The sequence below is a fragment of the Bacteroidales bacterium genome (assembly GCA_021157585.1).
Lineage (GTDB): Bacteria > Bacteroidota > Bacteroidia > Bacteroidales > UBA12170 > UBA12170.
Genome location: JAGGWH010000032.1, coordinates 1 through 43223, shown reverse-complemented (window position 1 = coordinate 43223; position 43223 = coordinate 1). Strand labels below are relative to the sequence as shown.

Genomic DNA, 43223 nt, shown 5'->3' with positions numbered 1-43223 from the left:
TATGATGAGGACGGCGATAAACGTGTTTTTTATAAGGAAGGACTTTTTGTGGGGTATCGTCATTTTGATAAAAATCCTGTAGAGCCACTTTTTCCATTTGGTTATGGACTATCTTATACAACGTTTGTATTTGATAATTTAAATTTAGAAAAAAGGGAGAATGGAATCCGCGTTTCTATAGAGGTAGCCAATTCCGGTAAGAAGGCTGGTGCTGAGGTGGTACAAGTGTATGTAAGTGATCTTGAGTCTTCAGTAGTTAGACCTGTTAAGGAATTAAAAGGTTTCGAAAAAGTATTTTTACAACCTGGAGAAAGTAAAACGGTAATTATCTCGTTGCCAGAAAATGCTTTTAAGTTTTACGATATAAATACAAAAAGTTGGGTTTTAGAAAAAGGTGAGTTTGAAATACTTGTTGGTAATTCTTCTACTAATATTCTACAAAAATCTAAAATTAATTTTTGATGATTCTATAAGAATAGAAGTTCTAAACTAAATTATTTATCAACAAACAAAACTAATATTTATGAAAATTAATAATCAAACTTTATGGGCATTTACGGTATCTCTTGCGGGCTTTTTATTTGGCTTTGATACTGTTGTTATTTCAGGTGCAAATCTCCCCATTAAAGAATTATGGGATACAACACCTTTATTTCATGGCATATTTATAATGTCCATGGCTTTATGGGGAACAGTCGTAGGTTCCCTTTTTGGAGGAATTCCCACCCAGAGAATAGGAAGAAAAAACACACTAATTTGGATTGGAATATTGTACTTTGTATCTGCAGTAGGATCAGGATTAGCAACAGATCCTTATATGTTTTCATTTTTTCGATTTATTGGTGGTTTAGGTGTTGGAGCTTCTACAGTGGCAGGTCCAGCTTATATTTCTGAGATATCTACTCCTAAGAATAGAGGGAAATTGGTTGCATTATACCAATTCAATTTGGTTTTAGGAATATTGATAGCTTTTATTTCAAATTACTTATTAGAAGGATTTGGAGGTAACAATGATTGGAGATGGATGATTGGTGTTGAAGCATTACCAGCAGCAATATACTTTTTTGCTATTTTAGGAGTTCCTAAAAGTCCAAGATGGCTTGTAGTTGTTAAAAAAGACATAAAAGGAGCCAGAGAAGTATTGATTAAAATGGGGGAAGAAGATCCAGAAAATGAACTACAGGAGATTATTGAATCTGAAAAGCAAAGTTTAAACGAAGGCCCTTTTTTTAAAAAATATAAAAAACCACTAGTTTTGGCATTTTTGATAGCTTTTTTCAATCAGTTGTCAGGAATTAATTTTGTGCTATACTATGCACCAGAAATTTTTAGTCTTTCAGGTTTAGGTTCAGAAGATTCGTTGTTTAATTCCATTGCTATTGGAGGAATTAACCTCATATTTACTTTTGTAGGATTGTATTTTATAGACAGAGCCGGTAGGAAACAATTGCTTATCATAGGGTCTATAGGCTATATTATTAGTCTTTCAATGATAGCACTTTCATTTTATGCAAACTTGGGAACAACAGTTTTAGTTGTATCAATGATGGCTTTTATTGCATCTCATGCCATTGGGCAGGGGGCAATTATTTGGGTGTTTATAGCTGAAATATTCCCAAATCATGTAAGAGCTTCTGGAACAGCTTTCGGAACGGGTACACATTGGGTGTTTGCGGCTTTAATTACACTTCTTGGACCTGTGGTTATTAGTATTTTTGAAGTGAATCCTTGGCCTATTTTTGCAATTTTTGCAGGAATGATGGTATTGCAGTTATTATTTGCCCTGTTTATGATGCCCGAAACCAAAGGAGAATCATTGGAAGATATTCAAAAAAAACTTGGTATTTAGGGTGTTTATTAAAATGTGAGTAACAAACTATTGAATAATAAAAATCTAAATTTTAATAATGAAAATTATTCTTGCACTAGATAGATATAAAGGTTCATTCATGGAAATTATATTTCGTGTTACTGTTGAAGAAAATATAAATGAAGGGTTAATTCAAACCAAAAAGTAAAAAATCTTATTTATGAATGTAGCACTTTGCCACTTTAGAGTAGGAGAAACTGACGGTGTTTCTTTAGAAATGGCTAAATGGAAAATTGCCCTTGAAAATTTAGGGCATAAAGTTATCTATATTGCAGGAAGTGAAGGAGCAAGTTCGGCCAAAATAATTCCTTCTTTGCATTATCAATATCCTTTAAATACGAAGATTGTTAATAATGCATATCGTAGTTTTCAAGATTATGATTCTGAAGAAAAACTCAAGGATGATATTTTGATTTTGGCCGATGAAATTGAACAGGATTTAGTTAACTGTATTAATGAGCATCAAATAGATGTTCTGGTGCCTAATAATATTTTGTCTTTAGGTTGGCATCTTTCAGCAGGTATTGCTTTTACAAAAGTGATTGAAAAAACAGGCATAAAAACCATTTGTCACCATCACGATTTTCATTGGGAAAGAGTTTTATATTCCAACCCAAAAGTTGATTTTATTAACGACTTATTGGTTCAATATTTTCCGCCAACTGATAAGCATATTTCACATGTTTGTATTAATAAAATTGCTAAGAATGAATTAAAAGAACGATTTAATATAGAAGCGAATGTTGTTCCTAATGTGTTTGATTTTTTAGAAAATAATCTCGTAAAAGATAATTACAACAACAATTTAAGAGAAGAGTTAAATGTAAAAAATGGAGATATTCTTTTTGTACAGGCTACACGTGTTGTTGAACGTAAAGGAATTGAATTAGCAATTGATGTTGTTGCTGAAGTAATTAAAAATAAAACCTTGTTATTAGATTCTAAACTATACAATGGTAAAGTTTTTAATAAAAAGAACAACATATATTTAGTTTTTGCTGGGAAAAATGAAAGTGCAAATTATTATACTAAATTATGTGAATATGCTAAGGTTAAAGGCGTTCCGATTCTTGATATTAGTAAGAGGGTTGACCACGAACGGAGCATTACTCATTTAAAACCATTTGAATATAGATGGCTGAAAAAACAATAAAAATGAGAGTGTTAATTGCCCCTGATAAATTTAAAGGTTCCTTATCTGCCGTGGAGGTTTGTAATGCAATTGAACGTGGAATTAAAAAATTTGATAGATCTATAGAAACTATTAAACATCCATTAGCAGATGGTGGAGAAGGTACTTTAGAAATTTTAAACACTCATTTTAAACTTTTAACTCATTCTGTTGTCGTTAAAGATCCATTATTTAATGAAATTTCTGCTTCCTATTTAAGTACTAAAAAAACAGCATTTATAGAAATGTCAAGTGCTTCAGGTTTACAATTATTAGAACCTCAACAACGAAATTGTTATTATACCACTACATTTGGAACAGGTCAATTAATTTTAGATGCAGTTCAAAAGGGATATAAAGAGATTGTTCTTTTTATTGGAGGTAGTGCAACGAATGACGCTGGAATAGGTATGGCTGAAGCTTTAGGTTATCAGTTTTTTGATGATCAAAATAACCGTTTATCACCTATTGGAAAAGAGCTAATTAACATTTCAAGAATTGAATACAAGCATTTATTTATCGTTTTAAACCAACTTAATTTTACTGTTGTTTGTGATGTTAAAAATTCGTTATATGGAAAAAATGGAGCTAGCTTTGTTTATGCAAAACAAAAAGGTGCTTCTGATCAAGAAATTGAACAACTTGATAAAGGATTAAAACATTTTAGTTTACAGGTTGAAAAATATTTAAATAAAAAAGTTGCGGCTGTTGAAGGAGCTGGAGCCGCTGGTGGCCTTGGCGCAGGCGCATTATGTTTTTTAAATGCTTCAATGAAATCTGGAATTCATTTTGTGATGGATCAAACCAATTTTCATCGACATTTTTTTAATAAAATAGATTTAATAATTACAGGTGAAGGAAGTGTGGATAAACAAACTCTGGATGGAAAAGTAGTAAAAGGAATTAGTGAAATTTCCAATCAATTTAATGTTCCCTTTTGCATCGTCTCTGGAATTGCAAAAGACAAAGAGCTTGTCATTCATTCATTAAAACCAATCGCCATTAATGCTATAATGGATCTCAATGTATCCTTTGATGACGCCATTCTAAATGCTGCAAAATATCTTGAAGAAATTGCCTTTGAAAGAATTAGAAGTTAATACTTTTACAATCTTAATTATTTCGATTTTATAAATAAATTAAGCATCATGAAATTATATCCGTTAAAATTCAATCCTGTATTTAGTTTGGAAAACCCGCTTAAGTTGACCACACTTTGCCGGATCAAATTGACCATGTTCGCTGGACTAAAGTGACCAAGTCGCGCTGGAGCAAACGGACTACCCTAAAAAGAATTTCATTAATCGTTATCGAATCCTATTTCCTATATCCTAATTTGTGATTTTTGTATATTTATTATGCTCATGCTCAATAGCTTAATCTCTTTAAACTGACCAATGTATTTTTCAGCAGTTTTATCTTTTATAAGTAAATTTGTTAAACTTACAGGGTAAAGTTCTGTTTAATTGTTCATACTTTAATAAAAGTGCAATATAGAGTATTTCAGCACGGTTCATTTCAACATATTTTGGTATTTCATATTGAAAAATGTGATCAATATCAGAATTGAGTATTTCTTATAGATTAGTTCCGCTTTGACCAATTAAATAATACTCGAAAAAATAATGATTAATTTCAATATGCTGCTGATGTAATTGTGTTTGCGTTGGAAATTTCTGGAAGTTAATATTGTAATCATATACTTCCATTTTTGGAGTACAGCTTTTACCAATTATTTTCTTTTCTCTATTTTTATAATTCCCTGAATAAGTAATGTTTAGATCTTTGGAATTGAGCAGAGTATGAATTTGTTTAAAATAGTTGTTAATAAGGGTATTAGAGTTGAGTTCTAGCATAAATATATGAGTTTTTGAAAAATCTTGGCAAATGTAGTAAAAGGAAGTAAATAGATAAGTAAAATAGACACCATTGAAAAACCCCAAAAAAAAGACCGATAACATTTCTGTTTCGGTCTTTATTGTGATCTGGCTGGGGCTCGAACCCAGGACCCTCTGCTTAAAAGGCAGATGCTCTACCTGCTGAGCTACCAAATCATTGCTGTTAAGCGGCTGCAAAAGTACATTTTATTTTTTAAAGCCAAAACTTTTATTTAAAATAATTACAGCTTTTCCCAAGTGTTGGTTTCTTTATTAAAACGTTTGATAACTCGGCATGGATTTCCTACGGCAACGGAATAGGGAGGTATACTCTTTGTTACAACACTTCCCGCTCCAATCTGGCAGCGTTTCCCGATGGTAACACCCGCCACAATAACCGAGTTTGCTCCAATATGGGCATCTTCTTCAATTATTACTCCTTTTAAATCCAAGGCTTGTGTGCTAGAGTTTTGGTTGCCATCTTTATAACCATGATTAAAACCTCCTATAAAAACATGCTGTCCTGTTCCACTACCATTTTTCATTGTTACAGGACCTATAATTACTGTCCCTATGCCAACTCTACATTTATCCCCAAGAATTACATCTCCGGCACCATTATTAATAGTGGTAAAGCTTTCTACTATTGTATCTGCTCCAACATCAAATTTATTGTAGGGAAACACATCAATACGTGATTGGCGACTTCTTACTAAACTATGTTTTCCGCGTTTATGAAAGAAAGGATTCACAAATAATCGTATCCACAAACGTGGTCGCGGTCTCCGTGGAGGGTGAATCATCCACATTACCAATTTTTTAATCTTAGGATCTGATTTTAATTTATCTTTTAAACTCATGCTATTTTTCTATCTGTCTTTTTTCAAAGGCCTCAATATATTTATAAATTTCTTTTACGTTATTTTCCCAACTATGACTCATGCCACATTTTGTTCTTTGCATTTGTAATTCTACAGAGTCTTCATCTAATGCCTTTTGTATTTCAATAATCCATTCTTCATGTGTAGTTGCAAGATAAGTATTTTCTTTGAAGTATTCCATTGCTTTGGTTGCTGTGGCAACAGTCGGTTTTCCCATTGCCAAATACTCGTCTATTTTACGAGGGTAATTTCCTATGGTAGCATCATTTATTAATTGAGGGTTCATACATACATCAAAACCTTTAATATAATTCGGTAAAATGGAAGAATCTCTGCTTCCTAAAAAGTGAACGTTCTCAAATTTATGTAAGTCAGAATTCTTAAAGTTATCATCTTCAGGACCAACTAAAACAATTTGCCATTCTTTTTTAGTTTTAGCTATATGAATGAGCAAGTCGATATCTAAACGGCGACTGGATAAAAAGCCTACGTAGCCAATAATAGGTTTTGCAATATTTTTTATGTCATCAGCAATAGCAATGCTGTTGTCCTTATCATTAAAAAGGCTCACATCGCAGCCTTGTCCAACCATATAGGAATGTTTGTTAAACTTGGCTCCGTATTCGGTATAGAGTGTGCTGTTGTTGACAACTACATCGGCTTTAGCTATTAATTTTGGCTCTAATCGTAGTCCGTGCTTACGCCAATATGGATTCTTGGTTAAATAGTCGCGCATATAGTAAACATAGGTTTTGGGTTTTAAAAGGCTCTTTAAATCTTGACCCAAAAACATCGAGCTATCGTTAAAAATTATAAAATCTTTAAATCCTAACCTATCAATAGCTGATTGGATATCATTAGCAAAAATTTTATTCCTTTTTTTATTGAAGATATCATATATAAAACCGTCGGGAATAGCATTAATAGATTCTACCATATGTTTAGGAAAGAGATTCCACATATTTTCTTTTATCTCTACCAAATCTTCTTCTAATCCTTTAGAAATTCTAATTCTTCTTTTAACTCTTTCGTCGTTTTTGTCTTTTTTCTTGGTATTTCTATCTAAAGGTGAATTAACATAAAGCACACGGTTAAATCGTGCCATTTCCTCTGCAATATTTTTGCAATTACTGCCTATTTCTATATCCCAAGGTTGAATACCTACAACAATAATATCTCTACCTACTATCATCTTATTATTTGTTTTGGTTTTTAATATCTTTAATGTTTGTTCCACTGCTGCTATGCTTTGTATGTAAAAATTGTTTGTTGGCTCCTTTTATTTTAAGTAACGATAAAAACATAAGAAAGAATCCTTTAGGGAGAAGCAGAATCGCTTTAAATGTTGTTAATGAGTAGAATTTTCTGGGAATAGAAAATAAAAAAGTGAGTACCACTATGGCAAATAACCCCATCCAGGCTATTGCTATTGGATTAGGGAAAAAGAAAAGGCTAATAATGAAAATAATACCCATAAATCCTAATAATAATATTCGTGGCGGAAGAAAAGTATGGAAAGCTTTATTAAAGTAGTCGATATTTCCTTTGGTAATAAAAGCAATAAAACTGGCTAAGAAAAAGCGTTTAAAATAAATCCACTGTGCACTTAGCCATCGGCGACGCTGATTTTGGAAAACTTCTGCTTTTTGAACCTTCTCATCGTAACAATATGCATCATGTACATATTCAATAGTAATGCCATCGCGGCACATTTTAAGGTCTATCTCTTTGTCGAATCCTCCAATAGCGTGTACATCTTTCATCATATTTTTAAAGAAACTGTATTCAAAAGCCATTCCGGAACCAATAATAGCAGAAGATACACCTAAAACACGAGCCCCTTTTCTAAAGATATGATTATTTATTTCTTCTGAAATTGCATCTAATACAGCAAATCCGGTATCTGCATTTTTGGCTACACGATGACCTTGAACAGCTTTATATCCCGCTTGAAATACTTGATTTATTTTGCTTGTAAAGTCTTCGGCGATAAGATTATCTGCATCTAAAATAAGTGCTACATCATAATCATCGCCTAATACTTCCATTGCCTTATTTAGTGCTTTTGATTTGGTGCTTTTTTCAAAAGATACTTCAATAACTTTAATGGGAAGTTCACGTAAAGCAGCTAAAGTTTCGGGTTTATAAGAATCGGCTATCGCGATAATATCAAACTTATCTTTAGGATAATTTTGTTCTAAAGCATCTTTACAGACTTCAACAATAATTTCATCTTCTTTATAGCCTGGAATCATAATGGCAAATTTCCGTTCTATATTATCTTTGGGAATTCGTCTTCTATGAGGTAATAATCCGGCAATAGCAAAAATGAAGATGTAAATGCTGGTGATGGCTATATAAGCATAAAATATCCAGTTAATAATTTCTAAAAGTGTAGTAATTATATTCATAGTATTACTTTATTTAGTTTTTAATTTTGGACTAAAATGTACTTTCTTAGCTCGGAAATTATAAATATTCCAAAGAATACCTATACTGTACGGACGGATAAATTTTGGACCTCCCTTAATAACATTTGTTACGGTATTTTTAGGTATAGCTATAAACATTTGATATAGTAAGGCTAATAAAAATGTGATGCCTGAAAAATTCCGTCGAAGATATAATATCCTGTTTCGTGTCATATAATAGGCTCGTAATGAGCTTATACGTCCACCTGTAGAGATAGATTCCTTATGATAAATGAGCGAATTATGCACATAAAATATTTTGTAACCGGCATTACGAATACGATGAGCCCAATCCAATTCTTCGTAATATAAAAAGAAAATATCTGCCATAAGTCCAACTTCTTTAATTACACTCATCGGAATCATCATAGCTGCTCCGTGACCATATGATGCTTCGGCATCAACTTCGTATTGCCCGGTATCTTTTTCTCCAAATCCTTTTGCACCTCCACGTTGTGTTATGGGATTAATTGGTTCGTAACCTACATATTGAAGTGTGTCGGGCTTATTGTAGAATCTTATTTTTGGACTAACAATACCAATTTTTGGGTCGCTTTCCATTTTTTCGACCAAAGGCTCTAAGAATCCTGCTTCAACCTCAGTATCGTTATTAAGCATTAGAATATATTTCCCTTTTGCTACATTAAACCCTAAATTATTACCTCCTGCAAAGCCTAAATTTTTATCGCTTTTAATATAAATAATATCAGGATACTCTTCTTTTACAATGTCGGGATTACCGTCAGGGCTTGCATTGTCAACGATTATGATTTCAATATTCGGATAAGAGATTTTTTTTAGTGACTTAATCATCTCTAAAGTAACCTCAGGATGGCCATATTGTACGGATACAACGGAAACTAGTGGTTTTTCTTTCATTAAATTGTTCTTTTGCATATGAATTAATTAATATAAAATTGGAATTCAAATGACGATTCTAAATTACAAAAAAAAAGTTCGGATGCAAATATTTATTTGTTTTCTTACAAAGAAAGCTTGTAGGTTAATGACAAGAGAGTAAAAAATTATATCATAGGATTGTCATGAATCTCTTTATTGAAAACATTCTTAATATTCCAAAGTATTCCAGACCAATATGCACCGGCGAGTTTCCATTTTCCTTTTAGTATAAAAATGATACTGTTTTTTCCAATTGCGACAACCAACTGATATAGTAGAGCGAATACAAATTCTATCCCGTGTATATTTCTGCGCATAAAAACAAGTCGGTTTCTTGTTAAATAATGAACTCTTAGGGCACTGTTTTTTCCTGTAGTAACAGATCCTTTATGATATACTAATGAGTTATGAACGTACATAATTTTATATCCGTATTTCCTAATTCTTAAACACCAATCTGCCTCTTCATAGTAGAGGAAGAATTCGTAACTCATCATACCAACTTTTTTAATCACTTCCATAGGTACCATCATAGCTGCTCCGTGAGTGTATGCCGTTTCTCTATCTTCGTCGTATTGTCCTGTATCTTTCTCGTTTTCTCCTATAGTTTTGTTACGTATAGTCCACTTATTTATTTCTGTATATCCTGCATACTGAAAAGTGTCTTTTTTGTAGAAATAGTGAATTTTTGGACTAATTGCACCGATTTTAGGATTATCCTGAAACTTTTTTACAAGGGGCTCAAGAAAGTGAGGTTCAACTATAGTATCGTTATTTAGCAACAAAATATATTCCCCACGGGCACGCATAATTCCCAAATTATTGCCTCCTGCAAAACCGTAATTCAGAACACTCTCTATTAAAATAATTCGAGGATATGTTTTTTTTATTATTTGAGGGCTTTCTTTAGTAGAGGCGTTGTCAACAACAATAATTTCTATATTTGGGTAAGTAATATTTGAAAGAGATTCTATCATCTCCATCGTTGTTTTAGCTTGGTTGTAGTTTACCGTAATAATAGAAATTAGAGGAAAAGAATTGAGAGTGCTATTGGGCATTTTTTATATTTTATGGTCAAATCTATGAAAAATGTAGAATCTTTTCCTATCTTTAACCCGCTTTATGCAACGAACATTATTACAAAAAAAGATTTAGATGAAAACCACCAACCTTTATGGAAGTTTTGATTTGAGTACCAATATTAACTCTAATTTAAATTTCGCAGCTGTCTCGAATAAGAATCATCCTTTTGTTTTAACGGATAACTTTCAGGAAGTTAGAATTGGTAATATCCTTTTGTTTTTTAGTGGCATAATATATAATCAAGAAGATTTGGATATTCATTATACTCCCAAAAAAAATGCAGATGCTAATCTTTTAATTCATTTATTTTTAAAACAAGGAGTAGAAGCTTTTGTAAAACTGAATGGTAAATTTTTAATCTTGATTTACAGGGAAGATGAATTTATTGCTGTTAGAGACAGATATGGCGAAGGACCTATGCTTTTCTTTACCAATCGTTATTTTACCAATCTTTTCGATCAAATATTTAATTTTAATGATTTTGAAGCTGTCCCAAATAGGGATGCAATAGCATCTTATTTGATGTATAGTTATATTCCTGCTCCACTAACTTCTTTAAATGGATTGCAAAAACTAGAAGGTGGTGGCATTTTAACTAAAAATAAGGAAGGTCTTAAATTAGGTAGCCTTTTTACTTACGAGGATTTTGTTTCCGGTAGAACAACTATGGACGAAACCGAGGCTCGGGAAGAGTATGAACGTTTATTTAAGCTTTCAATTCTCCGACGTATTAAAGGACAGGAAACCGTTGGAGCATTGCTTAGTGGAGGTTACGATTCCGGTGGAAATATTTCTATTTTGCCTGAGGTGTTCTCAGGAAAGATAAAAAGCTATTCTATTGGTTTTAAGGACAATCCCTTTTCGGAATTACCATATGCACGTATGATGGCGGAGCAGTTTGGCGCAGTACATAACGAATATTTGATGGATGGCTCCGAGTTGGAAGAGTTGCCTTTTTTGGTGAAAAATATGGGAGATCCGTTTTCTGAATCGGGATGGATGCTGAATAACTCTGCAATGAAATTAGTTCATGATAAAGAATTGCCTGTAGTTCTTGGGGGAGATGGTAGTGATCAGCTATTTACGGCTGCGCTTAAAGAGTTGGCTTATAAATATTTGTTGAAAAAACGTTATTTATCACCCTTACAAAATGTGTTCTCAGCTATATCAAAAAATTCCTTTTTCGAAAAAGATAATATTTTCTTTAGAGCGCGCTTCCATAACGATAAAATTCTTGGAATAATGCGTCCCGATCAATTTGGTTTTCAGGAATATCAGGTTAAGCAACTTTTAGGTGGTAAATCTTTTAAAGAGCATCCTGTTTTATCAGCTATTCCCGATAAATCCGGTTCTTTTGATGATTTATTTAATATTAGAAATTTTTATGTTGACATTAAGCAAAACTCAACAGAAGTAATTATTAATAAAGCTTCAAGAATTTCACAAATGTATGGAGTAAACCTTGCTTTTACCTATATTGATAAAGATGTTTTTGATTTTGTTAAATCACTTCCAAGAAATTTAAAAGTAAAAGGAAGTGTTGAGGATATTGCAAAGGGAAAAGGAGTCTCTAAATATTTGCTAAAAGCTTTGATAAAACCAAAACTTCCGGTAGAGGTGACTTCACGTAAAAAACAAGGAGGTTTTTCACCCTTAGAAATGTTCTTTTCCGATGGAAATAAACGTCAAAAAATTTACGATTATATAATCGGTAGCGATATTGCTACAGGATTTTTCGATAAATCATTCTTGAAGAATTTCTTTAAGGCTTATGAATCATCGGTAGCGGGAAATTACTGGTTCTGGTATAAGCAAACTATGGCTAACCGTATGATCAATCTTTTGGTTATGACACTTTGGTGGGATATTTTCTTGGTTAAGAAAGGAGGAGATAAGTTAAGTGATTTTATAGGATAGGTCTTTATTTACGGTGTGTCTTTAAGATATATACTGCAATGGTATTAATCCCTACGAGGGTTTCGCTCTAAGCGCAGCCCTCGTTATATCAAGCCAAATCCCTACGATGGTTTAGAACCCTCGGGATAATTAAGGGGTTTCCCTCATCTCGACAGAGCGTAGCGACGGAGAGATCTCACAATCCCATCATTTCTAATGGAGTGTAATGGGATGAGAAATCTGTTTGTATGCTGGTAGGGATTTCTCTCCGTCAGCCGACGGATTGAAATGAGGAGGGGTAGGGCGAGTTAAAGCCTTTGTTTTGTTATTTATAAACTAAGAGAGGAGTTTTTATAACATAGGTTTTTTGTACCTTTGGCAACCTAAAATTAATATTTATTTTTCCTGTTCCTTATAAAAAAATATATAGCCTTTAACTTTTATGACTGATTTTAAAATACAAACTGAACAATTTGCCGATATACGAATTTTACGTTACCAAGTTCCCGAATTTGAAAAGCTGAGTTTTGAAAAAAAACGTTTAGTTTATTTCTTATCTCAAGCGGCATTGTGGGGGCGTGATATTATTTATGATCAAAATTATAAATACAATTTACTTATTAGACATAATCTGGAGAATGTATATAAAACATATACCGGAAATCGCGAAAGCGAAACTTTTAAAGCCTTTGTTGTTTATCTAAAGCGTTTTTGGTTTTCTAACGGAATTCATCATCATTATGCTATGGATAAATTCTTTCCAACTTGTAGCAGGGAAGAGTTTAAGAAGTTGCTAATTAATTCAGATAAAGCTAATTATAAGTTTTTCGCCGAAGAAATATTTAACGATTTTATAGAAGAATTTACTAATCTTATCTTTGATCCTACGCTTGATGCAAAACGTTTAAGCTTAGATGCTGAAAACGATTTATTGCTTAATTCTGCCTGTAACTTTTATGAAAATATTAGTCAAGAAGAGGCGGAGGAATTTTATAATACTAAAAAAGTTCTGAATGCTAAAAAGCCAATTTCTCTTGGACTTAATTCTAAATTGGTAAAGGAAAACGGACAAATAAAAGAGTTAACTTATAAAATTGGAGAGCATTATTCTGCATCTATCGGGAAAATGGTTTTTTGGCTTGAAAAAGCAGTTCGCTTTGCGGAAAATGATAAACAAACAAAAGCTCTTCAGAAGTTGATTGATTTTTATAAAAGCGGAGAGCTTAAAGATTTCGACGATTATAGTCTTGCCTGGCTTCAGGACACAGAATCTTCAGTTGATATTATTCACGGATTTATAGAAACATATGGCGATCCTTTGGGCAGAAAAGCTACTTATGAGGCTTTGGTCTCTATTCGTGATGAAGAAGCTACTAAAAGAGCCGAAACTGTTAGTGGAAACGCTAATTGGTTTGAGCAAAATTCGAGTACTTTTCCAAAACATAAAAAAGAGAAAATAGAAGGTGTTACGGCAAAAGCAATATTTGCTGTTATGGAAGCGGGAGATTGTTCCCCATCAACACCAATTGGTGTTAATTTACCTAATGCAGATTGGATTCGTGCAGAATATGGCTCTAAATCGGTTTCTATCAGTAATATTATTGATGCTTATGATTTGGCTTCAAAAAATAGTGGAGTGGTAGAAGAGTTTGCCTTTTCGGAAGAAGAAGTTGAGCTCGATAAAAAATATGGCAGTTTGGCATCAAAACTTCATGTCGATCTTCACGAAATTATTGGTCATGGCTCAGGAAAAATAGAAGAGGGCGTTGCAGAGCCGGCAGTAACTCTTAAAAACTATGCTTCTACTATCGAAGAGGCTAGAGCCGATTTAGTAGCTCTTTATTTTGCTATGGATCAGAAACTTATTGATTTAGGTTTAATGACTGATAAAAATACAGGTGTTTGCGAATATAACTCCTTTATTCGCTCTTCTTTGCTAACACAGTTGGTAAGAGTAGAGTTGGGGAAGGATATTGAAGAATCGCATATGCGTAACCGACAATTGATTGCAAAATGGGTTTTTGAGAAGGGAAATGAAGAAAATGTAATCGAGCGAGTAAAAAAAGATGGGAAAACTTATTTTGTTATTCGCGATTATAAAAAGCTTAATATTCTTTTCGGAGAACTTTTAAAAGAAGTCCAACGTATTAAATCGACCGGCGATTACGAAGCCGCTAAAAATTTAGTTGAAAATTATGGCGTTAAGGTGGATGTAGAATTGCATAAAGAAGTTTTGTTACGCTGGGAGAAACTTAATATCGCCGCTTATGCCGGATTTATAAATCCACAATATTCGCCTATCTTTGACGAACATAAAATAGTTGATGTAGAAATAAATTATCCCGATGATTTTACTCAGCAGATGCTATATTATTCACAATATTATTCAAGCCTAATATAAATTTACTAATGTGACTTTTGACGATTTTGATTTACTTCCCGATTTAGCCGATTCTCTTTACGAAATGGGATTTGCAGAGCCGACTCCGGTACAGGAGGAGGGTATTCCTATTATTTTAGATGGATACGACCTGATGGCTTTTGCACAAACCGGAACGGGCAAAACAGCTGCCTTTCTTGTACCCATCATTAACCAAATTTTGGAACAACCCAAAACAGCCGGTGTAAAAGCAATGATTATTGCTCCAACACGCGAATTAGCACAACAAATAGAACAGCAGTTGCAAGGATTTTCTTATTATTCTGATTTAACCTCTTTGGCTATTTATGGAGGAGGAAGTGGAAGTAGTTGGGAGTATGAAAAGAAAGCTTTGACAGATGGAGCTGATTTTATTGTTGCAACTCCCGGTCGTTTGATTAGCCATCTGAATTTGGGCTATGTGGATTTGAAGAGTTTGAAGTATTTTGTTTTGGATGAAGCCGATAAAATGTTAGATATGGGCTTTTTGCCTGATATTTCGAGTATTATAAAAATGCTGCCAAAGAATAGGCAGAATATGATGTTCTCGGCAACAATGAATCCGAAAATTAAAACGTTAGCCATGAAAATACTCTCAAACCCAAAGGAAGTGAGTATCGCGATAGCAAAACCGGCCGAAAAAATTGTTCAAGCTGCTTATCTTGTAAATGATGATCAGAAAATTAAACTTTTAGAGAATTTATTAGAGGATAAGGCAGATAATAAACTTATTATCTTTAGTAGTAGAAAGGTGACAGTTAATGAAATTGTTAAACGACTACGTGCCAAAAATATCCCTGCTAAAGGAATTCACTCAGCTTACGAACAAAGTGAACGAGAGCAAATCTTACTGGATTTTAGAAATGGTAAGCATAAAATATTGATTGCTACCGATATTGTTTCACGCGGAATAGATATAGATGATATCGACCTAATTATTAATTTTGATATTCCACCCGAACCCGAAGATTATGTGCATCGTGTTGGTAGAACAGCAAGGGCAGAGCGAGAAGGCCTCGCTATTTCTCTTATTAATCAAGATGATGTTTTTAGGTTCAAACGAATAGAAAAGCTTATAGAAAAAGAAATCTTTAAGATTCCTTTACCGGAAGGTTTTAAACCCGGCCCGGAATATATTGTTACCAAGAAAACTTGGAATAAGAAGCCTCAAAAATACAATAAGAATAATAAGTTTAAGAAAAAAACAAGTAGAACATAAGCTATTCTTAAATAGTCTAAATAAATGCTCCTGTATTTATTTAGTAATTTTTAACAACTTGGGAAACTATATTCTTTTGGAAGTCTGCATTTGTTTTATTATATTTGCTAAAGTCTGAAAACAGAATAATCTGATATTTAGGCAGTTAATATTTGGAATAATAAATGAGACAATTAAAAATAAATAAATCTATAACCAATAGGGAAAATGCTTCTCTCGATAAATATTTAACGGATATTGGTCGTGAAGGTCTTATTGGTCCCGACGAAGAAGTAAGATTAGCCCAATTAATACGAGAGGGTGATCGTGTTGCCCTTAATAAATTAGTAAAAGCCAATTTGCGTTTTGTTGTATCTGTTGCTAAACAATACCAAAATCAAGGTTTGAGTTTGCCCGATTTAATTAACGAAGGCAATGTGGGTTTAATTAAAGCAGCCAGTCGTTTTGATGAAACCAGAGGCTTTAAATTTATTTCTTATGCCGTTTGGTGGATTCGTCAAGGAATTTTACAAGCTCTTGCGGAGCAATCAAGAATAGTTCGTTTGCCATTAAATCAAGTTGGATCTATTAATAAGATTAAGAAGACGATATCCAGATTGGAGCAAGAATTAAATAGAGCTCCTTTTATGGAAGAGGTAGCAGACGATTTGGAAACGCCTCAAAATAAGATAGATGCAGCTATGAGAATATCTAGCCGTTCAATATCTATTGATGCTCCAATTGCACCTGATGATGACACCACTATGGTTGATTTTATTACTTCTGATGAAGCTGCAAAAACTGACGACTCTCTTATGCGAGAGTCTTTGAATGCTGAGATTAAACGTTCTTTAGCTACACTTACCGAAAAGGAACGAGATGTAATAAATTTGTATTATGGAATTGGATTAAATCATGGGCTTACTTTAGATGAGATTGGCGATAAGTTTGATCTTACTCGCGAAAGAGTGCGTCAAATAAAAGAAAAAGCAATTAGGCGGTTAAAACACTCATCACGAAGTAAATTACTTAAGGTATATTTGGGTTAAGAACTTAAAGAGGCTAAGCCTCTTTTTTTATTTTTGATGAATGAGTCAATTCGATAAAAACCAAGAAAGAAATGATTTTATAAAAGCATTTTATTATCCCACGGTTTTTATAATTGTAATTTGGCTTATTAAGATAGTGGAAGTAGTATTTCACTTTTCTTTGTCAGCCGGAGGTATTTTACCGCGTAGTTTAATTCGTTTACCTGCAATTTTAAGTATGCCTTTCTTGCATGCTTCTTTTGCTCATTTATTTTCTAATTCTGTCCCAATCTTTGTTTTAGGTGGTTTTATTTTCTATTTCTATCGAGAAATTGCTTGGAAAGTAATTCTTTGGATATATGGTTTAAGTGGAATCTGGTTGTGGATAGGTGGAAGAGAAGCTATACATATTGGGGCAAGCGCTTTAGTTTATGGCTTCGTCGCTTTTTTATTTTTTAGTGGGATTTTTAGAAAAAATAGAACTTTAATGGTTGTTTCTCTTATAGTTACTTTTTTATACGGAAGTTTGGTTTGGGGCTTTTTCCCGGAGCTTTTTCCCAATGAAAATATAAGCTGGGAAGGTCATTTGTTTGGTTTTATTGCAGGTCTTTTAATGGCTGTATATTATCGGAATCAAGGTCCAAAAGCTCAAGTATATCATTGGGACGAAGATGATGAAGATGATGAAGATGATGAAGATGATGATGCATATTGGAAGACAAATATTCCGCCCGATAAAAATGGCTTAGATAAAAACGCTCGAGCTACACATTTCAGACGGAGATAAACTTAAAATCTTGTTAATATTCCTTTAAGAGAAGACCATAAAAAAACAAAAAAACTTTTTTACTTTGTAAGCCTGTTTAATACTTAAGAATGAAAATAGTATATCGTTATATTTTGGGTTTATTGGTTTTGCTTATGCTGTTTTCGGCTTGTGCAAATTTAAAAACTCACAGATGGTATAGATATACAGAAAATCGTATAGATATTCCTGAAAATTTTTGGCTCGCTGATTCGCAAAAAAAAATATTGTATAAGATTAATATTGAGGCTTTTCATCAAAAACAAAGTGGATTACTTATGGTAAAACAAGCTGATGAATCTTCTATTCGCTTGTTGATGGTAACGGAATTTGGCTTGAAAGTATTTGATGTTGAGTATTTTAAAGGAGATTCGCTAAGCCTTCATTATATTATGAAACATCTGGATAATCCGTATATTACAAATGCTTTATTTGATAATATGAAAGTGCTTTATCCCGGTATTTTAACGAATATCTCTGAGGAATTCCTTTATAATGAAAAGGAAAAAGAATTTATTTCTCGTTTGGAAAGTGGCAAGGAACAATGGGATTATTTTATGACTGAAGATCAGAAAATATACAAAATAGAGCGTTTGGAAAGTGGACGAAAAAGAGCTTTGATACAATTTGATAATCAAACGAAAGAAATCTTGATAAAGACAAAACATCCTTCAATTTCTATTCGATTAAAAAAAATTATTAATGCTGAAGAATGATTTTTATACTATAGCAAGGCTTGATCGGGTAAAAAATAAGCTGACTGGAATTTTCCAATTGAATATTTCACATTCGATTTTTCAAGGACATTTTCCGGATATTCCTGTTGTTCCGGGTGTAGTTTTAATACAAATGATTAAAGAAGTATTGGAAGAAGATTTTGCTTGTAAGTTGGTTTTGAAGGAAGCCAAGAATATAAAATTTCTTAATTTCATTAATCCCAAAGAAATTAATGAGTTGGATTTTGAAATTATAATAAAATCTAAGGAGTCTGAAACTATTAAGGTTCAGGCAATTATTGATTGTAAAAAAGTAAACTATTTTAAGATAAGTGCCAACTATAAACTAATAAAAGACTAATGCCGCTATTACAGAATCAGTTTGATACTCTTAAATGTTGTGTGCTTATTCCAACCTACAACAATGCCGGCAAATTGTCTGCTGTTTTAGATGATATTTTGAATTATACACTATCGATAGTTGTAATAAATGATGGTTCTACAGATAATACAGCCGAGATTTTAAATAAATATTCCCAATTAACAGTCGTCAGTTTTCCTACAAATAAAGGGAAAGGAAAAGCTATGCTTGCAGGTATGGCTAAAGCCGAAGAGATGGGGTTTAAATATGCTATAAGTATTGATTCTGATGGACAGCATTTGGCAAAAGACTTACATCTGTTTTTAGAAAAACTTGAGCAAGAATCCGATATAATGCTTGTTGGCGCTAGAAATATGGAATCAGATGGAATACCGGAAGGAAGTAGTTTTGGTCATAAGTTTTCTAATTTTTGGTATAAGTTAGAAACCGGTAATGCTTTGCCTGATACTCAATCCGGATATAGGTTATATCCTTTGAAAGAAATAAATTCCATGCGTTTTTATACTTCTCGCTATGAGTTTGAGATTGAAAGTTTGGTTAGACTTTCTTGGGCGGGAGTGAAGATAGATAGTGTTCCTATTGAAGTTCTTTATCCGGAAGATAGAATTACTCATTTTCGGAAATTTTGGGATTTTTTCAGAATAAGTATTCTCAATACTATTCTTGTTATTATTGCTCTTTTATGGATAAAACCACGCGATTTATTTCGAAGTATTAAAAAAGGAGATACGAAAAAAATCCTTAAAGAGCAGATTTTGCGGACTCAAGATAGTAACCTTAAAATGGCTGTTGCTATTGGCTTCGGTATTTTTATGGGTATTTTTCCCGTTTGGGGGTTTCAAATGTTATTGGCTGTATTTTTGGCTTCAATATTTCGTTTAAATAAAGTAATTGTTTTGGTAGCTGCAAATATTAGTATACCGCCGGTAATTCCTATATTGCTTTACCTTAGTTTTATAACGGGTGGATTGCTTTTAAATCAATCATCTCATATAAATTTTAGTCCGCAGTTCGACTTTGATAATGTTAAGAATGATCTGTTTCAATATTATCTTGGAGCTGTAGTTTTTGCAGGAATTGCAGGTGTATTGAGCGGAGTTGTTAGTTACTTTTTATTGATAGCTTTTAGGAAGGAAATAAATACAGAATTACCCTCAGGGGAAAGTAAATAATGATTAGAATTATGGAAAGGTTGTTTATAGGTCTTCATCATTTAATTCTTAAGTTTAAGTGGATTTTTATTGCTTTACTTGTAATTTTAATTGCTGTTACGGGCTTTTATGCAAGTCGTTTACAGCTTTCTGAAGATGTAAGTAAATTACTGCCTGAGAAAGATATGCCGACCAATTTAATAGAGAATTTGGAAGCTATTGATTTTGCCGATCGTATATTTTTTCATTTAGAGCTAAGCGACTCAACAGAAGTAAATCCTGAAATTCTTTTGCAAGCAGCCGATTCTCTAATTGCTAATTTACAAAAGGATGATAGTGGTTTAATAGCAGATATTCAATACAAAGTAAGTCCATCATCAATAGATCAGGTTTATAATTTCATTATTAATTATTTACCTTATTATTTAGAAGAGGGAGACTATTCTGTTATTGAAAAAATGATTCAGAAGAAGGTTTTGGAGACTAACTTCCGAAAGAAATACAAAAGCCTATTTTCTCCTGCTGCTATGTTTATGCGGAAAATGATTGCTCAGGATCCTGTTGGTCTTAGTATAGAACCATTAAAACGCTTACAGACATTTCAATTCGATAGCAATTTCGAACTTTATAAAGATGCAATTTTTACATCAGATAAAAAACATTTGATTTTTTATCTTAAACCCACTTATAAATCTTCTGATAGTAAGAATAATGGGCGATTAATTGAAAGTATAGAGCGTAAGGTAGAAAAGATTGAAAGAGATAAGGATTATATTCTGAGTATTCAGTATTTTGGAGCTCCGGCAGTTGCTTATGCTAATGCAAAACAAATCAAGCGCGATGTAATTCTTACCGTTGTTATTGCTGTTTTTGCAATAGTTTTATTAGTAGCTTTTTTCTATCGTAGAAAACGTTTGTTTGTTATTATATTTATTCCGGCAGCTTTAGCTGTTTTAACGGCAATGGCAATACTTTATTTACTAAAAGGAGAGGTCTCTGCAATTGCACTTGGGATGGGCTCAATTTTGGTAGGTATTAGTATTGATTATGTATTGCATATTTTTACTCATTCGCAAAATGGACATTCTGTAACAGATATTTTAAAAGATGTTACGTCTCCTATTTTAATAAGCTCACTTACAACAGCAGCCGCTTTTTTTGGACTCTTGTCTATTTCTTCCGGTGCATTGCGTGATATGGGACTTTTTGCCGGTATTAGTATTCTTTTTGCAGCTCTTTTTTCTCTGATTATAATCCCTTTGTTTTTACCGGAGACTGAGGGCTTACCTATTGAGAATAATAGTTTGAAGGATAAACTAAAGCCTTTATTTAATTTTCCTTTTCATAAAAAGCGATGGCTGATTATTTCAATTTTACTTATCACTCCTTTCTTCTATTATTTTTCCGGAAAAGTTCAGTTTGAGGGTGATCTGAATGCAATTAATTATATGTCGGAAAAGCTTAAAACGGCAGAAGCAAAACTAAATAGCATTAGCTCGGTTTCGCAACGAAATGTATTTCTGATAAGTCGTGCAACAAGTCTGGATTCTGCTTTGTATAATGCTGAAAAAATACAGCAAGTCTTAGATGGCTTTGTTGAAGATGACGGAATTGATTTAAAACATACAAGAATACAGTATTTGCTCCCTTCAGAAGGATTGCAAAAAAAACGTTTGGAACGTTGGCAGCATTTCTGGACTGCCGAAAGAATACAAACTCTTAAAAAAAATCTTGATGTAATCCGACAGCAATACGGATTTAAACCTAATACTTTTAACGATTTTGTAGAATCATTAAACAGGAAGTATTTTCCTATAACAGAAAAGGATAAGAACTTTATTCGTAAGCATTATTTAAATGAGTTAATAAAAGAAAATGAGAGCGGATATACTGTTTTAACTCAAATAAAAGTTTCTAATAAGCAAAAAATACAACTACATGATGCATTAAGAAAATCTGAATTTTCTAATACTGTTATGGATAAGGAGTATTTGGCAACACGATTTATGGATGCTCTTAGAGCTGATTTCAACTTACTTGTAATTGTAAGTATGCTATTGGTTTTCTTAATTATCCTTATTGCTTTTGGACGTATAGAATTGGCCTTAATTACCTATTTGCCTATGATAATAAGTTGGATATGGACATTAGGTATTATGGCTATTTTTGGACTCTCTTTTAATATTGTGAATATTGTTATTTCAACTTTAATATTTGGTTTGGGTATTGATTATAGTATATTTATAACCAGAGGTTTAATGAAAGAATATTCTGATGGAAAGAATGTGTTATTATCCTTTAAAACTTCCATTTTCTTTTCTTCCTTGACTACAATATTAGGTATTGGTGTATTAATATTCGCAGAACATCCTGCTCTTAAGTCAATGGCTTTGGTAACTGTTGTGGGACTTTTTTCCGTTTTGTTAAATGCGTTTACAATTCAGCCTTGGCTTTTCTCTTTTTTGGTAAATACAAAAGGGAAGAAACGTGTTTTACCCATGACTTTAGGAAATATATTTGGTTCAATAATCGCTTTTATTTTCTTTTTGTTAGGCACTATTGTAAGTACAATCTCAGGTTTTATATTGCTAAAGCTAATTCCCGGGCGACGTGAAAACCTACGCTTATTATTTCATCGAATTTTACAATTCAGTAGTAAGGCAATGGTTTATGTTATGTTTTATGTCCCTAAAAAAGTAATAGGATACGATAAAGAAAAATTTGACAAGCCTGCCGTAATTATTAGTAATCATCAATCGCATATTGATATTGTATTGCTTTTAATGCTTTATCCCAAGATGATATTGCTGACTAACGATTGGGTGCAGCGAAATCCTTTTTATGGGGTCTTGGTTAGAATGGCACATTTTTATCCTGTACTCGACCGTTTGGAAGATAATCTTCCTTTAATTAAACGAAAAGTAGAGCAGGGATATTCGGTAATGGTATTTCCTGAAGGATCACGTTCCGAGAACTCAAAAATTAGGCGTTTTCATAAAGGCGCGTTTTATATAGCAGAGAAATTACAATTAGATATTCTGCCGGTTTTGTTACACGGTGTTGGCGATTGTATTACAAAAGGTGAAAATTTTTTGAAAAGTGGACATATAACCGTAAAAATATTAGATAGAATAAAAATTAACGATTCTAATTTTACTCAAAACTATGCCCAGCGCTCAAAAGAATTCCGCCAATTCTATATTCGAGAATTTGATATTTTGAAGCAGAAGCAAGAAAGTCCAAAGTATTTTCGTACTAAATTAATTAATAATTATATTTATAAAGGTCCTGTTTTGGAGTGGTATGCTCGAATAAAAACTCGCTTTGATAATAATTATGAATTATTTGATAAGCTGATTCCTCGAGATGCTAAAATTATTGATTTAGGCTGTGGATATGGTTTTATGGATTATATGCTTTATTTCTTATCAGAAAAACGGCAAATTATCGGAGTGGATTATGATGAAGACAAAATTAGAATTGCACAGAATGTCCATGAGAGTACCTATTCTACAGAAGATCAGATTCGTTTTGAAGTAGGGGATGTTTCGACCTTTGTGTTTGAAGAAGCCGATGTTTTTGTGCTGAGTGATGTATTACATTATTTACCTTTTGAAGAGCAGGATTTGCTTTTAGATAGATGTATTTCAAAACTCAATGCCGGAGGACGGATTATTATTCGTGATGCTGATAGTCAACATAAAAAGCATAAAGGTACACGTTTCTCAGAGTGGCAATCCACTAAGCTTATAGGTTTTAATAAAACCGCTACCACAGACAAACAACTTTTCTTTACATCAAAAAAACGATTAGAAGCCTTCTTTATTTCTCGTAATTATAATTTTGAAGTTATTGATAAAACAAGGCTTAACTCTAACTTAATTTATATTGCCAGAAAAGCTTAGGCATAAAAAAAGAGGAGACAAAATGCCTCCTCTCTTCAGATTAAACTATTATTTATTAAGGGTCTACAAGTGTAAAAAGTAATTGTAATACTTTATTATAATCATCGGCTGTAGGATCTACAAATAATACAGCAGCCCAACCACCAACTGGAGGTATGTAACCATCACCGTATAACATAGCATCACTAGCCATTTGAGTTGCAAATGGAGTTGAAGATGTTGAAATTTGACCTAATATCATCCATACGGCATCTTGAATATCTGCCCAAGTATGTCCATCATAACGGTATAGGTTATTGCCCAACCAGTTAATATTATCAAGAACGTCTTTTTGTGCGGCAAAAGCACCCGGGAGTAAGTCTGGATATAAAGAAGTGTATACATCCATATTATAAGTTGTATTCAATACGATAGATGTATTTTTATCGGCACAAAAGACACCATAGGTTTGATTTCCAATATCATAACCGGCACCTATTCCGGAAAGGGTAATATCAAAATAGGTTCCTAAGCTACCAGGCGAATGAGTACTACCTGTTGTCATAGTTACGTTAGCAGGGAGGTTCATATATGGAGGAAGAATTAAGTCTGCATCTGGAACACAGCTTCCAAGAACAAAGTCTAAAACATTGTCATCACCAATATTAGCAATCGTTCCATCATCAGTAGTTGTAAAAGTATAGAAATGTTTGTATTCAAAGTTCATACCTACTTTAACTAAGATAGAAAGTCTAAACTCATAATTGTCAGTTACATTCTCAAAATCCGGATATTGAACACATAATGGTGCGCCTTCACCTAACCATTCTTCGTTATTATAGCTAATTAGGAAATTGTTGTTTCTATAAATATCTATTTTAAAGATAGCAGGCATATCATGACGTAAGCCACTTTCCTGACCTTCGTAAAGAGATCCGGCATAATCGTTATAGTATTTAGTACAGAAGTCACCAAAGAAACAAAGTTCGCGTACTGTAATTTCGTTAACAGTAAACCAAGCAAAACCAAAGTCAGTAATTTCTGCAGCTTCAAAACAAAGGATTTCAATATTTACCTCAGCTTTATAAAAAGCATCAACGTTAAAGTCGAAAGGAAGTGGATTTTGAACAAATCCGGCATAATCAGAACCTATTAAAGGAGTTGCTTTTACAATGATGTCATCGGTATCATCGTTTGGTGTTCCATTATCATTTTTAAGTACAAAACTTTTAATCGTATGATTTCCGGGAGAAAGTTTAATAGTGTTAGTGTAGATCATTCCTTCTAAATAAAATACATCTACTTTAAGAATATCATTATCAATCTCTATTAAAGCGTAATGAGCAACTTCATTGTCGCAGTCATCTGCTTTAAATCCGGTAGTGGCAGTAGTCGCTTTAAAAACTACTTCTTGCTCGGTAGCTATTTCTTCGGGCTTATTACAGCTAACTGTAATCAGACCGACCATTAAAAATAAATAAAATAATTTTTTCATATCAATTGTTTTTTAAATGTTTAATTCTGTTTTTATATTAATTTCTAATTATTATAATAAGCAGGTAAAACTAAATCGGCATCAGGGACACAGTCGCCAATTACAAAGTCAAGAATATTGTCTGCTCCTGAATTTAATTGTCCTGCATCGGTAGTTGTAAAGGTGTGGAATAACTTGTATTCAAAAGAGTTACCAACTAAAACTTTAACCCAAAGTTCGAATTTGTAATTGTCTGTAACATTCTCAAAATCGGGATATTGCACACATAAAGCTGCTCCTTCACCAAACCAGTCTGATCCATCTGCATGGTATTCATTATTGTAGCTAATTAAAAAGGTGTTGTTTCTGTAAATGTCTATTTTAAAGATAGCAGGCATATCGTGACGAACACCATAGGTTTGAGAACCATATAATGTGTTTGTATAATCCATATAATCATCTGTACAGAAGTCACCAAAGAAACAAAGTTCGCGTACTGTAATTTCGTTAACAGTAAACCAAGCAAAGCCAAAGTCAGTAATTTCTGCAGCTTCAAAACAAAGGATTTCAATATTTACCTCAGCTTTATAAAAAGCATCAACATTAAAGTCGAAAGGAAGTGGATTTTGAACAAATCCGGCATAATCAGAACCTATTAAAGGAGTTGCTTTTACAATGATGTCATCGGTATCATCGTTTGGTGTTCCGTTATCATTTTTAAGTACAAAACTTTTAATTGTATGATTTCCGGGAGAAAGTTTAATAGTGTTAGTGTAGATCATTCCTTCTAAATAAAATACATCTACTTTAAGAATATCATTATCAATCTCTATTAAAGCGTAATGAGCAACTTCAGTGTCGCAGTCACCTGCTTTTAACCCGGTAGTGGCAGTAGTTGCTTTAAAAACTACTTCTTGTGTAGCAGGTACATCTGCAGGCTTGTTACAGCTTACGATTATTAGACCGACCATTAAAAATAAATAGAATAATTTTTTCATAATTTTTGTTTTTATGTGCTTTGCACTTGTTTAATTTTTGTCTTTATATCTTAAGGTTATTAATTTCCTAAAACATCTGCATGTGCGATTATATATATTTTTTCACTAAATCCGTCCAAATTAAATGTATAGCTGGTAGTTCCTGAGTTAAGCTCATCATCAATTATTGTGTATTGTCCGGGAGCAACTGTTGGGGTACCATTTTTTTCAGGATATTTTTCATAGCCCACATAAAGCTGAACAGCTTGTAATTCATAAGTCGAAGTAACATTATAGCTTACTGAAATGCTTCCATTATGGTAGGAAAGTAAAACTTCTCCAACGTCATAACCTTTTGTTTGATCACAGTCACCAACTCCAGCTAAAAGTTCTAAGGTATAATCACCTTCATTGTATTTTCCATTTGTCCATCCCCAGTTACCAAAACCATCTTCAATAAAGCAAGATGCATTTTCTTCTCCACCGTAAGCAAAAGCGGTTTCTTCACCGGTAAATGGAGTAGGAGTAGGCTCATCTATAGGAGGAATAATAAGATCGGCATCAGGGACACAGTCTCCAAGAACAAAATCTAATATATTATCACTTCCGATATTAGGTAATTGTTCTGCATCTGTTGTTTCCCAAGTATATAATTCAACATAATTAAACTCTTCACCTTCCTTTAACAGTATAGACAGAACGAATTTGTAATTATCGGTATAGTTTGAATAATCGGGGTAATCGACACATAAGGGACGCCCTTCGCCATACCATTCAGCATTATCGTAAGTAATTAACAGATTGTCATTCCGTATAACGTCAATTTTAAAAATTGCAGGCATATCGTGCTGAAGTCCATTACGCTGATTCTCATATAGAGAACCGGTATAGCTCATATAATCATCTATACAGATATCACCAAAAAAGCAAAACTCACGAACGGCTATTTCTTCAATACTAAACCAAGCGAAGCCAAAGTCGTCATAATCGGCGGCTTCATAACATAAAAGTTCAATTGGAATTTCTGTTTTATAAAATGCATCTACTTTAAAGTTAAAAGGTAGGGGTTTACTTACGAAATTTGCAAAAGTGTTACCACTAAGTGGTGCAGCCTGAACAATAATATCTCCATCAGGATTATCGGGAGTCCCTCCATCGTTAACGAGAACAAACATGTTTAGTGTATGGTTACCAGGAGCAAGCTTAAGAGTATTGGTATATATTTTGTCGTCTAAGTAAAACACGCCTACTTGTTGAGTTATCCCGTCAATCTCGATTAGTGCAAAGTTAGCTATGGGATTATCACAAGAAGATTTTAGTCCCGAAGTATTAGTAGTTGCTTGAAAAATAACGTCTTGAATACTAGGGATTTCGGGTGGCTTATTACAACTCACCAGAATTAGTCCCAGTATTAACGATAAATAGAATAATCTCTTCATTTAAATAGCTTAATTTCTTTTTTGACCCTTTGCCTTTTCTTGCAAGTTGCCCTGTTCAAAAAATGTGCCGTTTTCACTGAGGTTTTCTTAAATAACTAATAATCAATAGATTAAATTCAAATGGAATGATTCTAAATAAGAACAACACTCTCATTTTGAGAAATGGTTTGAATTTTGGAATAAGTTTCGGAAATGAGATAAAAAAATAAATAAAAGTAAAAATGAGTTTTGAGTTTTAAGAATATCCTTAGCTTCGCAAATAAAAATTCCCAAGTGAGACATAAGTTTGATGTAATAATTGCAGGAAGTGGTTTAGGAGGTCTTGTATCTGCTGCTCTACTGAGTAAGGAGGGAATGAGAGTGCTTGTTTTGGAGCAACACTGGCAGTTTGGGGGAAACTTACAGACTTTTAAACGCGACGGATATCATTTTGGCACCGGTATGAATTATATTGGAGCAATGGCTGAGGATCAGTTTCTGCATAGATATTTTAATTATTTAGGTATTATTGATGACTTGAATCTAAGGCAATTAGATGTTAAGGCATTTGAACAAATTAGTTTTGCAAATGATGGTAAGCGCTATAACTATGCACAAGGATATGATAACTTTATTGAAAATTTAGCTATAGAATTTCCCGAAAAGAGAAAAGTAATAGAATCTTATTTAAAGAAGATATGGGAGATTACCGATGGTTTTCCGCTTTTGCATTTAGAAAAGTTTAAATCAATAGTTAAGGACGAGAATTATCGTATTGGTGGAGCTTGGGATTATATAAAATCTTTGCATCCGGATAAGAGGTTTCGTAATGTTTTAGGTGCTGCTAATATTTTATATGGTGGCGATAAAGTAAAAACGCCCTTTTATGTTCATGCTTTAGTAAACCGTCAATTTATTGAAAGTGCTTGGCGTTTTGTGGATGGAAGTCAGCAATTATCAGATGCATTGGTTAACAAAATCCGTACTCAAGGCGGCGAATTGCATAATAATTCTGAAGTTTGTAAGATTAATTTTCAAGATAATGAAAGTGTAAGTGTTGAAACGCTAAACGGAGAAAAGTTTTTCGCAAAAAAAATTATTTCTAATATTCATCCGGCAGTAACATTGAAATTAATTGACGATACTCGTTTGAAAAAGGTTTATCGTAAAAGAATTAACAATTTGTCTGATACCAACGGAATGTTTAGTGTTTATTTTATTCTAAAAAAGAATAGCTTTCAGTATATTCCACGAAATATCTATCATTTTGCGGCTCAGGATGTTTGGCATAATGATGCCAATCCTTGGCCTCAACATTTTTATTTTTATACTCCTGCTTCTTCACAAAATCCCGAATGGGTAAGTCATGCTACCGCTTTATCGCCTATGTCTTTTGGAGATGTGAAGAAATGGGAAAATACTTTTGTGGAAAATCGCGGACAAGAATATTTAGATTTTAAAAGAGAAAAAGCTGAGCAGTTAATTGATCTTGTGGAAAAAAGAATTCCGGGTTTTCGCTCTAAAATATTAAAGTATTATACTTCAACACCATTAAGCTATCGCGATTATACGGGAACAAGAAACGGTTCTTCTTATGGTGTTTTAAAAGATCATGAAAATCCATATTCTACCATTGTTTTGCCAAGAACAGCAATTCCTAATTTGTTTTTTACAGGGCAAAATATGAATATGCATGGTGCTTTAGGAGTGACGGCAGGCGCGATTTTAACTGTGGGAGAATTGATAGGTTTAGAATATTTAACAACAAAAATTTATGATACAATCCGATAATATTGGTATTGTTTAATTTGAGAAATATATGTTTTCAAGAGTACTAAAAATATTATTAAAGCTATTGTTGCCAATTTTGGGAATTGCTGTGCTTTTTAGTATTTATTTTTATTTTGCTGTTCAAATTGAAGCTCCGATATTGGACTTGAAACAACTGAAAAGCTCAGAAAGAACAAAACTTAATGATTCCACTTTTTTATTTAAGCAGAATTTCTTACGTAAGAATTCATATGGAATCTGGGAGATGTATTTACAAGGAAGTCCGGAAGAAATAGGATACAGCCATGGAATTCTTTCTCAAGAATTGATGTTTATTCAGGAAGAGGCTTTTGTTAAGCAGATAAAAAAAATGATTCCAAGTGAAAAGTACTTGAAATTCCTGAAATATGTTACTTCATTTATGAATCGGAATTTGCCTGATTATATTCCTTTAGAATATCAAAAAGAAATTAAAGCGGTTTCACTTTTTGCCGATGATAGTTTTGATTTTATTGGAGATAATTATGAGCGTCAATTGAATTATCATGCTGCTCATGATATTGGGCATGCAATGCAAAACCTTAACTTAGTTGCTTGTACTGCTTTCTCGGTTTGGGATAGTCTTTCTGTAGATTCTACTTTGTTGATAGGAAGAAATTTTGACTTCTATGTAGGCGATAAATTCGCTGAGAATAAGGTGCTTATGTTTATCTCTCCAGATAGCGGATATAATTTCGTATCGCTTTCTTGGTCAGGAATGAGTGGTGTTGTTTCGGGGATGAATAATCAAGGATTAAGCATTACTTTGAATGCTGCTAAATCAGAAATCCCGTTTACGGCAAAAACGCCAGTATCTATTATTGCTCGTGAAATTGTTCAATATGCATCCACAATTGATGAAGCTTATTCTATTGCAAAAAAACGTGCAAGTTTTGTTGCGGAAACTTTTTTTATTGGTTCAAGTGAAGATGGACAAACCGCTATAATTGAGAAAACTCCTGATACAACCATCTTGTTTAGAGCAGGAACAAAAACAGAACAAATTCTAACGAATCATTTTCAAAGTCCTGTTTTATTTAATGAAAAATTGAATCAGGAAAACCTTAGGGAAAATGCAACCGGACTAAGGTTTGAAAGGGTAGAGGAGCTCCTGAATACAAAGACTTCATTTGATTTGAATGATTTTGTATCTTTTTTAAGAAATCCATATGGAGCTGAAAATAAGTCAATTGGTTTAGGAAATGAATTGGCTTTAAATCAGTTTATTGCTCATCATTCTATCTTATTTAAACCCGAGCAAAAGAAGCTATGGATTTCAACTAAGCCATTTCAATTAGGAGCTTATTTACCCTATTCGCTTGAAGAAATTTTTAAAAATCCTTCTATGCTTATGGATGAGAACTTCGGACAAGAAGTTATTGCTCCTGATACATTACAACTATCAACTACTTATAAATCATTCTTAAGCTATAAAAAATTAAGAAAGAAGATTGAGTTCGCAATTGAAAAGAATTCAACAGTAAATTCAGAAGTGTTAGAATCATTTACAGGAGTTAATCCCAACTTTTTTTATACTTGGGAATTAATAGGCGATTACTATGTAAATTTTGGGCAAATTGATAGTGCATACCAATCCTATCAAAAAGCTTTGCTTTTGGAAATACCTAATTTGTACGAAAGAGAGCATCTAGAAAGAAAGTGTACTGCTATTGCTGTGAACGAAAAGAAATAGGATAATTTTGATGTTTTCTCGAAATGATTTTTTCGTCAAGCTTAAAATCTGTAATTTAGAGCTTTGTAATATATAAGATTCTTATTTCTAATTTTTCCTGTATGAGGGTATTAAAATTTATAATTTTATTTATAGTCTTTTTGCCATTTGGTTCAGTAGCACGCGATTTAGACAAGATACTGCAAAGCGGGAAGCTGTATGTTGGATTCGATGAAACGGACTTAGGAACCGTAAACTATACCTTAGCATATGAATTTGCCCAATTTATGGATTTGGAATTGGTTGAAGTAGTTGTTGGATGGGATAAGCTGTTTCAGAATAATGGCGTTCGGCCAAAAGATTTAGAAACTAATTCCGCAATTAGCTACACTCCTGATGCTTTTAAAGAGGTAGATATTTATTGTAGTACTATTTCGCCTTTAGCTTGGCGAAAAAGACTTTTCGATTTTGCCAAAACACTATTGTCGGCCGAAATGTTGGTTGTTAGAAAAGACCTGGAAAAAATTCCTATCGATATTTATCAGATGAAAGGAATGAAAATAGGTTTGATGGACGGGACAAGTTTTGTTCATAGTTTAGAAATTATAGATGCCAAAATAGGAGGTGGGATTGAGTTTGTAAAAACGCCAGACGGAAATACGTCTAAGCAATTTTTAATCGATGGAAAAGTAGATGGAATTATTTTAGATGCTGAAGATGCTCTTTCGTTCAACAAATTAAATAATAAAGAGTTTGTTTTAACTTTTCCGATAAATAAAGTAGCTAAAACTGTTTGGGCTGTCGAAAAGGGAAATCTTTTAAGTCAACAAGTTGAGGCCTTTTTTAAAGCTATTGAAAATAATGGCTTTTTAGACAATTTATATAATGAAAAGTATTCAGAAACGTATTCTCGTTTTGCAGAGCATTTAATTCCTCATACCCCAATTCAAGTTTATCATCGCGATTTAGATGAGATTTTGTCCTCAAAGAAACTTGTGGTTGCCTTGCGCGAGCGTGATTTTGTTTTTCATCAAAATGGTACAAAACAGTTTATGCATATTTTGGCAGAAGAATTTGCCGAATATCTTGGTGTTAAAATGGAATATGTTGTAGTTAGCGATTTTAATACTTACTGGAAAGATGAGAATAACCTGATAACTAAAGACTCATCATATACTCCGGAAATTTTTAATTATTTTGATATTGCGGTTGATATTTTTGCTGCACTAGATTGGCGAGAACGTAAAATAAATATGTTGCCTATCTATGAATCTGATTATGCTGTTTTGGCTAAGCCTGATAAGGATATTAAATCGATAAACGATTTGAATTATTTTACCGGTGTTACAGCGCGTAATACAATGTACGAAGAGCTTTTACACAATAATGGAATAACAAACTTAATTATTTCCAGCTCAAACGATTTAGTGAAAAATGTACGTAATGATCGTGCTGATTATACAGTAATTTTCAATGCGTTTTTATATCCCGATTTAGAATCAAAAGTTTCTTTAGGGAAATTAAAAGTAAATTGGGCAACACGAAAAGATCAACCTAATCTAACTAAAGCTGTCGAGCAGTTTATTGAAGAGTCATCGAATAACGGTCTTTTAAATACTCTTGGTAAAATTGCCCGAGGAGCTTCTTTTAATACTATAGAAGACTTCCTTAAAAATTATTATGAATCTTCTCAGCCGGGAACTTTACCGCATATTATGGTTGGTGTTGACGAAGGATTGCCGCAGGAAGATGTTACAACTATTTTTCAGGATTCTAAAGGCTATTTGTGGTTTGGGACTTTGTCGGGTGTGGTACGCTATAATGGTAGAATTATGGAGCAGCTAAATACCGGAAATGGATTAGTTCATAATACTACAAATCATATTACAGAAGATAAAAATGGAAATTTATATATAGCTACGGAGAAAGGTGTTTCTTGTGTGTTAAAAGACGGGAAGATTGTTAATTACCCTACAAACTTTGCAATTAATCATATATATATTGATAAGGAAAATACAAAGTGGTTGGTTAGCGACAAAGGTTTGTATATACTCGAAGCAAATAAAATAAGGCAAGTAAATGATTTAATTGATATACAATCGGTGGGTAGTATCACGGGGATGTGTCAAGACACCGCTTCAAAACGTACTTTTATAGCCTCAAAACAAGGCTTGTATTTGGTTGAGAAGGGACAAAAGAGAAATAAAAGAATATTTATCGGAGAGGTTTATTCTGTCTTTGTCGATAGAAGTAATGTTCTTTGGTTTTCAAGTCCGGGAGGCTTGTTTTATTTGAGTATTTCAGATTTGATAAAAGGAAAATCTCCGGTTGTTTTAAACAAACAATTGAAGATGCCTAAAACACCTATCAATGGAATTTCGCAAAGTAAAAGTGGTTCTATTTGGTTGAAAAACAGCACACATCTTTATCAGGTAATATCTCCGCAACAGCCTGCTATTCAGTATTCTTCCGGCGATGATTTATTGAATAACTTTATTCTATCCTATACAGAAGATACTGAAGGGAATTTGTGGATTGGCTATTCCGGTGGTTTACAGAGAATTATCAATAATAAAAATATTAGGAATCTTTTTCCTGAAGAATTAAATTCTTCTATTGCTTCTGTTTTACACGATCCATTGGGTAATGTTTGGGTTTCATCTAATAAATGGATTTATCGCTATAACGTAGAAACCGGAAAGCTGCAAAATATTTCTAAAAAAATGGGTTTGGATTTAGGGCATGGTATACTTCGACTTTTACCAAATAACAATGTCCTACTGCTTCACGATAAAGGAATTTTTGAAATAAATGCTAAAACGCTTAAAATAGTTTATGCGAATAAAGTGTCGCTTAAAGGATTAAGTGATGCTTTCTTTTCTTCAAAAGGAGAATTATTTGTTTTAAGTAATAGATTAGGATTGGTTTATTATTTTAAAAATTATAAAGGCTTATTCAAAATCCTTCAGAATGAGAATACAACAAATCTTCTTAATCTTACAGAACACCAAGGTAAAATTTTGGGTGTAAATGGAAATGCTATTGTGAGCTTCGATGGTGCTAAATTTGTGGAGCAACAGCATTTTCCATATGCTTTGTCGGCCATAAGTAGTATTGATAATTCTTTATGGATTGGATCTTCAGAAGGACTATTACTGATAAATAACGATTCTTTAAAAATTACTCCTCTTGGTAAAAATTTAATTGTTAAATCTATTATTCCCTCTCGAAACAGAAATCATATATGGATTGGAACTAATTTTGGAGTGTATTATTTTAATAAAGAAGACCTTAAAACTGTATTTAAAATCACTGCTAAAGAAGGTCTTAGTGGTAATGAAGTTGTTCAGAACGGGCTTTATTTAGACACAAAAGGCTTATTATGGATTGCTACTTATCACGGCTTATCTAACTTTAATCTAAGAGGAAGTGTTGAGGCTAAGTCATCGCCAAAATGTTATTTGGAGAATGTGAAAATTAACGATTCTACTATCGATTTTAAAAATCAAAATGAATTCAAATACAATCAGAATAATATTGCTTTTGAACTCTCCGGATTATTCTATTCTGATGAGAAGTCGGTTATTTATGAACATTATTTGCGTAATGAAAATTCAACACAAACTTATTTTAGAACGAATAAAGATCATATTGTTTATTATAATAATTTGAGACCTGGATCGTATGAGTTTGTCTATCGTGCAAAAGGAAAAGACGATATTTGGAGCTATACGGCAGGCTATAAGTTTAGTATCTCGAAGCCGTTTTGGCAAACGTGGAGTTTTAGAATACTAGCCTTCATTTCCATTGTTTTGTTTCTATATTTTATTTATAAAATAAATGTTAGGAGAATTGAACAGCAGAAAAAGCAATTAGAGAAAATTGTAAAAGAACGTACTCGCGATTTAGAGGAAGCAAATAAAAAGGTTGTTGCTCAAATGAATATTGCGGAGCAACAACGCGATCATATCGAAGCACAAAAACAACAAATTACAGATAGTATTTATTATGCCGAGCGTATACAAAAATCTTTACTTCCACCTAATAAGGCTTTTGAAAAATATTTGAATGATTATTTTGTGCTTTTTAAGCCTCGCGATATTGTTAGTGGTGATTTTTACTGGATGGTGCAGTTCGATCGGCATCTGATAATAGCCGAAGTAGATTGTACCGGTCACGGCGTTCCCGGAGCTTTTATGAGCATGTTGGGGATTTCGTTTTTAAAAGAAATAGTAGAGAGAGAACGTACAACAAATCCCGCTCATATTATGAATCATCTCCGTACAGCAGTAATCACTGCTTTAGGCCAAGACCAGAAAGATGCCGAATCAAAAGATGGTATGGATATGTCTATGGTGAGTATAAATCTTGATACCTTAGAGTTGCAGTTTGCAGGAGCAAATAATCCACTTTATCTTATTCGTAAGCAGAGTGGAGCTTATCCTGATCTTGATCACGATAGAGTTAAGACTTCTGATAATCAGCTTTTTGAAATTAAAGGAGATAAAATGCCAATAGCTATTTACGATAAAATGGATGATTTTGAAGTATTTAATATTCAACTTGAAAAGGGCGACAGAATCTATATTTTCTCTGATGGTTACATTGATCAGTTTGGCGGCCCAAAAGGTAAAAAATTCAAATCGCCTGCTTTTAAACGAATGTTATTGGAGCATCGTTCTACTTCTTTGAAAGAAAGTAAAGCATTGTTGGAGAAAGCATTTACCGATTGGAGAGGCGAGGAGGAGCAAATTGATGATGTGACTTTAATAGGTATTGAAGTGTAATCTCAGTCTATTGGTAATAAATTTTATTTTATTTGATAGCCTAAATTTTGTGGGTTTGCCCTTTATTTCTATTTTTGTCACCATTTCGAAAATATCTAATAATAGTTTAGAATTTGTATATTGATTATTCGAAAACTTAAATAACTAAAAATTAATACTATAGCGAATGAGTTTTAAAATTATTGTTCTTGCCAAACAGGTTCCTGATACACGAAATGTTGGTAAAGATGCTATGAAAGCTGATGGTACGGTAAATAGAGCTGCACTTCCGGCTATTTACAATCCCGAAGACCTTAATGCTTTAGAATTTGCCCTTCGTGTGAAAGATAAGATGAAAGATGCAGAAGTTATAGTTCTTACTATGGGTCCTTTTCGTGCTGCTGAAATTATCCGCGAATCTATGTATAGAGGTGCTGATAGAGGATTTCTTATAACAGATCGTAAATTTGCAGGTAGCGATACTTTGGCTACTTCTTATGCTATATCATTAGCAGTTAAAAAGTTAGCGCCTTTTGACCTTTTAGTAGCCGGACGTCAGGCTATTGATGGAGATACAGCTCAAGTTGGTCCGCAAACTGCTGAGAAATTAGGGATTCCTCAAGTTACTTATGCTGAAGAATTGGTAGATATTAATGATAAAGAGATCACAATAAAGCGCCGTTTGGAGCGTGGAGTAGAAACTGTTAAAGCCGCTTTTCCTTTGGCTGTTACGGTTCACGGTTCGGCAGCAGATTGTCGTCCAAGAAAAGCAAAACGCTTAATGAAATATAAACATGCCAAGACGGTAACAGAGCTTCAAAACGAAACTAAGGATTATACTCATTTGTACAATGAGCGTCCTTATTTGAATATTGAAGAATGGACGGTTGATGATATTAATGCAGATGTTGAGGCTCTTGGATTATCAGGTTCCCCAACCAAAGTAAAGGCTATTCAGAACGTTGTTTTTCAGTCTAAAGATTCTAAAGTGCTGGGAACTAGCGACGAAGAAATCAATGATTTGATGAAAGAATTGCTCGACAGCCATATTATTGGTTAAGCATTTATTACAAATTTAAAAACTAAGAAAGTGAATAATATATTTGTTTATTGCGAAATTACAGAGGAAGGCCATGTTGCTGATGTAAGCCTTGAGCTTCTTACCAAAGGGCGTTCTTTAGCCGATGAGCTGAATGTTAAACTGGAAGCTGTTGTGATTGGTGCTAATTTAAAAGGTATTGAAAAAGAAATATTTCCGTATGGAGTAGATTTTATCCATATTGCTGATGATAAAAAGCTTTTTCCTTATACTACCGGTCCTCATGCTAAACTGCTAATAAAGCTATTTAAAGAACAAAAACCCGAGATTGTATTATTTGGGGCAAGTTCTATCGGAAGAGATATCGGCCCACGTATTGCTTCAGCTTTAAAATGTGGATTAACAGCCGATTGTACCAGTTTGATTATTGGCGATCACGAAGATAAAAAACAGAAAAAAGTATATAAAAATCTTTTATACCAAATTCGTCCTGCTTTTGGTGGAAATATTATTGCAACCATTATTAATCCTGAAACACGTCCTCAAATTGCAACTGTACGCGAAGGTGTGATGAAAAAGGAGATTAAGTCAGCAGATTATAAAGGAGAAATTTTTCCTATTGATTTAAACAATGTTTTCGACGAATTGGATTTTGCTGTCCAGATTATCGATCGCCATATCGAGAAACAAAAAGTAAATATTAAAAACTCACAAATAATTGTATCCGGTGGTTATGGTGTTGGAAGTAAGGAAAATTTCCAGTTGCTTACAGATTTAGCTGATTTATTGGGCGGTGAAGTTGGAGCTTCGCGTGCAGCAGTTGATGCAGGATTTGCTCCGCACGAGCGTCAGATTGGACAAACAGGTGTTACCGTTCGTCCAAAATTATATATCGCTTGTGGTATATCTGGAGCGGTTCAGCATAGTGCAGGAATGGACGAATCATCAAAAATTATTTCAATAAATACGGATCCTCAAGCACCCATTAATCAAATTGCTGATTATACAATAACGGGAAGCGTAGAAGAAGTAATTCCAAAGATGATTAAGTATTATAAAGAAAACTCGAAATAAAATGGCTAATTTTTATACAGATAATACAGACTTGAAATTTCATCTTGATCATCCGAGTATGGAGAAATTGGTGAAGCTGAAAGAAAAAAACTATATTGATAAAGATGAATTTGACTATGCCCCTCTCGATTTTGAGGATACTATGGATAGTTATGAAAAGGTAATGGATGTTGTTGGTGAGATTTGTGGTGATATTATTGCTCCAAATGCCGAAGATGTCGATCACGATGGTCCAACATTGGTAGATAATAAAGTTCATTATGCAAAAGGTACCGATGAGAACTATCAAGCTCTTGTGGATGCAGGCCTGATCGGACTTTCTTTGCCTCGTAAATATGGTGGACTTAATTTTTCTATAGTACCCTATGTTATGGCTGCCGAAATTGTATCGCGTGCCGATGCCGGATTTGCAAATATTTGGGGTTTACAAGATTGTGCCGAAACTCTCCATGAGTTTGGTTCTGAGGAAATAAAAGATGAGTTCTTACCTCGTTTTGAAAAAGGTGCAACAGCAGCTATGGATTTAACAGAACCCGATGCAGGATCTGATTTACAAGCCGTTCAGCTTAAAGCTACTTATAACGAAAAAGAAGACCAATGGTATTTGAATGGGGTTAAACGATTTATTACCAACGGAGATGCAGATATTTCTTTGGTTTTAGCTCGTTCAGAGGAAGGTACTTCTGATGGTCGCGGTCTTTCTCTTTTTGTTTACGATAGAGGCGAAAAACGAATGACTGTTCGTCGTATCGAAAATAAAATGGGAATCAAAGGCTCTCCAACCTGTGAGCTAGTATTTAAGAATGCTCCGGCAAAATTAGTAGGAGATAGAAGATTAGGACTTATTAAATACGTAATGTCTTTAATGAATTCTGCTCGTTTAGGTGTTGGAGCTCAAAGTGTTGGTATTGCAGAAGCTGCTTATCGCGAAGCTTTAAAATATGCTCAGGAAAGAGAGCAATTTGGGAAAGCTATTATTCAATATCCTGCTGTTTATGAGATGATTACTAAAATGAAAGTGAAAGTAGATGCTATCCGTTCATTGCTGTATGAGACTGCTCGTTTGGTTGATGTTTATAAATCCTATAACTTTATTCAAGAAGATAGAAAACTCGAAATAGAAGAGCGTAAGGATATGAAATACCATACCAAGAAAGCGGATATGTTTACTCCACTTTTAAAGTTAGTCGCCAGTGAATACAGCAACGAAATTGCCTACGATGCTTTGCAAGTTCATGGCGGAACAGGATTTATGAAAGATTTCCCTATCGAACGTATTTATCGTGATGCCAGAATTACAACCATCTACGAGGGAACTTCTCAATTGCAAGTGGTTGCGGCTATGCGTGGCGTTGGAAATGGTGCTTATATGAATTATATACGTGAGTATGAAGCGCAAAGCATTAAGCCTGAATTTGATTTTATCAGAAGGCGTTTAATTATAATGACCGATCAATACGAGAAAGCAGTAAATTTTGTTCAGCGTGAGAAAGACAATGAACTATTTGATTTTCATGCTCGTCGTTTGGTTGAGATGGCAGGTAATATCATTATTGGATACTTGCTCTTGAGTGATGCCAATCGTAGCGATACTTATAAAAAATCAGCTGATATTTTTAGCCAATTTGCTTTGGCAGAAAATCATGAGAAATTTAAGTATATCGAGAATTTTAATTTAAAAGATTTGGGCTTATTTAGACAGTTTTAGGTAAAAATAAACTGTCAGTTTTTTTTCTATTTCTTATTGATTATTACCGTATTTACCGGATGTGTAGGATTATATCCTGAAGATTAGGGGTCAAAGTAAAAAGTTGTGGGGTAATGTATAATTTTATATTTTAGGTAAAAAAATATTTTGGAACTTTCTCCTGAATTTTTACCTGAGTATTTTACCTACGACAAAAAATGATATAGATTAAGCGGATTTAAAGCATTTGAAATAATTAAAAGAACATTCGAGCAACATTATGAATCCATTTTAAAAGGATCAGGTTTAAAACTTGGGTTAAGATAATAAGTTAATACTGAATAATATTATTCAAAAGCTTTTCTAAACTCTTTAAGTTAGATTATCAAATGGTCTTTGCACCGTAGGTGCATAATATTATAGTCCCGTACGAAGGCGGGGTACAAGGTTAAAATTATTTACCGCTGACAGATAATTTAGCACCAAATGAAATACGCCCTTCAGCGGAATTTAGCATTTATCCTGTAGTGAATTATTACAAAATCCTCTGTTTCATTTCGCCGAGAAGAAAAATAATCTTTCAGTAGAATATACTCCATCGGCGACAAAGATGATATATCTATTAACCCAGCATTGCGCTACGCTTATACTGGGTTACAAATATTTAGCTCCTTTGGAGCTATAATCTAATTCATTTATGAATAATAGAAAAGATTTTAAGTGATTAAAGCATATTAAATCTTTTTATTTAGATGGATAAATTTTTATTCGAAAATTACTGTGACCCAAGTTTTGGTCTTGATACAAAATTAGGATAGGTTTTTTATATTTTGTATTTATTAAACCCACTATTATTTTGATAATAATTTCATTTTAGAATTAGTCTTGAGATGTAATTTTATTACTTTAGTAGGAAATTAGTAAAACACAAACAAAACCTTTTTTATTAATCAAGTAAAAAAAATCCTATGAATTTTTCTGTTACACTTAAGTCGAGTTTAATTATAAGTATTTTATCTCTTGTCGTATTTGTTCAAGCTCAAAAAAAGCCACTACTAAAAGGCGAAAAGCGTCTTGGAATGTTTGAAAAACAAATGGCTTTAAAGAGCGACACCTCATTTACTAAGTTACATTGGCAATATGTTGGACCTACTAATATTAGTGGGCGTTGTACCGATGTAGAAGGTGTTTCTCCTCGTGGAGATAATTATACAATTTGGGTAGGTTCTGCTACGGGTGGAGTTTGGAAATCGATAAATGAGGGAGTAACTTTTGAATCGGTATTTGACGAAATGCCTACGGCTTCCATTGGTGATATTGGGATAGATTCACAAAATCCTGATGTGGTTTGGGTTGGAACTGGCGAAGCTAATATTTTTCGTTCTTCTAATGCCGGTGCCGGTGTTTTTAAAACTCAAGATGGTGGAAAAAGCTGGAAACAGATGGGTTTGGAAAATACTCACACTATTGCCAGAGTGGTAGTAGATTATTCCAATTCCGATGTGGTTTATGTTGCAGCAACGGGTCACGAATGGACACCTAATAAAGACCGAGGACTTTTTAAAACTACGGATGGTGGAAAATCGTGGAAGAAGATTCTTTATATCAATGAAAAAACAGGAATAAGTGATTTTGTGATGCATCCCAGCAATCCAAATATTCTTTATGCTACTTCTTGGGAGCGTACACGCTTAAAATGGGGTGATCCACGAACCTATAATGATACAAAGCATAATGGCGTTTGGAAATCTGTTGATGGAGGAAAAAACTGGAAAGAAATAAATACCGGCTTACCATCTGCTAATCATCGAGGAAGAATTGGTATCGATTTATGTAAATCTCAACCCAATGTGCTTTATCTTTTGCTTGATAATTATGAAATTGGTAAACAAGCCGAAAAAGGCGATTTAGACGCTTACGGTCGCCAGAAAAAAGATGAAATTAAAGGAGCAACGGTTTATCGTAGCAATGATGCAGGAGAAAGCTGGGAAAAAGTTAGTGGGTTGGATGAGGATACTAAAAAGTATATGATGCGTCATTCGGGAACATATGGTTGGGTATTTGGACAAATTCGTGTCGATCCAAAAGACCCAAATACCATTTGGACTATGGGTTTGTTTTTAAATAAATCTACCGACGGAGGAAAAACATTTACTGCTATTCGCGATATGCATATGGATCATCATGGTCTGTGGATAGATCCAAATAATCCAAGCTATTTACTTAATGTTCAGGATGGCGGTTTGGCTATTTCTTACGATAAAGGCGATAATTGGCGTAGCCCGATAGAAGAACTTCCGCTTGCTCAGTTTTATAATATTTCTTACGATTTTTCGGAGAATTTTAGAATTGTAGGTTCTATTCAAGATCATCATAGTTTTATTGGAGAGGTAGATTTAACGAGAGGTAGAGATAGAATTCCTGCCGTTGAATTTAAGCCAACAGTAGGAGCGGAGGGCTGTTCACACGCTATCGATCCTCGTGATAACAATACCATTTATGGAAGTATTTTTTATGGCAATTTAGCAAAAAGTACTATTGATAATTTTAGCTGGGAAAATCTTGATATGTTATTGCCAAAACCTTTTCCAAAAGAACAAAAAATGCGCGGACAGTGGGTTTCTCCTACTTTACTTTCTACGCATAATCCTGATATTATTTACCATTGTATGCAATACGTTTTGCAATCTAAAGATAGGGGAAGTACATGGGAGCAAATTAGTCCTGATTTAACTTTCAATAATCCCAATAAGTTTGGCGATATTAGTTATCAGACAATTTCTGCCTTTGATGAGTCGCCTTTACGCTTTGGTTTGCTTTATGCTGGAACGGATGACGGAAGATTTTGGCGCACTAAAGACGGTGGAAAAAATTGGGTTGAATTAAACGATAAGAAAATTCCAAAGCGTTGGGTGTCGCGTTTAGTTGCTTCTAAATACGATATGGCTACGGTTTATATGACGCAAACAGGTCGTAGAGACGATGATTTTCAGGTTTATATCTGGAAATCGACAGATTTTGGAAATACCTGGGAAGATATTTCCGGTAATATTCCATTGGGACCAATCAATGTTATTAGAGAAGATCCAGTGGATGAAAATATTCTTTATGTAGGAACAGATTCCGGTGTTTATATTTCAAAAGATAAGGGAAAGACTTATTCCATTTTAGGCGATTTGCCTTTTGCTTATGTCCACGATTTAAAAGTTCATCCTCGCGATAATATGATTATTATTGCAACACACGGAAGAGGGATGTGGGTTTTGGATGCAAATCCTATCAATAAGAAAAATGAAAGAAGGCGTTATTATGCGCCTGTACCTGCTGAGGAGAGGTAAGAATTAAATATTTCTTGTACCTTAAAAAGCAAAATCGTTGTAATGTATTGAATTACAACGGTTTCTGTTTTTAAGCTGAGGTTCCGAGCGAACGGCATTCGGCATTTTTACAACCCTCTAATAATCTTAATTTTACTTCATTATTGATATTTTGTTTAGTAGCATCTTAGTTTGCTAGTTCATTTGTAAACTGGATAATTGAGGCCATTTTTTATTTTCTTCGGGCTCGCTTAAAGG

The 43223-nt window shown here is 33.5% G+C and carries 29 protein-coding genes and 1 tRNA gene; 20 read left to right on the top strand and 10 right to left on the bottom strand.

Translation table 11 applies throughout. The annotated features are described in order from the left end of the window. The 4 genes from J7K39_01760 to J7K39_01745 form a co-directional block, all read left to right on the top strand. Positions 1-462: fibronectin type III-like domain-contianing protein (locus tag J7K39_01760; protein MCD6178605.1), on the top strand; the 462-nt coding region annotated here is incomplete at its 5' end. 61 nt (positions 463-523) lie between these two features. After that, positions 524-1849 carry a sugar porter family MFS transporter gene (locus tag J7K39_01755; protein ID MCD6178604.1) on the top strand — a complete coding sequence of 442 codons (1326 nt, stop codon included), beginning with the start codon at positions 524-526 and terminating at the stop codon, positions 1847-1849. A 181-nt stretch (positions 1850-2030) separates the two neighbouring features. Continuing rightward, the gene (locus J7K39_01750; GenBank protein MCD6178603.1) at positions 2031-3023 is read left to right on the top strand and encodes a hypothetical protein; all 993 of its coding nucleotides are present in this window, start codon (positions 2031-2033) and stop codon (positions 3021-3023) included. Next, on the top strand, positions 3005-4141 hold the full coding sequence (locus J7K39_01745) for a glycerate kinase (GenBank protein MCD6178602.1): 1137 nt from the start codon (positions 3005-3007) through the stop codon (positions 4139-4141). The genes J7K39_01750 and J7K39_01745 overlap by 19 nt, the downstream gene beginning before the upstream one ends. Positions 4142-4618: 477 nt before the next feature. Here the strand turns inward: J7K39_01745 and J7K39_01740 are convergent, their stop codons facing one another. The 7 genes from J7K39_01740 to J7K39_01710 all read right to left on the bottom strand — a co-directional run bounded on the left by J7K39_01740 (position 4619) and on the right by J7K39_01710 (position 10228). Continuing rightward, a complete protein-coding gene (locus J7K39_01740) occupies positions 4619-4897 on the bottom strand; it encodes a hypothetical protein (protein MCD6178601.1) in 279 nt (92 codons plus the stop codon). Positions 4898-5022: 125 nt separating this feature from the next. Continuing rightward, positions 5023-5095 (bottom strand) — tRNA-Lys (locus tag J7K39_01735). A gap of 65 nt (positions 5096-5160) precedes the next feature. Next, positions 5161-5778: an acyltransferase gene (locus J7K39_01730; protein ID MCD6178600.1), complete on the bottom strand. Its 618-nt coding sequence runs from the start codon at positions 5776-5778 to the stop codon at positions 5161-5163. Between the two features lies 1 nt (position 5779). Continuing rightward, positions 5780-6991: a glycosyltransferase gene (locus J7K39_01725; GenBank protein ID MCD6178599.1), complete on the bottom strand. Its 1212-nt coding sequence runs from the start codon at positions 6989-6991 to the stop codon at positions 5780-5782. Between the two features lie 4 nt (positions 6992-6995). After that, the gene (locus J7K39_01720; GenBank protein ID MCD6178598.1) at positions 6996-8210 is read right to left on the bottom strand and encodes a glycosyltransferase; all 1215 of its coding nucleotides are present in this window, start codon (positions 8208-8210) and stop codon (positions 6996-6998) included. A 9-nt stretch (positions 8211-8219) separates the two neighbouring features. Beyond that, positions 8220-9167 (bottom strand): glycosyltransferase family 2 protein, encoded by a 948-nt coding sequence (locus tag J7K39_01715; GenBank protein MCD6178597.1) that lies wholly within the window; start codon positions 9165-9167, stop codon positions 8220-8222. 128 nt (positions 9168-9295) lie between these two features. Next, a complete protein-coding gene (locus J7K39_01710) occupies positions 9296-10228 on the bottom strand; it encodes a glycosyltransferase family 2 protein (protein MCD6178596.1) in 933 nt (310 codons plus the stop codon). A 97-nt stretch (positions 10229-10325) separates the two neighbouring features. On the opposite strand from J7K39_01710, the gene J7K39_01705 reads away from it, so the two are divergent. From J7K39_01705 to J7K39_01665, 9 genes are all read left to right on the top strand, one after another. Continuing rightward, the gene (locus J7K39_01705) at positions 10326-12170 is read left to right on the top strand and encodes a hypothetical protein (GenBank protein ID MCD6178595.1); all 1845 of its coding nucleotides are present in this window, start codon (positions 10326-10328) and stop codon (positions 12168-12170) included. 421 nt (positions 12171-12591) lie between these two features. Continuing rightward, entirely contained in the window at positions 12592-14550 is a 1959-nt protein-coding gene (locus tag J7K39_01700) for a dihydrofolate reductase (GenBank protein MCD6178594.1), read from the top strand. A 64-nt stretch (positions 14551-14614) separates the two neighbouring features. Continuing rightward, on the top strand, positions 14615-15787 hold the full coding sequence (locus J7K39_01695) for a DEAD/DEAH box helicase (GenBank protein ID MCD6178593.1): 1173 nt from the start codon (positions 14615-14617) through the stop codon (positions 15785-15787). A 164-nt stretch (positions 15788-15951) separates the two neighbouring features. Then, positions 15952-16815 carry an RNA polymerase sigma factor RpoD/SigA gene (locus J7K39_01690; GenBank protein ID MCD6178592.1) on the top strand — a complete coding sequence of 288 codons (864 nt, stop codon included), beginning with the start codon at positions 15952-15954 and terminating at the stop codon, positions 16813-16815. Positions 16816-16855: 40 nt separating this feature from the next. Next, complete coding sequence (locus J7K39_01685; protein ID MCD6178591.1) at positions 16856-17581, top strand: rhomboid family intramembrane serine protease; 726 nt, start codon at positions 16856-16858, stop codon at positions 17579-17581. 89 nt (positions 17582-17670) lie between these two features. Next, positions 17671-18315 (top strand): hypothetical protein, encoded by a 645-nt coding sequence (locus tag J7K39_01680; protein ID MCD6178590.1) that lies wholly within the window; start codon positions 17671-17673, stop codon positions 18313-18315. Beyond that, positions 18302-18676 (top strand): hypothetical protein, encoded by a 375-nt coding sequence (locus tag J7K39_01675; protein MCD6178589.1) that lies wholly within the window; start codon positions 18302-18304, stop codon positions 18674-18676. Before J7K39_01680 ends, J7K39_01675 begins: the two co-directional genes overlap by 14 nt. Next, entirely contained in the window at positions 18676-19869 is a 1194-nt protein-coding gene (locus J7K39_01670; GenBank protein ID MCD6178588.1) for a DUF2062 domain-containing protein, read from the top strand. The genes J7K39_01675 and J7K39_01670 overlap by 1 nt, the downstream gene beginning before the upstream one ends. Then, a complete protein-coding gene (locus tag J7K39_01665; GenBank protein MCD6178587.1) occupies positions 19869-23753 on the top strand; it encodes an MMPL family transporter in 3885 nt (1294 codons plus the stop codon). The genes J7K39_01670 and J7K39_01665 overlap by 1 nt, the downstream gene beginning before the upstream one ends. A gap of 55 nt (positions 23754-23808) precedes the next feature. On the opposite strand, the gene J7K39_01660 is transcribed toward J7K39_01665, so the two are convergent. From J7K39_01660 to J7K39_01650, 3 genes are read right to left on the bottom strand one after another with little or no spacing between them, the layout of a single operon-like run. Further along, positions 23809-25227: a hypothetical protein gene (locus J7K39_01660; GenBank protein MCD6178586.1), complete on the bottom strand. Its 1419-nt coding sequence runs from the start codon at positions 25225-25227 to the stop codon at positions 23809-23811. Positions 25228-25271: 44 nt separating this feature from the next. Continuing rightward, complete coding sequence (locus tag J7K39_01655; protein MCD6178585.1) at positions 25272-26204, bottom strand: hypothetical protein; 933 nt, start codon at positions 26202-26204, stop codon at positions 25272-25274. 59 nt (positions 26205-26263) lie between these two features. Continuing rightward, positions 26264-27622, bottom strand: a complete 1359-nt coding sequence (locus J7K39_01650; GenBank protein ID MCD6178584.1) for a hypothetical protein — start codon at positions 27620-27622, stop codon at positions 26264-26266. A 273-nt stretch (positions 27623-27895) separates the two neighbouring features. On the opposite strand from J7K39_01650, the gene J7K39_01645 reads away from it, so the two are divergent. The 7 genes from J7K39_01645 to J7K39_01615 all read left to right on the top strand — a co-directional run bounded on the left by J7K39_01645 (position 27896) and on the right by J7K39_01615 (position 42986). Next, complete coding sequence (locus J7K39_01645; protein MCD6178583.1) at positions 27896-29392, top strand: NAD(P)/FAD-dependent oxidoreductase; 1497 nt, start codon at positions 27896-27898, stop codon at positions 29390-29392. A 28-nt stretch (positions 29393-29420) separates the two neighbouring features. Continuing rightward, positions 29421-31103, top strand: a complete 1683-nt coding sequence (locus J7K39_01640; GenBank protein MCD6178582.1) for a choloylglycine hydrolase — start codon at positions 29421-29423, stop codon at positions 31101-31103. 101 nt (positions 31104-31204) lie between these two features. Continuing rightward, positions 31205-35869: a SpoIIE family protein phosphatase gene (locus tag J7K39_01635; GenBank protein MCD6178581.1), complete on the top strand. Its 4665-nt coding sequence runs from the start codon at positions 31205-31207 to the stop codon at positions 35867-35869. Positions 35870-36035: 166 nt separating this feature from the next. Continuing rightward, positions 36036-36908, top strand: a complete 873-nt coding sequence (locus J7K39_01630; protein MCD6178580.1) for an electron transfer flavoprotein subunit beta/FixA family protein — start codon at positions 36036-36038, stop codon at positions 36906-36908. Positions 36909-36938: 30 nt separating this feature from the next. Continuing rightward, entirely contained in the window at positions 36939-37961 is a 1023-nt protein-coding gene (locus tag J7K39_01625; protein MCD6178579.1) for an electron transfer flavoprotein subunit alpha/FixB family protein, read from the top strand. 1 nt (position 37962) lies between these two features. Beyond that, positions 37963-39669 (top strand): acyl-CoA dehydrogenase family protein, encoded by a 1707-nt coding sequence (locus J7K39_01620; protein ID MCD6178578.1) that lies wholly within the window; start codon positions 37963-37965, stop codon positions 39667-39669. A 947-nt stretch (positions 39670-40616) separates the two neighbouring features. Further along, on the top strand, positions 40617-42986 hold the full coding sequence (locus J7K39_01615) for a hypothetical protein (protein ID MCD6178577.1): 2370 nt from the start codon (positions 40617-40619) through the stop codon (positions 42984-42986). Positions 42987-43223 lie beyond the last annotated feature (237 nt).

Coding starts and splice junctions, on each gene's coding strand:
- J7K39_01755 (MCD6178604.1), top strand. CDS start 524: ATGAAAATTAATAATCAAACTTTATGGGCATTTACGGTATCTCTTGCG.
- J7K39_01750 (MCD6178603.1), top strand. CDS start 2,031: ATGAATGTAGCACTTTGCCACTTTAGAGTAGGAGAAACTGACGGTGTT.
- J7K39_01745 (MCD6178602.1), top strand. CDS start 3,005: ATGGCTGAAAAAACAATAAAAATGAGAGTGTTAATTGCCCCTGATAAA.
- J7K39_01740 (MCD6178601.1), bottom strand. CDS start 4,897: ATGCTAGAACTCAACTCTAATACCCTTATTAACAACTATTTTAAACAA.
- J7K39_01730 (MCD6178600.1), bottom strand. CDS start 5,778: ATGAGTTTAAAAGATAAATTAAAATCAGATCCTAAGATTAAAAAATTG.
- J7K39_01725 (MCD6178599.1), bottom strand. CDS start 6,991: ATGATAGTAGGTAGAGATATTATTGTTGTAGGTATTCAACCTTGGGAT.
- J7K39_01720 (MCD6178598.1), bottom strand. CDS start 8,210: ATGAATATAATTACTACACTTTTAGAAATTATTAACTGGATATTTTAT.
- J7K39_01715 (MCD6178597.1), bottom strand. CDS start 9,167: ATGCAAAAGAACAATTTAATGAAAGAAAAACCACTAGTTTCCGTTGTA.
- J7K39_01710 (MCD6178596.1), bottom strand. CDS start 10,228: ATGCCCAATAGCACTCTCAATTCTTTTCCTCTAATTTCTATTATTACG.
- J7K39_01705 (MCD6178595.1), top strand. CDS start 10,326: ATGAAAACCACCAACCTTTATGGAAGTTTTGATTTGAGTACCAATATT.
- J7K39_01700 (MCD6178594.1), top strand. CDS start 12,592: ATGACTGATTTTAAAATACAAACTGAACAATTTGCCGATATACGAATT.
- J7K39_01695 (MCD6178593.1), top strand. CDS start 14,615: ATGGGATTTGCAGAGCCGACTCCGGTACAGGAGGAGGGTATTCCTATT.
- J7K39_01690 (MCD6178592.1), top strand. CDS start 15,952: ATGAGACAATTAAAAATAAATAAATCTATAACCAATAGGGAAAATGCT.
- J7K39_01685 (MCD6178591.1), top strand. CDS start 16,856: ATGAGTCAATTCGATAAAAACCAAGAAAGAAATGATTTTATAAAAGCA.
- J7K39_01680 (MCD6178590.1), top strand. CDS start 17,671: ATGAAAATAGTATATCGTTATATTTTGGGTTTATTGGTTTTGCTTATG.
- J7K39_01675 (MCD6178589.1), top strand. CDS start 18,302: ATGCTGAAGAATGATTTTTATACTATAGCAAGGCTTGATCGGGTAAAA.
- J7K39_01670 (MCD6178588.1), top strand. CDS start 18,676: ATGCCGCTATTACAGAATCAGTTTGATACTCTTAAATGTTGTGTGCTT.
- J7K39_01665 (MCD6178587.1), top strand. CDS start 19,869: ATGATTAGAATTATGGAAAGGTTGTTTATAGGTCTTCATCATTTAATT.
- J7K39_01660 (MCD6178586.1), bottom strand. CDS start 25,227: ATGAAAAAATTATTTTATTTATTTTTAATGGTCGGTCTGATTACAGTT.
- J7K39_01655 (MCD6178585.1), bottom strand. CDS start 26,204: ATGAAAAAATTATTCTATTTATTTTTAATGGTCGGTCTAATAATCGTA.
- J7K39_01650 (MCD6178584.1), bottom strand. CDS start 27,622: ATGAAGAGATTATTCTATTTATCGTTAATACTGGGACTAATTCTGGTG.
- J7K39_01640 (MCD6178582.1), top strand. CDS start 29,421: ATGTTTTCAAGAGTACTAAAAATATTATTAAAGCTATTGTTGCCAATT.
- J7K39_01635 (MCD6178581.1), top strand. CDS start 31,205: ATGAGGGTATTAAAATTTATAATTTTATTTATAGTCTTTTTGCCATTT.
- J7K39_01630 (MCD6178580.1), top strand. CDS start 36,036: ATGAGTTTTAAAATTATTGTTCTTGCCAAACAGGTTCCTGATACACGA.
- J7K39_01620 (MCD6178578.1), top strand. CDS start 37,963: ATGGCTAATTTTTATACAGATAATACAGACTTGAAATTTCATCTTGAT.
- J7K39_01615 (MCD6178577.1), top strand. CDS start 40,617: ATGAATTTTTCTGTTACACTTAAGTCGAGTTTAATTATAAGTATTTTA.